This is a genomic window from Pseudomonas sp. IPO3774, from assembly GCF_013386835.1.
In the GTDB taxonomy this organism is placed as follows: Bacteria; Pseudomonadota; Gammaproteobacteria; order Pseudomonadales; family Pseudomonadaceae; genus Aquipseudomonas.
Map to the genome: position 1 here is coordinate 327,886 of NZ_JACAQY010000018.1, position 56,373 is coordinate 384,258.

The 56,373-nt window shown below is 62.2% G+C and carries 56 protein-coding genes (2 of these 56 cut by a window edge); 38 read left to right on the forward strand and 18 right to left on the reverse strand.

Features of this window, described 5'->3' with window-relative positions; all coding sequences use genetic code 11:
• The 9 genes from ccmB to HYE77_RS13460 all read left to right on the forward strand — a co-directional run.
• On the forward strand, window positions 1-115 hold the end of the coding sequence (gene ccmB / locus HYE77_RS13420; RefSeq protein ID WP_003210635.1) for a heme exporter protein CcmB. 554 nt of this gene lie to the left of the window's left edge; only the last 115 of its 669 coding nucleotides appear in the window; its start codon lies beyond the left edge, outside the window; the stop codon is at window positions 113-115.
• Window positions 116-200: 85 nt separating this feature from the next.
• Complete coding sequence (locus HYE77_RS13425; protein WP_008434790.1) at window positions 201-956, forward strand: heme ABC transporter permease; 756 nt, start codon at window positions 201-203, stop codon at window positions 954-956.
• Entirely contained in the window at window positions 953-1,129 is a 177-nt protein-coding gene (ccmD, locus tag HYE77_RS13430) for a heme exporter protein CcmD (protein ID WP_008434788.1), read from the forward strand. Before HYE77_RS13425 ends, ccmD begins: the two co-directional genes overlap by 4 nt.
• Window positions 1,126-1,581, forward strand: coding sequence for a cytochrome c maturation protein CcmE (ccmE, locus tag HYE77_RS13435; protein ID WP_008434786.1), 456 nt, complete (start codon window positions 1,126-1,128; stop codon window positions 1,579-1,581). The genes ccmD and ccmE overlap by 4 nt, the downstream gene beginning before the upstream one ends.
• A 3-nt stretch (window positions 1,582-1,584) precedes the next feature.
• A complete protein-coding gene (locus tag HYE77_RS13440; RefSeq protein ID WP_087694319.1) occupies window positions 1,585-3,573 on the forward strand; it encodes a heme lyase CcmF/NrfE family subunit in 1,989 nt (662 codons plus the stop codon).
• Window positions 3,570-4,106: a DsbE family thiol:disulfide interchange protein gene (locus HYE77_RS13445; protein WP_008434782.1), complete on the forward strand. Its 537-nt coding sequence runs from the start codon at window positions 3,570-3,572 to the stop codon at window positions 4,104-4,106. Before HYE77_RS13440 ends, HYE77_RS13445 begins: the two co-directional genes overlap by 4 nt.
• Window positions 4,103-4,576, forward strand: coding sequence for a cytochrome c-type biogenesis protein (locus tag HYE77_RS13450; protein ID WP_003210629.1), 474 nt, complete (start codon window positions 4,103-4,105; stop codon window positions 4,574-4,576). Before HYE77_RS13445 ends, HYE77_RS13450 begins: the two co-directional genes overlap by 4 nt.
• Window positions 4,569-5,762: a c-type cytochrome biogenesis protein CcmI gene (gene ccmI, locus HYE77_RS13455; protein WP_177068866.1), complete on the forward strand. Its 1,194-nt coding sequence runs from the start codon at window positions 4,569-4,571 to the stop codon at window positions 5,760-5,762. Before HYE77_RS13450 ends, ccmI begins: the two co-directional genes overlap by 8 nt.
• Before the next feature lie 15 nt (window positions 5,763-5,777).
• Complete coding sequence (locus tag HYE77_RS13460; protein ID WP_003210627.1) at window positions 5,778-6,182, forward strand: hypothetical protein; 405 nt, start codon at window positions 5,778-5,780, stop codon at window positions 6,180-6,182.
• A 185-nt stretch (window positions 6,183-6,367) separates the two neighbouring features.
• Here HYE77_RS13460 and HYE77_RS13465 read toward each other — a convergent pair whose 3' ends face one another.
• Window positions 6,368-7,567 carry an MFS transporter gene (locus tag HYE77_RS13465; protein ID WP_177068888.1) on the reverse strand — a complete coding sequence of 400 codons (1,200 nt, stop codon included), beginning with the start codon at window positions 7,565-7,567 and terminating at the stop codon, window positions 6,368-6,370.
• A gap of 135 nt (window positions 7,568-7,702) precedes the next feature.
• Between HYE77_RS13465 and HYE77_RS13470 the strand changes: the two genes are divergently transcribed.
• Entirely contained in the window at window positions 7,703-8,599 is an 897-nt protein-coding gene (locus HYE77_RS13470) for a LysR family transcriptional regulator (protein ID WP_177068867.1), read from the forward strand.
• 158 nt (window positions 8,600-8,757) lie between these two features.
• On the opposite strand, the gene HYE77_RS13475 is transcribed toward HYE77_RS13470, so the two are convergent.
• Both HYE77_RS13475 and HYE77_RS13480 read right to left on the reverse strand, forming a co-directional pair.
• Window positions 8,758-9,111 (reverse strand): DUF6124 family protein, encoded by a 354-nt coding sequence (locus HYE77_RS13475; protein WP_087694315.1) that lies wholly within the window; start codon window positions 9,109-9,111, stop codon window positions 8,758-8,760.
• A gap of 298 nt (window positions 9,112-9,409) precedes the next feature.
• On the reverse strand, window positions 9,410-9,832 hold the full coding sequence (locus tag HYE77_RS13480; RefSeq protein ID WP_177068868.1) for an NUDIX domain-containing protein: 423 nt from the start codon (window positions 9,830-9,832) through the stop codon (window positions 9,410-9,412).
• A 394-nt stretch (window positions 9,833-10,226) separates the two neighbouring features.
• On the opposite strand from HYE77_RS13480, the gene phnC reads away from it, so the two are divergent.
• From phnC to HYE77_RS13555, 15 genes are all read left to right on the forward strand, one after another.
• Window positions 10,227-11,060 carry a phosphonate ABC transporter ATP-binding protein gene (gene phnC / locus HYE77_RS13485; RefSeq protein ID WP_003210623.1) on the forward strand — a complete coding sequence of 278 codons (834 nt, stop codon included), beginning with the start codon at window positions 10,227-10,229 and terminating at the stop codon, window positions 11,058-11,060.
• Between the two features lie 32 nt (window positions 11,061-11,092).
• The gene (gene phnD / locus HYE77_RS13490) at window positions 11,093-12,094 is read left to right on the forward strand and encodes a phosphonate ABC transporter substrate-binding protein (RefSeq protein WP_003210622.1); all 1,002 of its coding nucleotides are present in this window, start codon (window positions 11,093-11,095) and stop codon (window positions 12,092-12,094) included.
• Between the two features lie 148 nt (window positions 12,095-12,242).
• Entirely contained in the window at window positions 12,243-13,025 is a 783-nt protein-coding gene (gene phnE / locus HYE77_RS13495) for a phosphonate ABC transporter, permease protein PhnE (RefSeq protein ID WP_003210621.1), read from the forward strand.
• 36 nt (window positions 13,026-13,061) lie between these two features.
• Window positions 13,062-13,766 carry a phosphonate metabolism transcriptional regulator PhnF gene (phnF, locus tag HYE77_RS13500; RefSeq protein ID WP_023659262.1) on the forward strand — a complete coding sequence of 235 codons (705 nt, stop codon included), beginning with the start codon at window positions 13,062-13,064 and terminating at the stop codon, window positions 13,764-13,766.
• Between the two features lie 11 nt (window positions 13,767-13,777).
• Window positions 13,778-14,215: a phosphonate C-P lyase system protein PhnG gene (gene phnG / locus HYE77_RS13505; protein WP_003210619.1), complete on the forward strand. Its 438-nt coding sequence runs from the start codon at window positions 13,778-13,780 to the stop codon at window positions 14,213-14,215.
• On the forward strand, window positions 14,215-14,805 hold the full coding sequence (gene phnH, locus HYE77_RS13510) for a phosphonate C-P lyase system protein PhnH (protein WP_177035119.1): 591 nt from the start codon (window positions 14,215-14,217) through the stop codon (window positions 14,803-14,805). Before phnG ends, phnH begins: the two co-directional genes overlap by 1 nt.
• Window positions 14,805-15,881: a carbon-phosphorus lyase complex subunit PhnI gene (locus HYE77_RS13515; RefSeq protein WP_177041450.1), complete on the forward strand. Its 1,077-nt coding sequence runs from the start codon at window positions 14,805-14,807 to the stop codon at window positions 15,879-15,881. Before phnH ends, HYE77_RS13515 begins: the two co-directional genes overlap by 1 nt.
• Window positions 15,874-16,740, forward strand: a complete 867-nt coding sequence (locus tag HYE77_RS13520) for an alpha-D-ribose 1-methylphosphonate 5-phosphate C-P-lyase PhnJ (RefSeq protein WP_177041452.1) — start codon at window positions 15,874-15,876, stop codon at window positions 16,738-16,740. The genes HYE77_RS13515 and HYE77_RS13520 overlap by 8 nt, the downstream gene beginning before the upstream one ends.
• A complete protein-coding gene (phnK, locus tag HYE77_RS13525) occupies window positions 16,701-17,510 on the forward strand; it encodes a phosphonate C-P lyase system protein PhnK (RefSeq protein ID WP_085984643.1) in 810 nt (269 codons plus the stop codon). The genes HYE77_RS13520 and phnK overlap by 40 nt, the downstream gene beginning before the upstream one ends.
• Window positions 17,510-18,229 (forward strand): phosphonate C-P lyase system protein PhnL, encoded by a 720-nt coding sequence (gene phnL / locus HYE77_RS13530; RefSeq protein ID WP_008434762.1) that lies wholly within the window; start codon window positions 17,510-17,512, stop codon window positions 18,227-18,229. The genes phnK and phnL overlap by 1 nt, the downstream gene beginning before the upstream one ends.
• Entirely contained in the window at window positions 18,219-19,364 is a 1,146-nt protein-coding gene (locus tag HYE77_RS13535; RefSeq protein WP_177068869.1) for an alpha-D-ribose 1-methylphosphonate 5-triphosphate diphosphatase, read from the forward strand. Before phnL ends, HYE77_RS13535 begins: the two co-directional genes overlap by 11 nt.
• On the forward strand, window positions 19,364-19,927 hold the full coding sequence (gene phnN / locus HYE77_RS13540) for a phosphonate metabolism protein/1,5-bisphosphokinase (PRPP-forming) PhnN (RefSeq protein WP_003210611.1): 564 nt from the start codon (window positions 19,364-19,366) through the stop codon (window positions 19,925-19,927). The genes HYE77_RS13535 and phnN overlap by 1 nt, the downstream gene beginning before the upstream one ends.
• On the forward strand, window positions 19,918-20,667 hold the full coding sequence (gene phnP, locus HYE77_RS13545) for a phosphonate metabolism protein PhnP (RefSeq protein ID WP_177035116.1): 750 nt from the start codon (window positions 19,918-19,920) through the stop codon (window positions 20,665-20,667). The genes phnN and phnP overlap by 10 nt, the downstream gene beginning before the upstream one ends.
• A 336-nt stretch (window positions 20,668-21,003) precedes the next feature.
• Window positions 21,004-21,777, forward strand: a complete 774-nt coding sequence (locus HYE77_RS13550) for a M10 family metallopeptidase C-terminal domain-containing protein (protein WP_177068870.1) — start codon at window positions 21,004-21,006, stop codon at window positions 21,775-21,777.
• Between the two features lie 227 nt (window positions 21,778-22,004).
• A complete protein-coding gene (locus HYE77_RS13555) occupies window positions 22,005-23,477 on the forward strand; it encodes a M10 family metallopeptidase C-terminal domain-containing protein (RefSeq protein ID WP_177068871.1) in 1,473 nt (490 codons plus the stop codon).
• On the opposite strand, the gene HYE77_RS13560 is transcribed toward HYE77_RS13555, so the two are convergent.
• Complete coding sequence (locus HYE77_RS13560; protein ID WP_177068872.1) at window positions 23,453-24,160, reverse strand: helix-turn-helix transcriptional regulator; 708 nt, start codon at window positions 24,158-24,160, stop codon at window positions 23,453-23,455. The genes HYE77_RS13555 and HYE77_RS13560 overlap by 25 nt on opposite strands.
• Window positions 24,161-24,234: 74 nt before the next feature.
• Between HYE77_RS13560 and HYE77_RS13565 the strand changes: the two genes are divergently transcribed.
• Window positions 24,235-25,344: a cytochrome P450 gene (locus HYE77_RS13565; protein ID WP_102369655.1), complete on the forward strand. Its 1,110-nt coding sequence runs from the start codon at window positions 24,235-24,237 to the stop codon at window positions 25,342-25,344.
• Window positions 25,345-25,347: 3 nt separating this feature from the next.
• On the opposite strand, the gene HYE77_RS13570 is transcribed toward HYE77_RS13565, so the two are convergent.
• Window positions 25,348-26,226: a LysR family transcriptional regulator gene (locus HYE77_RS13570; RefSeq protein WP_177068873.1), complete on the reverse strand. Its 879-nt coding sequence runs from the start codon at window positions 26,224-26,226 to the stop codon at window positions 25,348-25,350.
• Window positions 26,227-26,442: 216 nt separating this feature from the next.
• On the opposite strand from HYE77_RS13570, the gene HYE77_RS13575 reads away from it, so the two are divergent.
• Together HYE77_RS13575 and HYE77_RS13580 are read left to right on the forward strand one after the other, a co-directional pair.
• Window positions 26,443-26,631, forward strand: coding sequence for a type II toxin-antitoxin system HicA family toxin (locus HYE77_RS13575; RefSeq protein ID WP_003210604.1), 189 nt, complete (start codon window positions 26,443-26,445; stop codon window positions 26,629-26,631).
• 21 nt (window positions 26,632-26,652) lie between these two features.
• Entirely contained in the window at window positions 26,653-27,057 is a 405-nt protein-coding gene (locus tag HYE77_RS13580; RefSeq protein WP_003210603.1) for a type II toxin-antitoxin system HicB family antitoxin, read from the forward strand.
• Between the two features lie 6 nt (window positions 27,058-27,063).
• On the opposite strand, the gene HYE77_RS13585 is transcribed toward HYE77_RS13580, so the two are convergent.
• Window positions 27,064-28,260, reverse strand: coding sequence for an MFS transporter (locus HYE77_RS13585; RefSeq protein ID WP_032899318.1), 1,197 nt, complete (start codon window positions 28,258-28,260; stop codon window positions 27,064-27,066).
• 178 nt (window positions 28,261-28,438) lie between these two features.
• On the opposite strand from HYE77_RS13585, the gene HYE77_RS13590 reads away from it, so the two are divergent.
• A complete protein-coding gene (locus HYE77_RS13590) occupies window positions 28,439-29,053 on the forward strand; it encodes a DUF5666 domain-containing protein (protein WP_003210601.1) in 615 nt (204 codons plus the stop codon).
• Between the two features lie 141 nt (window positions 29,054-29,194).
• Here HYE77_RS13590 and HYE77_RS13595 read toward each other — a convergent pair whose 3' ends face one another.
• From HYE77_RS13595 to gcl, 8 genes are all read right to left on the reverse strand, one after another.
• The gene (locus HYE77_RS13595; RefSeq protein ID WP_003210600.1) at window positions 29,195-30,199 is read right to left on the reverse strand and encodes a sulfate ABC transporter substrate-binding protein; all 1,005 of its coding nucleotides are present in this window, start codon (window positions 30,197-30,199) and stop codon (window positions 29,195-29,197) included.
• Between the two features lie 107 nt (window positions 30,200-30,306).
• Window positions 30,307-31,131 (reverse strand): ion transporter, encoded by an 825-nt coding sequence (locus tag HYE77_RS13600; RefSeq protein ID WP_008434745.1) that lies wholly within the window; start codon window positions 31,129-31,131, stop codon window positions 30,307-30,309.
• Window positions 31,132-31,162: 31 nt separating this feature from the next.
• A complete protein-coding gene (locus tag HYE77_RS13605) occupies window positions 31,163-32,038 on the reverse strand; it encodes an urea transporter (RefSeq protein WP_177068874.1) in 876 nt (291 codons plus the stop codon).
• Window positions 32,039-32,167: 129 nt separating this feature from the next.
• Window positions 32,168-33,583, reverse strand: coding sequence for a pyruvate kinase (gene pyk / locus HYE77_RS13610; RefSeq protein WP_003210597.1), 1,416 nt, complete (start codon window positions 33,581-33,583; stop codon window positions 32,168-32,170).
• Entirely contained in the window at window positions 33,573-34,868 is a 1,296-nt protein-coding gene (locus HYE77_RS13615; RefSeq protein WP_177068875.1) for a glycerate kinase, read from the reverse strand. Before HYE77_RS13615 ends, pyk begins: the two co-directional genes overlap by 11 nt.
• Before the next feature lie 178 nt (window positions 34,869-35,046).
• A complete protein-coding gene (locus HYE77_RS13620; RefSeq protein WP_177068876.1) occupies window positions 35,047-35,937 on the reverse strand; it encodes a 2-hydroxy-3-oxopropionate reductase in 891 nt (296 codons plus the stop codon).
• 176 nt (window positions 35,938-36,113) lie between these two features.
• A complete protein-coding gene (hyi, locus tag HYE77_RS13625) occupies window positions 36,114-36,896 on the reverse strand; it encodes a hydroxypyruvate isomerase (RefSeq protein WP_177068877.1) in 783 nt (260 codons plus the stop codon).
• Window positions 36,897-36,906: 10 nt separating this feature from the next.
• Window positions 36,907-38,682, reverse strand: coding sequence for a glyoxylate carboligase (gcl, locus tag HYE77_RS13630; protein ID WP_063028181.1), 1,776 nt, complete (start codon window positions 38,680-38,682; stop codon window positions 36,907-36,909).
• Window positions 38,683-38,949: 267 nt separating this feature from the next.
• Here gcl and HYE77_RS13635 point away from each other — a divergent pair, with 267 nt between their 5' ends.
• A complete protein-coding gene (locus tag HYE77_RS13635; RefSeq protein ID WP_003210592.1) occupies window positions 38,950-39,390 on the forward strand; it encodes a heme-binding protein in 441 nt (146 codons plus the stop codon).
• Between the two features lie 126 nt (window positions 39,391-39,516).
• On the opposite strand, the gene HYE77_RS13640 is transcribed toward HYE77_RS13635, so the two are convergent.
• On the reverse strand, window positions 39,517-39,975 hold the full coding sequence (locus HYE77_RS13640; protein ID WP_177008365.1) for a transposase: 459 nt from the start codon (window positions 39,973-39,975) through the stop codon (window positions 39,517-39,519).
• A 211-nt stretch (window positions 39,976-40,186) separates the two neighbouring features.
• Window positions 40,187-40,792: a TetR/AcrR family transcriptional regulator gene (locus HYE77_RS13645; RefSeq protein WP_003210590.1), complete on the reverse strand. Its 606-nt coding sequence runs from the start codon at window positions 40,790-40,792 to the stop codon at window positions 40,187-40,189.
• Window positions 40,793-41,033: 241 nt separating this feature from the next.
• On the opposite strand from HYE77_RS13645, the gene HYE77_RS13650 reads away from it, so the two are divergent.
• The 7 genes from HYE77_RS13650 to HYE77_RS13680 all read left to right on the forward strand — a co-directional run bounded on the left by HYE77_RS13650 (window position 41,034) and on the right by HYE77_RS13680 (window position 53,840).
• Window positions 41,034-42,161 (forward strand): efflux RND transporter periplasmic adaptor subunit, encoded by a 1,128-nt coding sequence (locus HYE77_RS13650; protein WP_008433882.1) that lies wholly within the window; start codon window positions 41,034-41,036, stop codon window positions 42,159-42,161.
• 13 nt (window positions 42,162-42,174) lie between these two features.
• The gene (locus HYE77_RS13655) at window positions 42,175-45,237 is read left to right on the forward strand and encodes an efflux RND transporter permease subunit (RefSeq protein WP_177068878.1); all 3,063 of its coding nucleotides are present in this window, start codon (window positions 42,175-42,177) and stop codon (window positions 45,235-45,237) included.
• Window positions 45,238-45,242: 5 nt separating this feature from the next.
• The gene (locus HYE77_RS13660) at window positions 45,243-48,368 is read left to right on the forward strand and encodes an efflux RND transporter permease subunit (protein ID WP_177068889.1); all 3,126 of its coding nucleotides are present in this window, start codon (window positions 45,243-45,245) and stop codon (window positions 48,366-48,368) included.
• Window positions 48,365-49,786, forward strand: coding sequence for an efflux transporter outer membrane subunit (locus HYE77_RS13665; RefSeq protein WP_177019607.1), 1,422 nt, complete (start codon window positions 48,365-48,367; stop codon window positions 49,784-49,786). Before HYE77_RS13660 ends, HYE77_RS13665 begins: the two co-directional genes overlap by 4 nt.
• Before the next feature lie 67 nt (window positions 49,787-49,853).
• Window positions 49,854-50,759, forward strand: coding sequence for a DUF808 domain-containing protein (locus tag HYE77_RS13670; protein ID WP_003210585.1), 906 nt, complete (start codon window positions 49,854-49,856; stop codon window positions 50,757-50,759).
• Window positions 50,760-50,793: 34 nt separating this feature from the next.
• Entirely contained in the window at window positions 50,794-51,777 is a 984-nt protein-coding gene (locus tag HYE77_RS13675) for a GlxA family transcriptional regulator (protein WP_003210584.1), read from the forward strand.
• A 71-nt stretch (window positions 51,778-51,848) separates the two neighbouring features.
• Window positions 51,849-53,840 (forward strand): FUSC family protein, encoded by a 1,992-nt coding sequence (locus HYE77_RS13680; RefSeq protein WP_177068879.1) that lies wholly within the window; start codon window positions 51,849-51,851, stop codon window positions 53,838-53,840.
• A gap of 30 nt (window positions 53,841-53,870) precedes the next feature.
• On the opposite strand, the gene HYE77_RS13685 is transcribed toward HYE77_RS13680, so the two are convergent.
• Window positions 53,871-54,659 carry a VacJ family lipoprotein gene (locus HYE77_RS13685; protein WP_003210582.1) on the reverse strand — a complete coding sequence of 263 codons (789 nt, stop codon included), beginning with the start codon at window positions 54,657-54,659 and terminating at the stop codon, window positions 53,871-53,873.
• Window positions 54,652-55,950 carry a hypothetical protein gene (locus HYE77_RS13690; RefSeq protein WP_003210581.1) on the reverse strand — a complete coding sequence of 433 codons (1,299 nt, stop codon included), beginning with the start codon at window positions 55,948-55,950 and terminating at the stop codon, window positions 54,652-54,654. Before HYE77_RS13690 ends, HYE77_RS13685 begins: the two co-directional genes overlap by 8 nt.
• 236 nt (window positions 55,951-56,186) lie before the next feature.
• Here HYE77_RS13690 and HYE77_RS13695 point away from each other — a divergent pair, with 236 nt between their 5' ends.
• Window positions 56,187-56,373 carry the 5' portion of a hypothetical protein gene (locus tag HYE77_RS13695; protein ID WP_003210580.1) on the forward strand. Its footprint extends 182 nt past the window's final position, so only the first 187 of its 369 coding nucleotides appear in the window; its start codon is at window positions 56,187-56,189; the stop codon falls past the right edge of the window.

The window sequence follows — 56,373 nt, forward strand, 5'->3', positions numbered from 1 at the left end:
CCAGGGCATGCCGGCGACCGGTTACCTCCTGTGGCTTGGCAGCCTGGCCGCCCTGGCGGTAACCCTGACACCCTTTGCTATAGCGGCTGGCCTGAAGATCAGCGTCGGCGAATAATGAGGTCTGGTTAAGCGATAGTACCTTAACCAGTAAAGACCCTAAGCTTCTCGCAACGACGAGAAGCAACCGTGATGGAAACAGCATGAACTGGACCTGGTTTCACAAGCTCGGCTCGCCCAAATGGTTTTACGGCATCAGTGGCAAACTGCTGCCGTGGTTGAGCATCGCCGCGGTATTGCTGATCGGCATCGGCCTGGTCTGGGGCCTGGCCTTCGCGCCGCCGGACTATCAGCAAGGCAACAGCTTTCGCATCATCTACATCCACGTGCCTGCCGCGATGCTGGCCCAGTCCTGCTACGTGATGCTGGCGGTGTGCGGCATCGTCGGCCTGGTGTGGAAGATGAAACTGGCGGATGTGGCCCTGCAATGCGCCGCGCCCATCGGTGCCTGGATGACCGCCGTGGCGCTGGTCACCGGTGCGATCTGGGGCAAGCCGACCTGGGGTTCGTGGTGGGTATGGGATGCGCGACTCACCTCGATGCTGATCCTGCTGTTCCTGTACTTCGGCCTGATTGCCCTGGGCAACGCCATCAGCAACCGTGACAGCGCCGCCAAGGCCTGCGCGGTGCTGGCGATTGTCGGCGTGATCAATATCCCGATCATCAAATATTCGGTGGAGTGGTGGAACACCCTGCACCAGGGCGCCACCTTTACCCTCACCGAAAAGCCGGCAATGCCCGTGGAAATGTGGGCGCCGCTGCTGCTGATGGTGCTGGGGTTCTACTGCTTCTTCGGCGCCGTGCTGCTGATGCGCATGCGCCTCGAAGTGCTCAAGCGAGAAGCCCGCACCAGTTGGGTCAAGGCCGAAGTGCAAAACAGCCTGGGAGCCCGTGGATGAGCTTCAACTCTTTCAGTGATTTTCTCGCCATGGGCCATCACGCCCTGTACGTCTGGACGGCCTATGGCATTTGCCTGGCGGTGCTGGCCCTCAACGTCGCCGCGCCGATCCTGGCCCGCAAGCGTTACCTGCAACAAGAGGCGCGTCGTTTGCGCCGGGAGACCGAAAAGTGAATCCGCTGCGTAGAAAGCGTCTGTTGATCATCCTGGCCATCATGGCCGGTGTCGGCATTGCCGTGACCCTGGCCCTGAGCGCCCTGCGGGAGAACATCAACCTGTTCTACACCCCGACCCAGATCGCCAACGGCGAAGCGCCGCTGGACACGCGAATCCGTGCCGGTGGCATGGTCGAGAAGGGCTCGCTGCAACGCTCCGGCGACTCCCTGGACGTCAAGTTCATCGTCACCGACTTCAACAAATCCGTGACCATCACCTACCGCGGCATCCTCCCGGACCTGTTCCGCGAAGGGCAGGGCATCGTCGCCCTCGGCAAGCTCAACGCCGACGGCGTGGTAGTGGCCGACGAAGTGCTGGCCAAGCACGATGAAAAATACATGCCGCCGGAAGTCACCAAGGCCCTCAAAGACAGCGGCCAATCCGCCCCGACCCCTGCCAAGGAGGGCTAAGTCATGACGTCCGCACTGTTTATTCCGGAGTTGGGCCAGCTGGCGATGATCCTCGCCCTGTGCTTTGCCATCGTCCAGGCCGTGGTCCCGTTGCTGGGCGCCTGGCGCGGTGACCGCCTGTGGATGAGCCTGGCCCAGCCGGCTGCCTGGGGCCAGTTCGCCTTTCTGGTGTTCGCCTTCGGTTGCCTGACCTACGCCTTCATGACCGACGACTTTTCTGTCGCCTACGTCGCCAATAACTCCAACAGCGCCTTGCCCTGGTACTACAAGTTCAGCGCCGTGTGGGGCGCCCACGAAGGTTCGTTGCTGCTGTGGGCATTGATCCTCGGCGGCTGGACCTTTGCCGTCTCGATCTTCTCCCGCCAACTGCCGCAGGTGATGCTGGCCCGGGTGCTGGCGGTGATGGGCATGATCAGCATCGGCTTCCTGCTGTTCCTGATCATGACCTCCAACCCGTTCACCCGCATCCTGCCGCAGATCCCGGTCGACGGGCACGACCTCAACCCGCTGCTGCAGGACATCGGCCTGATCGTGCACCCGCCGATGCTCTACATGGGCTACGTCGGTTTCTCGGTCGCCTTCGCCTTCGCCATCGCCGCCTTGCTCGGCGGGCGTCTCGATGCGGCCTGGGCGCGCTGGTCACGGCCGTGGACCATCGTCGCCTGGGCATTCCTCGGCATCGGCATCACCCTGGGCTCGTGGTGGGCCTACTACGAACTCGGCTGGGGCGGCTGGTGGTTCTGGGACCCGGTGGAAAACGCCTCCTTCATGCCCTGGCTGGTGGGCACCGCGCTGATTCACTCGCTGGCAGTCACGGAAAAACGCGGCGTGTTCAAAAGCTGGACCGTGTTGCTGGCCATCGCCGCGTTTTCCCTGAGCCTGCTGGGTACGTTCCTGGTGCGTTCCGGCGTGCTGACCTCGGTGCACGCGTTTGCCTCCGACCCGGAGCGCGGCGTGTTCATTCTGATCTTCCTGCTGTTCGTGGTCGGCGGCTCCCTGACGCTGTTCGCCCTGCGTGCGCCAGTGGTCAAGAGCCACGTGGGCTTCAACCTCTGGTCCCGGGAAACCCTGCTGCTGGGTAATAACCTGGTGCTGGTGGTGGCGGCCTCGATGATTCTGCTCGGTACCCTGTACCCGCTGGTGCTGGATGCCCTGAGCGGTGCCAAGCTGTCCGTCGGCCCGCCGTACTTCAACGCGCTGTTCATCCCGTTGATGGCGCTGCTGATGGTGGTGATGGCGGTCGGCGTACTGGTGCGCTGGAAAGACACCCCGGTGAAATGGCTGGTGGGCATGCTCACCCCGGTACTGCTCGGCAGCGCCGCGCTGGCCGTGATCGCCGGGATTGCCTACGGCGACTTCAACTGGGCCGTGCTTGCCACCTTCATGCTCGCGGCCTGGGTATTGCTGGCCGGTGTACGCGACCTGATCGACAAGACCCGCCACAAAGGTTTGATCAAAGGCTTGCCGACCATGACCCGCAGTTACTGGGGCATGCAGGTCGCCCACATCGGCATCGCCGTGTGCGCCCTGGGTGTGGTGTTGTCCAGCCAGAACAGTGCCGAGCGCGACCTGCGCCTGGCACCGGGCGAGTCCATGGACCTGGCCGGCTATCACTTCATTTTCGAAGGCGCCAAGCACTTCGAAGGCCCCAACTTCACCTCCGACAAAGGCACCGTACGCGTTGTGCGCAACGGTAAGGAAATCGCCGTGCTGCACCCGGAAAAACGCCTGTACACCGTGCAAAGCTCGATGATGACCGAAGCCGGGATCGACGCCGGTTTCACCCGCGACCTCTACGTCGCCCTGGGTGAACCGCTGGGCGATGGCGCCTGGGCCGTACGGGTCCACGTCAAACCGTTTGTGCGCTGGATCTGGTTCGGCGGCCTGCTCACCGGCTTCGGTGGTTTGCTGGCAGCGATGGACCGGCGCTACCGGGTCAAGGTCAAGAGCCGGGTGCGTGAAGCCCTCGGTCTGCAAGGAGCGCCAGTATGAAGCGTTGGTTGATGGTGTTACCGCTGGCGGCGTTTCTGGTGGTGGCGGTGTTCCTGTATCGCGGGCTGTACCTGGACCCGGCCGAGCTGCCGTCGGCCATGATCGGCAAGCCATTTCCGGCGTTCTCGCTGCCGACCGTGCAGGGCGACAAGACCCTGACTCAGGCTGACTTGCTGGGCAAGCCGGCACTGGTCAACGTGTGGGGCACCTGGTGCATTTCCTGCCGCGTGGAGCATCCGGTGCTGAACAAGCTGGCGGAGAAGGGCGTGGTGATCTACGGCATCAACTACAAGGACGACAATGCTGCCGCCCTGAAGTGGCTGGCGGAATTCCACAACCCGTACCAGCTGGATATCCGCGACGAAGACGGCAACCTCGGGCTGAACCTTGGTGTGTACGGCGCTCCGGAAACCTTCTTCATCGACGCCAAGGGCGTGATCCGCGACAAGTACGTGGGCGTGATCGACGAAGTGGTGTGGCGCGAGCAACTGGCCGCCAAGTACCAGGCGCTGGTGGACGAGGCCAAGCCATGAAGCGTTGGTTAGCCGCCGCGGTATTGGGCTTGAGCATGGTCGGCGTGGCCCACGCCGCCATCGACACTTACGAATTTGCCAAGGACGGAGACCGCGAGCGTTTTCGCGAACTGACCAAGGAGCTGCGCTGCCCCAAGTGCCAGAACCAGGACATCGCCGACTCCAACGCACCGATCGCCGCCGACCTGCGCAAAGAGATTTTCCGCATGCTCGGCGAGGGCAAGGACAATCAGCAGATCATCGACTTCATGGTCGACCGCTACGGTGACTTCGTGCGCTACAAGCCGGCGCTCACCGGCAAGACTGCGCTGCTGTGGTTCGGCCCCGCCGGGTTGTTGCTCACAGGCTTAGTCGTTATGGCGGTGATTGTGCGCCGCCGTCGTGTCGCCCCGGCCGATGGCTCGGACTCGCTTTCCGTCGACGAGCGTCAACGCCTCGACCAACTGCTGGACAAAAAAACTGATGATTGATTTCTGGCTCGCAGCAGGTCTGCTGCTTCTGATTGCCTTGAGTTTCCTGCTGATCCCGGTGTTACGCGGCCGCCGTGCCCAGCTTGAAGAGGATCGCACCGCGCTGAACGTGGCGCTGTATCAAGAACGTGTGGCGGAACTGCAAACCCAGCAGTCCGAAGGCGTGCTGGATGCGGCCCAACTGGACAGCGGTCGCGCTGAAGCGGCCCGTGAGTTGCTGGCGGATACCGAGGGTGTGGAAAAACCCCGGGAATTGCGCCTCGGCAAACCGTTGCCGTTGCTCGCGGCCTTTCTGGTGCCGGTGCTGGGCGTGGCGCTGTACCTGCATTACGGTGCCAGCGACAAGGTCGAACTGACCCGCGAATTCTCCCAGCCGCCGGTGTCCATGGAAGACATGACCCGCCGCCTGGAGCGCGCCGCAGCGGCCCAGCCGGACTCGCCGGAAGGCCTGTACTTCCTCGGTCGTGCCTACATGGCCCAGGACCGTTCCGCCGATGCGGCGAAAATCTTCGAGCGCACCGTGGCCCTGGCCGGTCGCCAGCCCGAGTTGCTCGGCCAGTGGGCCCAGGCCCAGTACTTTGCCGACAACAAACAGTGGTCGCCTAAGGTCCAGGCCCTGACCGACGAAGCACTGAAACTTGATCCGAAAGAAGTCACCAGCCTCGGCCTGCTGGGCATCGCCGCCTTTGAAGGCCAGCGTTATCAGGAAGCGATCGACTACTGGAACCGCCTGCTGGCGCAACTGCCACCGGACGACAATTCCCGTGCCGCGCTGCAAGGCGGGATCGACCGGGCCGCCGAGAAGCTCAAGGAGAGCGGTGGTAGCGTGGCGCCCGTGAAGGCAGAAAAACAGATGCAAGTGCGGGTGGACCTGGCCGCCGATGTGAAGGCCAAGGCCCTGCCGACCGACAGCGTGTTCATCTTCGCCCGTGCCGTCAAAGGCCCGCCTGCGCCATTGGCGGCCAAGCGCGTGACCGTGGCCGACCTGCCGATCACCGTCGAGCTGGGCGACAGCGACGCGATGATGCCGCAGTTGAAACTGTCCAACTTTCCCGAAGTCCAACTGGTTGCGCGCATATCCCGGGCAGGTGTTCCCACAGCTGGCGAGTGGATCGGCCGCAGCCAACCCTTGGCCAGCAGCACCACTGCGCTGCAGCAGCTGACCATCGACAGTCCGGACCAATAATTCGAGGAAATGCCCATGACCGCTATCGCACGTATCACCCTGCTCAGCCTGGTACTGGGGTTGAGTGCTTGTGCGGTCCATCGGCCTCCGTCGCCTACCGGGCCGACTATTCCACCGACAGGGCCGTCGACCCAGCCGAGCACACAGCCAGGCACCCAGCCCTCAGGCCCAGTGATCAAACCGTCGAAGCCGGTGCCGAGCTCCTCGCCGACCTTCGCACCGCCACCGGGTGCGGCCAGCCACTGGGACGGAAAGATGCAGGTGTACGTGCTGGACGAACAGCCGGATACGTTCTACCGCCAGCGCACCTACTACCGCTGGAGCAACGGTTGGAGCCGGTCCATCAGCCCGAACGGGCCTTGGGAAGAGACCGATGTCCATGGCGTACCGCCGGGGTTGAGCAAGCAGTACGCACAATGAAAAAAGGCGACCTTCGGGTCGCCTTTTTCATGGCTGGTTTGGAATACAGTCCACCCAACAACAAAGCTCAAATGTGGGAGCGGGCTTGCTCGCGAATACGGCGTGTCAGCCAACAAATCGGGCACTGATATACCGTATTCGCGAGCAAGCCCGCTCCCACATTTTGAATCTCGTTTGATTTGAAATTACGCCAGCTCCTCAGTCTGCCTGGGCGCGCTTGTCCAGTGGACCACCCCGGCAATCACCCCCAGCATCACCCCAAACTCCACAATCCCCATCCAGCCCAACCGCGCCATCAACCAGCCGCTGATTGTCGCCCCCACCGCACCGCCAAAAAACGTCGCCGTCATGTACAAACTATTGATGCGGCCCTGGGCTTTCGGGTCCACTGCAAACGCCCGGGTCTGGTTGGAAACCAAGCCCGACTGCACGCCGATATCCAGCACGATCACCCCCAGCACCAGCAAGATAATCGAAGTCTCGGCACCCGCCAGTAGCAGGAACGCCAAGATCACAATCCCGATACTCGCCCCAATCACCTTGCGCGAACCCAGCCTGTCGGAAGCCCGCCCACCGAGCGACGCCGCCAACGCACCCGCCGCACCGATAATCCCGAAGCCACCGGCCCAGGCGCTGCCCAATTGCCATGGCCCATGAGCCAACAGTGCTGCCAGATTCACCCAAAACGCATTGAAGCAAGCCCACAACAACGCCTGCACCATCATTGATTGGCGAATCGGGCTGTTGTCGCGCATCAGCGGCCACAGCGAAGTCAGCAGGCGAGGGTAGGACAGGTTGGTGCTCGGCACGCCTTGTGGCAGCAGCCTGGCGGCACCGATCCACACCGGGATCATGAAGGCCGCCTCCATCGCGTACACCGCACGCCAGCCATAAGCCTCACCGACTACGCCGGCGATCGTGCGCCCGAGCAGGATGCCCACCATGATCCCGCTGACCACCGTGCCCACATTGCGCCCGCGTTCGTGGGGCTGCGACATCACCGCCGCGAATGGCACCAGTTGCTGCGGTACACAGCTCACAATCCCCAAGCCGAAAGACGCCCCGATCAGCGCCCAGATGCCCGGTGAAAACGCTGCCGCCAGGGCGAAACAGAACGCCAGGGCAATCTGCCCCAGCACCAGCTTGCGGCGGTCAAAACGGTCGCCCATCGGCAGCAGCAACGCCAGCCCGGTAGCAAAACCCAGCAGGGCGGAACCGGCCACCAGATCCACGGTGGTCACGTCCACGCCCATGTCCGAAGCGATCAGCGGCAGGATCGGCTGGGTGCAGTAAATATTGGTAATCACCGCGCCGGCGATCACCGCCATCATGATGATCTTGCCGCGCGGCGCGACCGCAGGCGCTGTGGAAGGTTGGGATGTCATCGGCAGGCCACTCACGGCGCTCTCCTTCAATGCAGATCTCCGGGAAGGAGATGAGTGGCCAACGTTACGCACTCGCGCTTGGCAGGATAATCCCCTAGGATTTGGAATCATCCTTCCAGAATTTGATAGGTTGCCATGAACCGTCTTGAATCCATGTCCATCTTCGTTGCCGTGGTTGATGCAGGCAGCCTGACCGCTGCGGCGCGGCGCCTCGACATGCCGCTGGCCAGCGTCAGCCGCAAGGTGGCTGAACTTGAGACGCACCTGAAAACCCGCCTGCTGCACCGCACCACGCGCCAGCTGTCGTTGACCGATGCCGGCGCCTCTTACCTCGACGCGTGCCGGCGCATTCTTGAAGACATCAGCGAGGCCGAGCGCGCGGCCACTGGCGAATATTCCCAGCCCCGGGGCGAACTGGTCGTTACCGCGCCAGTGGTCTTCGGGCGGCTGCACATCGTGCCGGTGGTGGCGGAATTCCTCGCGCAGTACCCGGAGATCGACATCAACCTGATCCTCACCGACCGCGTCGTGCACCTGATGGAAGAACACTGCGACGTCGCGGTGCGCATTGGCGAGTTGCCCGACAGCTCGCTCAAGGCCATGCAGGTGGGCACGGTGCGGCGGGTGGTGTGCGCCAGCCCGGCATACCTGGCCGCTCGCGGTGTACCGGCCGAACCCCGGGACTTGGCGGCACATGACTGCATCACCTTCGAAGTGCTGGCGTCCCAAGGGGCGTGGGGATTTGGCGCGGGTAAAACCGGGCTCTCGGTACCGGTGCATTCGCGGTTGTCGGTGAACACCGCAGAAGCGGCGATTGCGGCGGCGACGTTGGGGGTTGGGGTGATTCGGGTACTCTCGTATCAAGTGGCGGATGCGGTGCGGGAGGAGGCGTTGGCGGTGATGCTTGAGGCGTTCGAGTCGGCGCCGCTGCCCATTAGCCTGGTGCACAAAGGGCAGTCGCCGTTGCCGCTGAAGCTGCGGGCGTTTCTGGATTTTGTGATGCCGCGATTGCGCGCCCGCATCGCTCAATAACACCGGGCAGTTTGAACCTGATGAAAATCAAAATGTGGGAGCGGGCTTGCTCGCGAAAGCGGTGGATCAGTCACCCGATGTATTGACTGACCCTCTGCATTCGCGAGCAAGCCCGCTCCCACATTGGATTTATGTTGCCAGTTGGATTTCGGTTTTGATCAGGCCACCGGGCACTCTCGATCCAGCGCTCTATCCACCAACAACAATCCCAACTCCAGCAGTTGTTGCATCGCCAATACCAGGCTGCGGTCTTTGCCATCAATGTTTTCGGAAAGGTCCAACGCCATTGCATTGGCAGACTGGAGTGTTTCGTAGGCGTTGCTCAGCAGTGCTTCCGTTTCAACGTTGGCTGATACGGTGAACAGACTGAAGTGGTTTTTTTCATTGGTGGACGCTTTGGTTTCGGCGGGTTTCAGGTAGTGATCGATGGCCCGCTGGGCAGCGTCCTGAAGCTTGTTTTTTTCAGACTTGGAGCCAGACGTTTCTGGCGGATTGGGCGTGACCTTGTACATGCAATGACTCTCCATTCAGTGGGAGCTCACCACATCTGCGACCAAGCAGGTGGGTGGCGAGCTGTACGCAGGTTGGTCGACCAGGGAATGGAAACCCGGCAGGGCCAGGGCCCTCCCACGCACAGCTCGCCATAATGCGAACACGATAATGCCGCTTGCGCGGCACTGTGCGCCATTCTAACCCGGGCGACCAAACCCGATCGCTGATGAGCAGCGACTTGGAGAGGCTAGCGGCGAGTTAAGGCTGCTGCAAGCCATAGAGATCGTAGGAAAAATCACCGATCTACCGGGATCTTGATTATTCCTGAAGCGATACTTCGGCAAGGCGCGGCTTTAGAAACTCCAGGGCATCTTTAAACACCGGATGCCACTCTTCTGACGGTTCGCTCGCCAGCGGGTGCCAGAAGAACTGGAACTCGTGGCCGCCATCATCCTCTGCAAAATGGGTCCAGGTATCTGGCAGGTCTTCAGGGATCAGGCATTGATGAAAGGCCCATGTATGCCCCGTGGACGCTGAGTGCCAAGTGCCCAGGTCACGTATCACCTTGCCGGTTATCCCGGCCTCTTCAAGCAACTCTCTAACTGCCGCAGCCTCGGTACTTTCGCCAGGCTCCAAGCTGCCCTTGACCAGTTGAAGACCTGCAAGTGGGTGTTTGAAGGCGAGGATTTCCAGGGATTGGCGGGTTCGCAGGATGACCGGACATGCCTTGTCTTTTCCCATCACGTTGTCCTTTTGCACATATTGGCGGCCAGCTATTGCACCACAGTCCGGCACATTTCCAATGCCGGGCGAAGACCTTGTGGCGAGGGAGCAAGCTCCCTCGCCACAGGTTAGGTAGTGGATCGTTCCCACGCTCTGCGTGGGAATGCATCCCGTGACGCTCCGCGTCACCACTGCGCAAGACTTCAATGGACGCAGAGCGTCCGAGGCGGCATTCCCACGCAGAGCGTGGGAACGATCAACGTCCTACAGCTACTTCCAACCTTTCATCAAACCTTCATCAAACGGTTTTACTCCAGTCATGTGCAAGTCATAGGGCTGACACAGCCCGCGCCTACTGTCGTTTGAACTCAAACGCAGCCACGGATGGCTGTTCAACCAGACAGAGAAGCCCATGACTCCAGCTATCCATGTCGATCATCTGAACAAGACCTTTGCGAAGAAATCCGCGCTGGTCGACCTCGAGCTCACCGTTGCCACCGGTGAGATGGTCGCGCTGATTGGCGCTTCCGGCTCCGGCAAGTCCACCTTGCTGCGCCACCTCGCGGGCCTGGCCTGTTGCGACAAGAGCAACGGCGGCAGCGTCAAGGTGCTGGGCCGGGAAGTGCAGGCCAGCGGGCGGTTGAATGGCAAGGTGCGGCGCCTGCGCGCCGACATCGGCTACATCTTCCAGCAGTTCAACCTGGTCAACCGCCTGAGCGTGCTCGACAACGTACTGCTAGGTTGCCTGGGCCGCATGCCGCGCTGGCGCGGCAACCTCGGTTTGTTCAATGCCGAGGAAAAACAGTTCGCCATGGAATCCCTGGCCCGCGTCGGCCTGGCAGACCTGGCCAGCCAGCGCGCCTCCACCTTGTCCGGCGGCCAGCAGCAACGCGTGGCAATCGCCCGCGCTTTGACGCAACGCGCCGAAGTGATCCTGGCGGATGAACCCATCGCCTCCCTGGACCCGGAGTCGGCGCGCAAGGTCATGGAGATCCTCGCCGACATCAACGGCCGCGACGGCAAGACCGTGGTGGTCACCCTGCACCAGGTCGATTACGCCATGCGTTATTGCCCCCGAGCCGTGGCGCTCAAGGGCGGGCGGATTCACTTCGATGGCCAGGCCAGCGAGCTGAGCAGCCAGTTCCTCAACGATTTGTACGGTGCCGATGTGGACACCAGCCTGATGTTTTCCGACCAGACCCGCACACCCGTCGTCCCCGCACGGTTGGCCCTGGCCCGCGCTTGAAACCTTACTAACGACCCACAGGAATCCTCTCCATGTTGAACCGTATCGGTCATGTGTTTCTGTCTGCCGTGCTGCTTGCCAGCGTGGCCATGGGCACTGCCCAGGCCGCCGACAAGGCGATCAATTTCGGCATCATGTCCACCGAGTCTTCGCAGAACCTCAAGAGCATCTGGCAGCCCTTCCTGGATGACATGCACAAGAAGACCGGCCTCACCATCAACGCCACCTTCGCCTCCGACTACGCCGGCCTGATCCAGGGCATGCGCTTCAACAAAGTCGACGTGGCCTGGCTGGGCAACAAGGCCGCGATGGAAGCGGTAGACCGTTCCAACGGCGAAATCTTCGCCCAGACCGCCGCCGCCAACGGGGCTGCCGGTTACTGGAGCGTGCTGATCGTGCGCAAGGACAGCCCGATCAACAACGTCGATGACATGCTCAAGAACGCCAAGAACCTGACCTTCGGCAACGGTGACCCGAACTCCACTTCGGGCTACCTGGTGCCTGGCTACTACGTGTTCGCCAAGAACCACGTCGACGCCGCCACCGCCTTCAAGCGCACCCTCAACTCCAGCCATGAAGTCAACGCATTGAGCGTGGCCAAGGGGCAGTTGGACGTCGCCACCTTCAACACCGAAAGCTGGGATCGCCTGGAAGTCACCCAGCCGGACAAGGCCGCCATGCTCAAGGTGATCTGGAAGTCGCCGCTGATCCCGGCCGACCCGATGGTGTGGAGCAAGGCCCTGAGCGACAGCGAGAAGACCAAGATCCGCGACTTCTTCGCCAACTACGGTGACACCGACGAAGAGAAGGCCGTGCTGAAGAACATGCAACTGGGCAAGTTCCTCAAGTCCAGCGACGACCAGCTGTTGCCGATCCGCCAACTGGAGCTGTTCAAGCAGCGCACCACCATCAGCGCCGACGACAAGCTGGAAGCGGCTGACAAGGCCAGGAAGCTCGCCGACATCGACGCCGACCTGGCCAAGCTGCAAGAGCGCATCACCGAACTAGACAAGAAGACCGCAGCCAACGGCTAACCCCCTGTAGGAATCGGGTTCATGTGGGAGCGGGCTTGCTCGCGAATACGGTGTGTCATTCAACGCATCCGGCGACTGAGTCACCGCATTCGCGAGCAAGCCCGCTCCCACATTAAGCCCAGTTCCAACCCTACACCGAGAGTGACCCATGACTACCTTGCATGCTGAAGCAGTGGGCAAAAGGACTTGGCCGCAATACCTGGGCTGGGGCCTGTTCCTGATCCTGCTGGCCTGGGCCTGGCACGGCGCCGAGATGAACCCGCTGGCGCTGTACCGCGATTCCGGAAACATGGCGACCTTCGCCGCCGACTTCTTCCCGCCGGACTTCCACGAATGGCGCTCCTACCTCAAGGAGATGATCGTCACCGTGCAAATCGCCCTCTGGGGCACGGTGCTGGCGATCGTCTGCTCGGTGCCCCTGGGCATCCTGTGCGCCGACAACATCACGCCGTGGTGGATTCACCAGCCGCTGCGCCGGGTGATGGATGCCTTCCGTTCGATCAACGAAATGGTGTTCGCGATGTTGTTCGTGGTCGCCGTCGGCCTCGGTCCTTTTGCCGGTGTCCTGGCCTTGTGGATCAGTACCACCGGGGTCCTCGCCAAGCTGTTTGCCGAAGCCGTCGAAGCCATCGACCCGGGCCCCGTTGAAGGTGTGCGAGCCACCGGTGCCAGTGCCCTGCAAGAGGTGATCTACGGCGTGATCCCGCAAGTGATGCCGCTGTGGGTGTCCTACGCGCTCTACCGCTTCGAGGCCAACGTGCGTTCGGCGACGGTGGTGGGGATGGTCGGTGCCGGCGGGATCGGCGTGATCCTCTGGGAGAACATCCGCGCGTTCCAGTTCGTGCAGACCTGCGCAGTGCTGCTGGTGATCATCGTGGTGGTGAGCTGTATCGACGTGCTGTCCCAACGCCTGCGCAAGCAGTTCATCTGACGACGGAGGGGTGCCCCTGGGCGCTTTTTTTTAAGCATGCAGTTGTCTAGACAAGATGAGCCGGTGTACCGCGAACTCGCTGACATCCTGCGCCGCGAACTGAGCAGCTACCAGGCCGGTGAATTCCTGCCGGGCGAGGTGCAACTGGCTGAACGCTTCGGCGTCAACCGCCACACCCTGCGCCGCGCCATCGACGAGTTGGTGTTCGAAGGCAGCCTGTTGCGCCGCCAGGGCAAGGGCACCCAGGTGCTGGACCGCCCGCTGATTTACCCGATGGGCGCCGAGACCTCCTACAGCCAGTCCTTGTCGGCCCAAGGCGTGGGCGTGGAAGCGATGCTGCTCAAGCGCCGCTACTGCTTTGCCAGCCGTGAAGAGGCCCAGCAACTGGGCATCGCCGAGATGGCGCCGATGATCGAGTTGCAAACCCTGCGCAAGCTCGACCACCAGCCGGTCAGCCTGATCCGCCACCGTTACTGCGCCAGCCATGCGCCGCTGCTGGCGGACTACAACGGCGGCTCGCTGCGCCACTACCTGCGTGAGCGCGACATGCCGTTGACCCGCACCCAAAGCCTGATCGGCGCGCGTTTGCCCAACCGCGACGAAGCCGCACTGCTGATGATGCCCCGGCACTTGCCGGCGCTCACTGTATTCACCCTTTCCCGCGATCGCGACGGCCGCCCGGTGGAGCTGGCGCAGTCCACCAGCCGTTCGGATCGCTTCCAGTACCAAGTGGTGACCTGATGGAGACCCCGATGAACCTGTCCCCGCGTCAACACTGGATCGGCGTGCTCGCCCGCGCCTTTCGCAGTGAATTGCTGCCCCATGAAGACGCCCTGCGCGACGTGGATTACCAACTGATCCGCGCCCCGGAAATCGGCATGACCCTGGTGCGTGGCCGCATGGGCGGCAATGGCGCGCCGTTCAACCTCGGCGAAATGAGCGTGACCCGCTGCGTGGTGCGCCTGGCAGACGGGCGCACCGGCTACAGCTACCTGGCCGGGCGCGACAAGGTCCACGCCGAACTGGCGGCCCTGGCGGATGCGCATTTGCAGGGTGCACACCCGAGCCCCTGGCTCAGCGACCTGATCGGCGCACTGGCCAACGCCCAGGCCGAGCGCCGGGCGCAAAAAGAGGCCGACACCGCCGCCACCAAGGTCGAGTTCTTCACCCTGGTTCGAGGAGAAAACTGATGAATGCCCAACGCTTGCAACCGGCCTTTGTAGACCCGGTGCTGGACGCCCAGCGCGGTTTTCGCGGGGCCCTCAAGGCGCTCGCCGAGCCCGGCCTGATCCAGTCCTTGCCCGCGGCCCCCAGCCTTGAAGGCCTGGCGCCGGCTACCTATGCGCTGTGCCTGGCGCTGCTGGATATGGACACCCCGCTCTGGCTGGCGCCGTGCTTCGACACGCCGCTGATCCGCGCCAACCTGGCCTTCCACTGCGGCTGCCCGCTGACCGCCAACCGGAAAGAGGCCGCGTTCGCCTTGCTCGGTGAACAGGACTTGCTCGACCTCAGCGGCTTCGACCACGGCAATGACCGCTACCCGGATCAATCCTGCACCTTGCTGGTCCAGTTGACCGACCTGGAAGCCGGTCGCGCCTTGAACTGGCGCGGTCCGGGGATCAAGACCCAGCGTCAGGTCAACCTGCCCGTACCCCAGGCGTTCTGGCTGGAACGCCAACGCCGGGAAACCTTTCCCCGTGGCCTGGACGTGTTGTTCGCCGCCGGCCATCACCTGATCGGCCTGCCACGCAGCACCCGAATTGCACAGGAGCATGCCTGATGTACGTAGCCGTCAAGGGTGGCGAACAGGCCATCGACAATGCCCACCGCCTGCTGGCGAAAAAACGCCGGGGCGATACTTCCATTGCGGAACTGAGCGTGGAGCAGATCCGCGAGCAACTGCCGCTGGCGGTCGCGCGAGTGATGAGCGAAGGCTCGCTGTACGACACGGAGCTGGCCGCACTGGCGGTCAAGCAAGCGGCGGGGGATCTGGTGGAAGCGATCTTCCTGCTGCGGGCCTACCGCACCACGTTGCCGCGCTTCAGCCCGAGCCTGCCGATCGATACCGTGCAGATGTCACTGAGCCGGCGTTTGTCGGCGACTTTCAAGGACGTGCCGGGCGGGCAACTGCTGGGCCCGACCTTCGATTACACCCACCGCCTGCTGGACTTTGCGCTGCTGGCCGAAGGTGAATACCCGGGCCCGCAAACCACGCCGGATGCCACTCTGGAAGCGTGCCCTCGGGTACTCGGCCTGCTGGCCAAGGAAGGGCTGATCAAGAACGAATCCGACGACACCGGCAGCGTCGCCGACATCACCCGCGACCCGCTGGAATACCCGGCCAACCGCGCCCAGCGCCTGCAAGCCCTGGCCCGTGGCGACGAAGGTTTCCTGCTGGCACTGGGTTACTCGACCCAACGTGGTTACGGCCGCAACCACCCGTTCGCCGGCGAGATTCGCATCGGCGATGTGGAGGTGTGGATCGACCCGGAAGAGCTGGGTTTCCCGATTTGCCTGGGCAGCATCGAAGTCACCGAGTGCGAGATGGTCAACCAGTTCGTCGGCTCGGCCACCGAGCTGGCGCAGTTCACCCGGGGCTACGGCCTGGCATTCGGGCATGCCGAACGCAAGGCGATGGGCATGGCCCTGGTGGACCGCTCGCTGCGGGCCAATGAGTTCAACGAAGAGATCGTCTCGCCGGCCCAGCAGGAAGAATTCGTGCTGTCCCACTGCGACAACGTCGAGGCGGCGGGCTTCGTTTCCCACCTCAAATTGCCTCACTACGTGGACTTCCAGTCCGAGCTGGAACTGATCCGCAAACTGCGCCAACCGGCCGAGGGCACCCGCCATGAATGACCTGACTCAAGCGCCTGCGCGTGACCCGGCGTACAACTTCGCCTACCTCGACGAGCAGACCAAACGCATGATCCGCCGCGCCTTGCTCAAGGCCGTGGCGATCCCCGGTTACCAGGTGCCGTTCGGTGGCCGCGAGATGCCGCTGCCTTACGGTTGGGGCACCGGCGGCATGCAACTGACCGCCGCGATCCTGGGGGCTGACGACGTGCTCAAGGTGATCGACCAGGGCGCCGACGACACCACCAACGCCGTGTCAATCCGGCGTTTTTTTGCGCGCACCGCGGGCGTCGCCACCACCGAAAGCACCCCGGACGCCACGGTGATCCAGACCCGCCACCGCATCCCGGAAACTCCGTTGCAGGCCAATCAGATCATGGTCTACCAGGTGCCGATCCCGGAGCCGCTGCGTTTTATCGAACCGTCGGAAACCGAGACCCGCACCATGCACGCCCTGAATGACTACGGGGTGATGCACGTAAAGCTCTACGAGGACATCGCCACCTTCGGCCATATCGCCACCAGCTACGCCTACCCGGTGATGGTGGATGAGCGCTACGTGATGGACCCCTCGCCAATCCCGAAATTCGACAACCCGAAACTCGACATGAGCCCGGCGCTGATGCTGTTCGGTGCCGGTCGCGAAAAGCGCCTGTACGCGGTGCCGCCGTACACCCAGGTCACCAGCCTCGACTTTGAAGACCATCCGTTCGAAGTGCAGAAGTGGGAACACACCTGCGCGATCTGCGGCAGCCATGAATCGTTCCTCGATGAGCTGATTCTGGACGATGCCGGTACCCAGAGTTTTGTGTGTTCCGACACCTGGTACTGCGCCCAACGGGTCAAGGAGAACAACCAGTGAGCCAGCCTCTTTTGCAAGTGCGTGACCTGTCGTTGTTGTACGGGGAAGAGAAGGGCTGCCAGGACGTCAGCTTCGATTTGTACCCCGGTGAAGTGTTGGGGATTGTTGGTGAGTCGGGCTCAGGCAAGTCCACCTTGCTCTCGCTGCTCAGCGGGCGTCTGCCACCGCAGGCCGGCCACATCGGCTATCGCGGCAAGGACGGTGAATGGCTGGATCTGTACAGCGCCAGCGAAGCCGAACGTCGCACCTTGCTGCGCACCGAATGGGGCTTTGTCGAGCAAAACCCTCGGGACGGTTTGCGCATGGGCGTGTCTGCCGGCGCCAATATCGGCGAGCGCCTGATGGCCCAGGGCGTGCGCAACTATGAGCAACTGCGTGGCGCCGGCCTCGACTGGCTGGGCCAGGTAGAAATCGACCCGCAGCGCATCGACGACTTGCCCCGGACCTTTTCCGGCGGCATGCAGCAGCGCCTGCAAATCGCCCGCAACCTGGTCTCCAGTCCACGCCTTGTGTTTATGGACGAACCCACCGGCGGCCTGGACGTGTCGGTACAGGCGCGCTTGCTCGACCTGCTGCGCGGCCTCGTTCGCGAGCTGGATCTGGCGGTGGTGATCGTGACCCACGACCTCGCCGTGGCGCGCCTGCTGGCCGACCGCCTGATGGTGATGCGCCGTTCCCGCGTGGTGGAAACCGGGCTGACGGACCAGATCCTCGACGATCCACAGCACCCTTACTCTCAACTGCTGGTGTCTTCGGTATTGCAGCCATGATGAATGCCTTGATCGAGGTCCGTGACCTCTCGAAAACCTTCACCTTGCACCAGCAGAACGGCGTGGTGCTGAACGTGCTGCGCGGGGTGGAGTTCAGCGTGAAAGGCGGTGAATGTCTGGTGCTGCATGGCCAGTCCGGCGCCGGTAAAAGTACGTTGCTGCGCACCTTGTACGGTAACTATCTGCCGGCGGGTGGCAGCATTCGGGTACAGCATCTCGGCGAATGGCTGGAGCTGGTCGGTGCCGAGCCTCGGGAGGTGTTGCAAGTGCGCCAGCAGACCCTGGGCTACGTCAGCCAGTTTCTGCGGGTAATTCCGCGTGTGGCCTGCCTGGATGTGGTGATGGAACCGGCCCTGGCCCGTGGCTGGTCGAAGGCCAATGCACAGTCGCGCGCCGAGCATCTGCTGACCCGCCTGAATATCCCGCAACGCCTGTGGCAGCTGGCACCCGGTACGTTCTCCGGCGGCGAGCAACAGCGGGTCAACATCGCCCGCGGCTTCATGGTGGATTGGCCGGTGATGCTGCTGGACGAACCCACCGCGTCCCTCGACGACAGCAACCGCCAGGTGGTGCTGGAACTGATGAACGAAGCCAAGGCTGCTGGCGCGGCCTTGATCGGCATCTTCCACGACCGTGCCGCCCGTGAAGCGGTCGCCGACCGCCATTTCGACATGACCCCCGCGCCTGTTGCCCAAGAGGAATACGCCCATGCCCGCTGAACAGATCCTCAGTAATGCCCGGCTGGTGACGGCTGACCGTATGTTCCTTGGCAGCGTCGTGCTGCGTGACGGGCTGATCGTCGACATCGCCGAAGGCCGCAGCCAACTGCCCCAGGCCCAGGACCTTGACGGGGATTTCCTGTTGCCGGGCCTGGTGGAACTGCACACCGACAACCTGGAAAAACACATGACCCCGCGCCCCGGCGTGGACTGGCCGTCGACCTCGGCGGTGCTCAGCCATGATGCGCAGATCATCGCGGCCGGCATCACCACGGTGTTCGACGCGGTGTCCATCGGCGACGTGAACCCCAAGGGCAACCGCATGCAGAAACTGCCGGCGATGCTCAATGCCATCGCGGCAGCAGAAAGCGCCGGCCTGACCCGCGCCGAACACCACCTGCACCTGCGCTGCGAGCTGTGCCACCCCGACACCCTGAGCGTGTTCCGCGACCTGGTGGAAAACCCGTTGGTGCAGTTGGTGTCAGTGATGGACCACTCGCCGGGCCAGCGCCAGTTCGTGCTTGAATCCAAGTACCGTGAGTACTACATGGGCAAGTACCACCTGAACGACGAGACCATGGACGCGTTCATCAAGCTGCAAATGGCCAACTCCAGGGAGTACAGCGACCGCTACCGCGCCGCGATCGTCGAGCATTGCCTGGAACGCGGCCTGTCGGTGGCCAGCCATGACGATGCGACGTTGGCGCATGTGGAGGAGTCGGCGCGCTATGGCATGACCATCGCCGAATTCCCCACCACCCTGGAAGCGGCGCGTGGCTGCCGGCAACTGAACATGAAAGTTCTGATGGGCGCGCCGAACGTGGTGCGTGGCGGGTCCCACTCGGGTAATGTGGCCGCCGCCGGCCTGGCCGCCGAAGGATTGCTGGATATACTTTCCAGTGACTACTACCCGGCCAGCCTGTTGCAGGCGGCGTTCGTGCTGGCCGATCAACAGGATGGCGGCGATCTGTCGCGGGCGATCAGGATGATCAGCCTGGCGCCCGCGCACGCGGCGGGCCTCAGCGATCGCGGCGAAATCGCCACGGGTCTGCGGGCCGACCTGGTGCAAGCCAGGAGCCGCGACGGACTGCCCGTGGTCCAACAAGTGTGGCGACAAGCGAAGAGGGTGTTTTGATGGCAGGCAGGTTGATCTATCTCATCGGACCATCGGGTTCGGGCAAGGACAGCCTGCTGGATGCCGCACGACCGCGTCTGGCCGAGCGTGGCTGCCGCATTGTGCGGCGGGTCATCACCCGCTCGGCGGAAGCGGTGGGCGAAGCGGCGCAGGGTGTGAGCCCGGCGCAGTTTGCCGCAATGGAGGCCGAGGGCGCATTTGCCCTCAGCTGGCACGCCAACGGGTTGTCCTATGGCATCCCACGGGAAATCGATGAGTGGCTGGCGGCGGGGCACGATGTGCTGGTCAACGGCTCCCGCGGCCATCTGGCGCAAACCCGGCTGCGTTACCCGAACCTGCTGGTGGTGCTGCTGACGGTAGACCAAGGGGTGTTGCGCCAGCGCTTGCTGGCGCGGGGGCGCGAATCCCTGGCGGATATTGATCTGCGCCTGGCGCGCAATGCGCGATTCGCCGAGGGTTTGAGCGCTGCTGCAGATGTGTTCCTGCTCGACAATTCCGGCCACCTGGAACACACGGTCGAGCGCTTGCTGGGCTGCCTCGACGGGCAACCCGCATGCGCCTGACACTGCTGGGCACCGGCGATGCGCGGCAAGTCCCGGTGTATGGCTGTGAGTGCGCCGCCTGTGGCCTGGCCCGCCATGACCAGAGCCTGCGCCGCCGCCCATGCAGCGCATTGATCGAGTGTGGCGGCCAGCGCTGGTTGATCGACAGCGGGTTGCCCGACCTCACTGAGCGCTTCCCGCCGCGCAGCTTCAACGGGATTCTCCAGACCCACTACCACGCCGATCACGCCCAAGGCCTGCTGCATTTGCGTTGGGGGCAAGGGTTGGTGATTCCGGTGCATGGGCCGGTGGATCCGGAAGGGTTGTCCGACCTGTACAAGCACCCCGGCATCCTCGATTTCAGCCAGCCGTTTGCCGAGTTTGAAACCCGCCGGTTGGGTGAACTGAGCGTCACCGCGTTACCGCTGCTGCATTCCAAGCCCACCCTGGGGTATTTGCTGGAAGGTGAAGGGCGGCGCATTGCCTACCTTACCGACACCGTCGGCCTGCCACCCGCCACCCGCGATTGGCTGCAACGCGAGCCGCTGGATGTGCTGGTACTCGATTGCTCCATGCCGCCGCAACCGCAGGCACCGCGCAATCACAATGACCTGACGCTGGCGTTGCAATGTATTGAAGAGGTGGGTGCGCAGTTGGGGGTGCTGACCCATGTGGGGCATACGCTGGATGCGTGGTTGTTGCAGCATCGGCGGGAGCTGCCGCGGCATGTGACGGTGGGCTGGGATGGGCGGGTGATTTAAGCCCTTGCGCGAGAAATCTTTTAATTGATTAGCGCGTGTCAGAACCTTGGTTGTAGGTGAAAGATTTAATCAAGGGTAGGAAAGTTTCAAGTCTTGCTGATGAAGTTTACAACATCGGTGGCGAAAAATTTGGCTGCTTAATAGTTCCTACAATCAACTTCTCCTATCGTGTTGGATGGGCGAATTTTAATGTTTCAATACTTCTTGTGAAATAATCTCGGCTTGGTGAGTTGCGCTTTCTTGTGGCAGTTTAGTTGTCCCGGTGAAAAGGGTTTGCCGGGGGTGGGCCTTATTTAAAGAGGGTCTGTTATTCTGTGTCCTTAAGGAAGTTGTTGCATGATAGTTACTTCTCCTGTTTTTAACTCTTATGTACAAAACGTGGTAGCACCTGAAAGGTCGGGCGATCGTCATTCCGATAAAAAGTCCCACCCTGTAATGGGTCGACTGACACCCGGGCCGGACGCGTCAGACACGGTCTACGGTTTCAACTCCAATATCGCCAACCGCTCCATGAGTCTGCATTCACTCAGTAGTGCGCCAAGGTTCATCGTACGTGACAAAGGCGGAAACGATACGCTGGATTTCTCCGGGTTCAACCAGGCCCAGAGAATTGATCTGCGTGACGGCGCGGCTTCCAGCGTGGGCGGCCTGCACAATAATGTCTCGATAGCCAAGGGTTCCAGGGTGGAGAATGCCAAAGGGGGCGCAGGCTACGACTTGCTGATTGGCAACCAGGTTGGCAACGTCTTGACCGGTGGCGTAGGGGCCGACGTCCTTTGGGGCGTGGGGGGCAGCAATACCTTCCGTTATGAAAAGGCCAGTGACTCTACCTATCACAACGCGGACATGATCATGGATTTTGTCAGCGGCAGGGACAAGATTGATCTGGTGCCCATGATGAAAGAGGTCAATACACCCTTGCGGGTGGTTGAGGCCTTTACGGGGCGTATTGGCGATACGGTGGTGAAGTTCAATCCCCACAGTGGCCGCTACTTTGTTGCGGTAGACCTCACAGGCAACCGTGAGACAAGCTTCCTGGTTAAAAGCATTCACTTGATAAGACCGTCGGATTTACTAGGGCCTGTTACTGAAGTGCAGCGTCCGATATAAAATCTAATGCCGGGGCGCGTGCGGGTTTTTGAAGTGGGTTTGGTATTTATAAAAAAACCTGTTTGAGAGGCGTCCGCGCCTTGGTTTTTACTCCCCGGCAGGGGGGTTACTTGGTCATGGGTTGTTTGGAATGCAAGTGAGTTTCAGGGTCCCCTGGTGTTCGGTCGTATGCTGGCCAACGGGTTCAGGGGGCGCTTTCCATTAATTAAAAAGAGCGCGCGGTTTTCATGAATAGTTCTAAGCTGATAGCTGGCAAACCCTCGACCTACTATTTACCGGAGTCTGATCCCGGACCGTTTGGTGTCGGTGCCGGCAAGCCCACCTACACGACTGATCAGGCCGGCAAGCACATCACGCGGGACAACATGCGGTTTCAAGACCGTAACGGCGACAACAAAGTTGACCTGTCGTACACCGTCGACTCGAGTTTCACCCCGCAGCAGAAGCAACGTGTGCGCGAGGCGGTACAGTCCTGGCAGGACGTGGCCAACATCAACTTCAGGGAGCAGGCAGGTGGAACGGAAGGTACGGTGAACATCAGGAATAACCCTCGCGGTGACCGTGGCGTTGCTACCTTTCCGCGCGGGACGACCACCACAACAGCGACGATCGGCACCCGGGGTACCAATAGCGCGCCAGCCCTGGGCAGTCATTTTTCGGTCACCACGGTGCATGAGATCGGTCACGCCATCGGCCTGCAGCATCCGGGTAACTACAATGGCGGCGGCTCCAGCTACAACAGTGGCGCGGTCTATACCGGGGATACCAAGGCGCGCAGCGTCATGAGCTACTGGTCGGAGAAAAACCAACCCGGCCACGACTTCAAGTCGTTGAGTCCATCTGCACCCATGATGGATGACATTGCGGCGGCCCAGCGGTTGTATGGGGCCAATCATCAAACCCGCAATACCGACACCACCTATGGCTTCAACTCCAATACCGAGCGCGAAGCGATGACCCTCAAGAGCGCCACGGACAAACCGATTTTCTGCGTATGGGACGGCGGCGGTGACGATACGTTGGACTTTTCCGGGTTCTCCCAGGACCAGAAGATTAACCTCAATGCCGAGTCGTTCTCTGATGTGGGCGGCTTGAAGGGCAATGTCTCGATTGCCAAGGGGTGTACGGTTGAAAATGCAACGGGTGGTGCAGGTCGCGACACCTTGATCGGCAATGAGGCGGGCAATCGGCTCAAGGGTGGAGCGGGTGCCGATACGTTACGCGGCGGCGGTGGGGCAGACATTTTTATCTACGACAAGGCCAGTGATTCCACGCCACAGCACCCTGACCTGATCGAGGACTTTACCAGCGGCACCGACAAGATTGATGTCTCGGGGGCATTAAAGGAGGCCGGTGTCAGCGGCCTGGTTTTTACCGATCGGTTCAGCGGCCAGGCAGGCGAGGCTGTGCTCAAGCATGACGCCACCACCGGCCGTGCAAGCCTGGAAATTGACCTGGCCGGGAAGGGCACGGCCGATCTGCGGGTGACCAGCAAGGGGGAAATCAAGCCTGGGGACGTGCACTGGGCCGGCCATAAACCGGACGTGCAACCCGTGCCCAGTGTGCTGCCTGCCCCGACGCCGACGCCGACGCCGCCAGTCGATCCGAAGACGGACACCCTTACGCAGTTGAACAAGATGGTCGCCAAGATGTTGGCCGTCCTGATGCAGTTGTTTCAACGCCTCGCCAAACCCTCTTGAGCGGTCAATCCAAACCGGCAGGCCAATTCCTCCTGCCCCTTGGGTGTGAGTCCAAGGGCGCGGCTATCCAAATCCTGGGTCACCCATCTACGGCGGATGAAGCTTTCCAGCAAAGCGGCCCCCAACGCGCCGGCCAGATGCGGGCGCCGCATGCTCCAGTCCAGGCACGAACACGCAAAACGACGCCGTTGCGCTCGAAGCGTCAGCACGTCCACACCCAATTCGGTCATGGCCTTTTCACCTGCTGCGGTGAGCTGGTAGGTACTGTCGCCTACCATCCAGCCGGACGCGATGAAATGGTCATGCAGACGCACCGCCAGCGTCCCGGCCATGTGGTCGTAACAGGTCCGGGCGAATTGCAATCGAGTGGGCGTGGTTGATACGAACGTCGTCGTGGTGTTTCTGCTGATCACCATCAACGCTTCAATCACCTGAGCGACGTGAGGGCCCGCGAGGCTGTAATACCGGTGCCGGCCCTGTGTATGCAGCTTCACCAGCCCATCGTCCTTGAGGCGTGCCAGATGAGCGCTGGCGGTGGAGGCACTGACCTCGGCGATGACTGCCATTTCGGTGCTGGTGCGCGCGTGGCCGTCCATCAATGCGCAGAGCATTCTGGTGCGGGCCGGTTCCGCAATCGCGCCGGCAACCCGGGAGAGGTCGGAGTCGTCGTTATGGGCGTTCATATTTCGTTCCTGAACGAATCGTTGCGGTGGGCGGTGGCTGATAGTAGCGGTTCTTTAAGAACAGGGAGTACGCAATGACACCGCTGGAAGCTGCTACGCATCACGATCCCTATGATTTTTACGCAGGCCTGAGGCTTAACGGCGGACTGCTGTTCGATGAAGGTCTCGGGTTATGGGTCGCCAGCACTGCCAGGATAGTGGAGGCCGTTCTGGCACATCCCGATTGCCGGGTGCGTCCGTTGCACGAGCCGGTGCCTGCGGCTATTGCGCAAGGTGCGGCCGGGCAGGTGTTTGCGGCGTTGATGCGCATGAATGAAGACGCCGGCCATCGGTGTCCAAGGGCGGTAATCGAACCGGCGCTGGCCTCGGTAGAGGTCATGAATGTCCAGGCCTGCATCGGTCACCCGGGGGCCGACCTGAGCGAATTAATGTTCACGTTACCCGTGTCTGCCGTTGCATATGGGCTGGGTTTTCGCAGCGACCAGTTGCGGGAAGTCGCCCAACTGACACGTGATTTTGTCGCCTGCCTTTCGCCCCTGAGCACTGAGGTTCAACTGCACGACGCACACGCCGGGGCGAGCAGGCTCAGGGAGATGTTCAGCGGGGTGCTGGAGCAAACAGCCTTGCGGGCGCACATCCTTCGCAACTACCAAGCCAGTACCTGGGAAAACCTTGGCGCATTGACCGCCAATCTGATCGGACTGCTGTCACAGACCTGCGAAGCGAGCGCCGGCCTTATTGGCAACACCCTGGTCACGCTGCATCGGTTTCCCGATCTGCTGGCGCGCATTCAGGGCACGCCGACCCTCGCCGTCGCGCTGGTCGAAGAGGTGGCCCGCTACGATTCTCCGGTGCAGAACACCCGGCGATTTGTGGCCCGGCGTTGCACGATTGGCGACAGGGTTCTGGAGGCGGGTGACACCGTGCTGGTGCTGCTGGCCTCGGCCAATCGGGACGCGGCCGCGAACCCTGCGCCCGAGGTTTTTCTACTTGAGCGACAGCAACGACGAATCTTCAGTTTTGGCGCTGGAAGGCATCAGTGCCCCGGTCAAAACATCGCGGTGAGTATCGCTGCGCAAGCGATCCAGGATTTGCTCCTGCGCCAGCCAGAGGTGTTGGCGGTGCCGCGCGCGTTCAGTTATTGGCCATCGCTGAACGGACGTATTCCCCACTTTGACAGCTGAGGATCAGCGCACCACTCCCTCCATAAACTCGATAAACGCCCGGGCCTTGGCGCTGACCATCCGGCCTGTCGGCAACACGGCCCACAAGTCCCGGGGCGGCAGTTCCCAGTCGGTCAGCACGGCCTTGACCTCGCCACTGGCGATCTCCGGCATGAACATCCAATCGGCGGCCATCGCCACCCCCTGGTGAGACAGCACGCCGGCGCGAATGCCTTCGGAGGACGTGACGCGCAGGCGCCCGCGCGCGACGACAGGGCATTGCCGGGCAGCTTGAGCGAACGTCCAACAGGTACTTTCGCTCAAGCTATAGATCACCGCCTGATGGTGCAGGAGGTCTTCCGGGGAGTGGGGTTCGCCATGGCGCTCGAAATAGGCAGGGGTGCCGAAAATCCGGCTGGGGCTTTGGCCGATCTTGCGGGCGGTCAGGCCGGAGTCGCTCAGGTTGCCGATGCGCAGCGCAACGTCGATGCCTTCTTCCACCAGATTGAGCACGCGGTCGTCGAGTACGACGTCGACATTCAGGCCGGGGTGTTGCTCAAGAAACGGGCCCAGGTTGGGAATGATCTGCAAGCGGCAAAAAGTCACGCCCGCGCTGACGCGCAAGGTGCCCGACAGGCCATTGCCCGCGCTTCGGGCGGTGTCGTCGGCATCGTTGGCTTCGTCGACGGCGCGCTTGGCCTTTTCAAAAAACGCCAGGCCCGCCTCGGTGGGCGTCAGGCCCCGGGTGGAACGCAGCAGCAACCTGACCGCCAGCCGCGCCTCCAGCTGCGCAACGCCCTTGGAGACGGCGGGCTGGCCAATCCCCAAGCGTTTTGCAGCCGCGGAAAACGAGCCGGTCTCGACGACGTGGACGAAGGTTTCCATGGCGGTGAGGCGGTCCATCGGGTGTCCTTTTGGGGGGGGCGTTTCGGGAATCATGGCGCCTTTTGGGTAAGGGTAGAAGGCGGTTGGTTGACATATGATTTATGCCTTAAGGGAATAAATTTATAGGTTTTCCAACATCCGGTAAAACAGCCGTCAGTCAGCCCGGCTGATTCTGTGCTTGAGTAAAGGTAACTCTAGAGTTACTTTTATTCAGGCCGGAGCAAGGAGGCTGTGGTGCAAAGCAGGCTATTGATCAAAGAGCTGCAAGAGGCGGGTTGGGTGCTGGATCGGGTGACAGGCAGCCATCATATTTTCACCCACCGCTATAACCCGTACACGATACCGGTGCCCCATCCCAAGAAGGATCTGCCCCAGGGCACCGTGCGAAGTATCAGGAAGCGCGCCGGGCTGTTTTCGTTTTAGGACGATTTAAGGAGATGTTCCATGCAATACCCAATCTGTATCGAATGGGGTGATGATTTTGTCGCCACCGGTATTCAGATCCCCGATATTCCAGGTGCTGTAACCGCCGGGGATAGTTTTGAAGAGGCTTACAACGCAGCGGTTGAAGTGGCGCATATCTTGTTGCAGGAGATCGCGGCAGAGGGTCGGGTGATTCCGATGCCAACGTCGGTGGCCGCCCACCACGATAATGAGGAATACGCCGGGATGGGCTGGGGGATGTTGGAGCTCGACATCTCGCCGTATCTGGGCAAGACCGAGAAGGTCAATGTCACCTTGCCCGGCTATGTGATCCAGCGTATCGACCGGTATGTGCGTGAGCACAAAGTGAAAAGCCGCTCGTCATTTCTGGCGGATGCGGCTTTGGAGAAGTTGGTGCGGTTGTAAGTTTGACTAGGCAGTCGCCACCGCCCCTTGCCGCGAGGCGCTCAAGAAGCGCAGCAACGCCACCAGCGGGAATGCGCTGCCCACCAGCATCACCCCCAGCCAGCCGCCGTGTTCGTACACGCTGCTGGCAATCGCCGAGCCGAAGGCGCCGCCGATGAAGATGCTGGTCATGTACAGCGCGTTCAGTCGGCTACGGCTGTTGGCGTCGAGGGCGTAGATGGCGCGCTGGCCAAGGACCATGTTCATCTGCACGCAGAAGTCCAGGACCACGCCGGTCACCGCCAGGCCGATCACGCTGTACAGCGGGTGCACGAAGGCCGGCAGGAAGCTCAGTGCGGCAAACAGCATCGCCAGCAGCGAAGCGCGGTGGGTGTGGCCGGCGTCCGCCAGGCGCCCGGCGATGGGTGCGGCGATGGCGCCCAGGGCACCGACCAGGGCAAACAGGGCGATCTGGCTTTGGCTCAGGCCGTGGTTGCGTGACAGTTCCAGCGGGGCGGCGGTCCAGAACAGGCTGAAGGTGGCGAACATGCAGCCCTGGTAAAACGCGCGCTGGCGCAGCACCGGCTGGCGGCGCAGCAAGGTGCCCAGCGAGGCGAGCAACTGGCCATAGCTGGCCGCGTGATCCGGTTGGCGCTTGGGGATGGTCAGCATCAGCACCACGCTGATAAACGCCATCAGTGCCGCGGCGGCCATGAACATGGCGCGCCAGCCGAAGTGGTCGGCCACCACGCTGGACACCGGTCGCGCCAGCAGGATACCCAGCAGCAAGCCGCCCATGATGCTTCCGACCACCCGGCCACGGGATTCAGCCGGCGCCAGGTGCGCCGCCAGCGGAATCAGGATCTGTACCGACACCGAGCTGAAGCCGATCAGCAGCGACACCAGCAGGAACAGGTTCGGCTGTTCGGTGAACGCCGCACCCAGCAGGCTGGCGATGGCCACCACGGTGGTGATGATCATCAGCCGGCGGTTTTCCAGCAGGTCGCCCAACGGCACCAGGAAGAACAGGCCCAGGGCATAGCCGATCTGGGTCAGGGACACGATCAGGCTGGCCATGGCCGGCGTGAGGCCGATGTCCGGGGCGATCAGCTCGATGATCGGTTGCGCGTAGTAGATGTTGGCGACGATGGCGCCGCAACAGAACGCAAACAGCATCACCATGCCTCGGGTCATCGTGCTTGTAGCGGGGGGCGTGGCGTTCATGGCGTTCTCATAAAAGCGAAGGATTGTGGCGAGCGAGGATAAAGACTGGCCCCGGGCGCGAGTAGCCTGTCTGTGGTGATAACACTCATGCCGGGAATTAATGACTGAAACGTTAACTTTCGCGCTGAAGGTCGATGATACATTCAGTCACAACTGCATAAACAGGAAATCGACTGCCATGAAGACGACATTCAACAAGATGCTCCTGGCCTCCAGCCTGGCCGCGCTGATGACCGTGGGCGTTGCCCAGGCCGCAGATGCCCCGCGTGTCGGCGTGCGGGGTGCGATTACCGCGATGGACGGCGACGCGATGCACGTCAAGGTCAACAGCGGTGAAGACGTCACCGTGCACCTGACCAAGGACACGCAGGTGCGTGCGGTCACCCTGGCAAAAATCGAAGACATCAAGCCCGGCAGTTACATCGGTTCGGCGGCCATGCCCAACGCGGATGGCACCCTGACGGCGCTGGAAGTGCATGTATTCCCACCGGCGATGGCCGGTACAGGCGATGGGCACCGTGCGTTCGACCTGAAGGAAGGCAGCAGCATGACCAACGGCACCGTGGGTGACCTGGTGGTGAGCGATGGCCGCACGTTGACCGTCAAGTACAAGGGCGGCGAGCAGAAGATCGTGGTGCCGGATGATGTGCCGATCGTCAACCTGGAGCCGGGTGATCGCAGCTTGCTGAAGCCTGGGGTGAAGGTGGTGATGTTTGCGGCGAAGGGCGCGGACGGGAGCGTAACGGCCCAGGCGATTTCTGCGGGTAAGGATGGCGTGACACCGCCGATGTAACGGCTGAACACTGAAACAAATGTGGGAGCGGGCTTGCTCGCGAATGCGGTGTGACAGTCACCGGATGTACCGACTGATCCACCGCCTTCGCGAGCAAGCCCGCTCCCACATTTTTGACCGGGTTTCTCCAGTCAGAACTGCTTATTGGCCGGAGTAGATCTGGTCAAAAACCCCGCCATCATTGAAGTGGGTCTTCTGCACGGTGCGCCAGTCGCCAAAGGTCTTCTCTACCGACAGGAAGTCGACTTTCGGGAAACGGTCGGTGTACTTGGCCAGCACTTTCGGGTCACGTGGACGCAGGTAGTTGTTGGCGGCAATTTCCTGGCCTTCCGGCGACCACAGGTACTTCAGGTATTCTTCGGCAGCCACTTTGGTGCCTTTTTTCTCGACCACTTTGTCGACGATCGACACTGGCGGCTCAGCTTCTGCGGAAACGCTCGGGTAGATCACTTCGAACTGATCACGGCCGAATTCACGGGCGATCATTTCTGCTTCGTTCTCAAAGGTCACCAGCACGTCGCCGATCTGGTTGGTCATGAACGTGGTGGTAGCGGCACGGCCACCGGTGTCCAGCACGGGTGCGTGCTTGAACAGGTCACCCACGAACTTCTTGGCCTTCTCTTCGTCGCCACCGTTTTTCAGCACATAACCCCAGGCCGAGAGGTAGGTGTAACGGCCGTTACCGGAGGTCTTCGGGTTCGGCACGATGACTTGCACGCCATCCTTGAGCAGGTCCGGCCAGTCTTTCAGGGCTTTCGGGTTGCCTTTGCGCACGATGAACACCGTGGCCGAAGTGAACGGCGCACTGTTGTTCGGCAGGCGGGTAACCCAGTTGTCCGGCACCAGTTTGCCGTTGTCCGCCAGGGCGTTGATGTCGGTGGCCATGTTCATGGTGATCACGTCAGCCGGCAGGCCGTCGATCACCGAGCGCGCTTGTTTGCTCGAACCACCGAAGGACATCTGCAGGGTCAGCTTGTCGTTTGGATGCTCGGCGGCCCAGTGCTTCTGGAAGGCGGCGTTGTAGTCCTTGTAGAAGTCACGCATCACGTCATAGGAGACGTTGAGCAGGGTGACCGGGGCGGCCTGGACGACGCCAGCCAGTGCGAGGCCGGCGGCCAGGAGAGAGGCACTAACGAGTTTTTTCACTGCTCATTCCTTGTTGTTCGAGAAGGTTTTTGAAACGCATGGGGGCAATATGCCAGCGACTATAACGGGGGGGCGCATAGTCGCTTAAAGATTAAAAAGAACTTTGCTTATTCCAGTTTCTTGAAAAGCGCGCTGCCACACCGTGAGCAAAACGCTGCATTGGGCTCATGGCTGTTTTTCTTGCACACCGGGCAATCCGTTTGCAATTGCTCACCGCGCATGGCGTTGGCCAGTTCGGCGGTGAAGATCCCGGTGGGCACCGCGATGATCGAATAACCGGTGATCATCACCAGCGACGAAATCACCTGGCCCAGCGGAGTCTTCGGCACGATATCGCCAAAGCCCACGGTGGTCAGGGTGACGATCGCCCAATAGATGCCCTTGGGAATGCTGGTAAACCCGTGCTCCGGGCCTTCGATCACGTACATCAAGGTGCCGAACACCGTGACCAGGGTGCAGACGCTGACCAGGAACACCACGATCTTCTGCTTGCTGCCCCGCAGCGCCGACATCAGGTAGTTGGCCTGCTTGAGGTACGGGCCGAGCTTGAGCACGCGGAAAATCCGCAGCATCCGGATGATTCGGATAATCAGCAGGTACTGCGCGTCGCTGTAGTACAGCGCGAGGATCCCGGGAACGATCGCCAGCAAATCCACCAGCCCATAAAAGCTGAAGGCATAGCGCAACGGCTTGGGCGAGCAATACAGCCGCAGGCCGTATTCGATGGCGAAGATGATGGTGAAGCCCCACTCGATATAGGCCAGCACGTTGGCGTAGTTGTCGTGGACTGCCTGGATGCTGTCGAGGATCACGATCACCAGGCTGGCCAGGATGATCAGCAACAGGGTGCTGTCGAAGCGTCGGCCGGCCGGGGTGTCACTTTGGAAAACCATGACGTAGAGACGCTCACGCCAGTGCTTGTTGCTGTCCATGGAAGTCGCCTGAATCGAAGATCAGCGAAGCCTAGGGGGATTCGAAGGGGCTGTCCATGCAGGTTTTCTGCATCACCCGCTGACTGGCGCGCACCAGCCAGGTGGCGAGGATAAACGGCGCGGTCAGCGCGGGCAGGTTCAGGCCGGTGAAGCCGGGCGTGAGGATGATCGCCAGCAGGATGCCGATCAGCGGCAGCCAGGGTTGGCGACGATACTGGCTGAGGGCCAGGGCGGCCAGCGCCGGGTTATAGCTGTGCAGGCCGAGCAGGGCGCTGGCGGGCTCGTCCATCAACAGGGCGATCAACACGCCGAGGCTCGCGCCGGTCAGCGCCCACAAGGCCGCGCGGCGGCTGGCTATTACAAGACCGAGGGCGATCAGCAGGCCGGCGAGGGGGTGGTCCATCAGGATGACTTGGGCCAGACCTGTGAACGGCGCGCAGAGTAGCGCCAAGGTGCGGGGTTCGCTGGCGGCAAATGCGGCGGGCGCGGTGGTGCCCAGCAGCAGCCAGCCGAGTACCACAAACGGTGCGGTGTAGGCGGGCAGGTCATCGGGGTTGGCGGCGCGTTTGAGCCACTGGCGAGTGAGGATTGCGCTGAGGCCACCGCAGGCGAGAATCAACGGCGGCAGCAGTGCCGACCAGCTGAAGTGCTGGCTGATCAGCAAGCCGAGCAGCACGCCGTTGTAGCTATAGAGACCGGCCTGGCGTTCGGCCTTGGGATAGCCGCGGCGTTGGGCGGTCAGCAAGCCGGCGACACCGCCCAGCAGCGCGCCGCCGAGCAGGGCCGGGGCGCCGACCAGGATCGCCAGCAGGCAGAGCAGGCCACACAGCGGGTGGCGCTGCAGGAATATCTGGCTGAAGCCGTTGAGCAGGGCTTCGGCCCAGTCGGGGCAGGGTTGGTTGGGCATGATCAATAATCTGCAGGAAAGCGCCGAATCTTGTGGCGAGGGAGCTTGCTCCCGCTGGGGCGCGCAGCGGCCCCAAAAGATGGGCCTGCTGCGCAGTCCAGCGGGAGCAAGCTCCCTCGCCACAGGGGATTAGATCAATGTCTCGATCCGCAACGAATTGGTCGACCCTGGCTGCCCGAATGGCACCCCAGCAGTAATCACCAACGTATCCCCACGCTCCGCCATACCCTGTGCCTGGGCAATCTCCAACGCCGTGGAACACACCTCATCCACCTGCCGCAGCCGATCGTTCACCACCGAATGCACGCCCCACGCCACGCTCAAGCGTCGCGCCGTCGACAGGTTCGGTGTCAGGTTCAGAATCGGCACCGCCGGCCGTTCCCGCGCCGCCCGCAAGGTGGAGCTGCCCGACTCGCTGTAGTTCACCAGCACTGCCACCGGCAGGATGCTGCTGATACGGCGGATCGCACAGCTGATGGCGTCCGACACCGTGGCATCCGCCTTGGGCCGGCTGACGTCCAGCTGGGTCTGGTAATCCGGGCCATTTTCCACCTGGCGAATGATCTTGCTCATCATCAGCACGGCCTCCAACGGGTATTCACCGGAAGCGGTTTCCGCCGACAGCATCACCGCATCCGCCCCTTCCGCCACTGCGTTGGCCACGTCGGTGACTTCGGCACGGGTCGGCGCCGGGGAGAAGCGCATGGATTCAAGCATCTGCGTGGCCACCACCACCGGTTTACCCAACTGGCGGCACACACCAATGATGTCCTTCTGGATTTGCGGCACGCTTTCCGCCGGCACTTCCACCCCCAGGTCGCCTCTGGCGACCATGATCGCGTCGCTCAGCTCGGCGATTTCCTGCAGGCGCTGCACCGCCGAGGGCTTCTCGATCTTGGCCATCAGGAACGCCTTGTCGCCGATCAACTCGCGGGCTTCACGGATGTCTTCCGGGCGTTGCACAAACGACAGCGCCACCCAGTCCACTCCCAGCTCCAGGCCGAAGCTCAGGTCGCGGCGGTCCTTGGCGGTCAGCGGGCTGAGCTCCAGCAATGCCTGGGGTACGTTCACGCCTTTGCGGTCCGACAGTTCACCGCCATTGAGCACGGTGGTGTCGATGGCATCGGCGTGCTTGGTGATCACCCGCAGGCGCAGCTTGCCGTCGTCCAGCAGCAGGTCCATGCCGGGCTGCAGGGCCGCGATGATTTCCGGGTGGGGCAGGTTGACCCGCCGCTGGTCACCGGGTGTCGGGTCCAGGTCCAGGCGCAGGGCCTGGCCGCGAATCAGTTGCACTTTTCCTTCGGCAAAACGCCCCACCCGCAGCTTCGGCCCTTGCAGGTCCATCAGGATGCCGAGGGGATAATTGAGCTGGCGCTCCACCTGGCGAATCCACTGGTAGCGTTGGGCGTGGTCGGCATGATCGCCATGGCTGAAGTTCAGGCGAAAGATATTCACCCCGGCTTCCACCAGCTCGCGGATGTCGTCGATGCTGTCGGTGGCCGGGCCCAGCGTGGCGAGGATCTTGACCTTCTTGTCAGGCGTCATGTTCAGGGGACTCTCTTTCAGGGCTTTCAAGAATCAGAATGGCGCGGAAATCGTTGACGTTGGTGCGGGTCGGCTCGGTGATGATCAAGCCGTCGAGGGCCGCGAAGTAACCGTAACCATTGTTGTTGTCCAGCTCGTCACTGGCGCTCAAGCCCAGGGCTTCGGCGCGGGCGTAGCTGGTGGGCGTCATGATCGCGCCGGCATTGTCTTCCGAGCCGTCGATGCCGTCGGTGTCACCCGCCAGGGCGTAGACGCCGGGCAGGCCCTTGAGGCTGTCGGTGAGGCTCAGCAGGAATTCGGCGTTGCGTCCGCCACGGCCATTGCCGCGTACGGTGACGGTGGTTTCGCCGCCGGAGAGGATCACGCAAGGCGCCGCCAGGGGTTGGCCGTGCTGGATGATTTGCCGGGCGATACCGGCGTGCACCTTGGCCACGTCCCGCGCTTCGCCTTCCAGGTCGCCGAGGATCAGCGGGCTGAAACCGGCCTGGCGGACTTTCACTGCCACCGCTTCGAGGGATTGCTGCGGACGGGCGATCAGTTGGAAATGGCTACGGGCGAGCACCGGGTCCCCGGGCTTGACGGTTTCCGACTCCGGGCTTTGCAGCCAGGTGCGCACCGACGCCGGGATTTCAATCTGGTAGCGCTTGAGAATCGCCAGCGCCTGTTGCGAGGTACTGGGGTCGCCAACGGTGGGGCCGGAAGCGATGACCGTGGCCTGGTCGCCCGGTACATCGGAAATCGCGTAGGTGTAGACGGTGGCAGGCCAGCTTGCCTTGGCCAGGCGCCCGCCCTTGATCGCCGAGAGGTGCTTGCGCACGCAGTTCATCTCGCCAATGGTGGCGCCGGATTTGAGCAGGGCCTTGTTGATCGCTTGCTTGTCCGCCAGGGTGATGGCGGCGGCCGGAAGGGCGAGCAGTGCAGAGCCGCCGCCGGAGAGCAGAAAGATCACGCGGTCGTCTTCGCCCAGGTTGCTGATCAGCTCCAGCACACGCTTGGCCACGGCCTGGCCTGCGGCGTCCGGCACCGGGTGCGCGGCTTCGACCACCTCGATTTTCTTGCAGGGTGCGCCGTGGCCGTAGCGGGTGACCACCAGGCCCGAGACTTCGCCTTGCCAGCAGTTTTCCACCACCAGCGCCATGGCGGCGGCGGCTTTGCCGGCGCCGATCACGATGACACGGCCGCTGCGGTCGGCGGGCAGATAGGGTTCGAGGACTTGCCGGGGGTGGGCGGCGTCGATGGCTGTGGCAAACAGCTCGCGAAGCAGGTGTTGCGGATCGACCGACATAAGCGGGCTCCCGGGGATTCTTGTTATTAGGGGTGCATCAAATTCGATGTGAAATGCGGTCAAAAATGTGGGAGCGGGCTTGCTCGCGAAAGCGGTCTACCATTCGACATCCATGCTGACTGATACACCGCTTTCGCGAGCAAGCCCGCTCCCACATTCGATCGCATTTCAACGGGGGTTATTTATCGCGAATCGAAAAATTCGCCATATGTTCCAGGCCCTTGATCAGCGCCGAGTGGTCCCAGTTGCCGCCACCGATGGCGGTGCAGGTGCTGAACACCTGCTGCGTGCCGGCGGTGTTCGGCAGGTTGATCCCCAGCTCCTTGGCACCGGCCAGGGCCAGGTTCAGATCCTTCTGGTGCAGGTTGATGCGGAAGCCCGGATCGAAGGTGCCCTTGATCATGCGCTCGCCATGCACTTCGAGGATTTTCGACGAAGCAAAACCCCCCATCAGTGCTTCACGCACCTTGGCCGGGTCGGCGCCGTTCTTCGAGGCGAACAGCAGCGCTTCCGCCACCGCCTGGATGTTCAACGCAACGATGATCTGGTTGGCCACCTTGGCGGTCTGGCCATCGCCATTGCCGCCCACCAGGGTGATGTTCTTGCCCATGGCCTGGAACAGCGGCAGGGCGCGTTCGAAGGTGTGCGGGTCGCCGCCGATCATGATGCTCAGGGTGCCGGCCTTGGCACCGACTTCACCACCGGACACCGGGGCGTCGAGGTAACGTGCGCCGGTCTCGTTGATCTTTGCGGCGAAGGCCTTGGTGGCGGTGGGCGAGATCGAACTCATGTCGATCACCACTTTGTTCGGCCCAAGACCTGCGGCAACGCCGTCGGCGCGGAACAGCACATCATCGACCTGCGGAGTGTCGGGCACCATGACGATGATGAACTCGGCTTCCTGGGCCACTTGCTGCGGGTTGGCCAGGGCCACCGCACCAGCGCTGATCAGTTCAGCCGGCGCCTTGCCGTGATGCTCGGAAAGAAACAGTTGGTGACCGGCCTTTTGCAGGTTGGCAGCCATGGGGTGGCCCATGATGCCGGTGCCGATAAATCCGATTTTAGCCATGACGAAAATCCTCTTATTGTTAGGTGTGCAGGCCTGGCGCGGCCTGCTAAACACAGGAGATCCACTGTGGGAGCGGGCTTGCTCGCGAATGGGGGCCGACATTCAGCATTGATGTCGACTGATCCACCGCTTTCGCGAGCAAGCCCGCTCCCACATTGGGTGCTGTGTTTGTTCAGTTAGATCGCGTTGTGGCTTTTGAGCCAACCCAAACCCGCTTCGGTGGTGGTCAACGGCTTGTACTCACAGCCGACCCAACCCTGATAACCAATGCGGTCCAAATGTTCGAACAGGAAGCGGTAGTTGATCTCACCGGTCCCCGGCTCGTTGCGCCCCGGGTTGTCCGCCAGCTGGATGTGGTTGATCTCACCCAGGTGCGCAGCCATGGTGCGGGCCAGGTCGCCTTCCATGATTTGCATGTGATAGATGTCGTATTGCAGGAACAGGTTGGCACTGCCCACCTGCTCGCGAATCGACAGGGCCTGCGCCGTGTTGTTCAGGTAGAAGCCCGGGATGTCGCGGGTGTTGATCATCTCCATCACAAGCTTGATGCCCACCGCCTGCAGCTTGTCGGCGGCGTACTTGAGGTTGGCGACGAAGGTTTTTTCAAGCGTCGCGTCATCCACGCCGGCCGGGCGAATCCCCGCCAGGCAGTTGACCTGGGTATTGCCCAGTACCTGGGCGTAGGCGATGGCCAGGTTGACCCCGGCACGGAACTCCTCGATCCGGTCCGGGTGGCAGGCCAGGCCGCGTTCGCCCTTGGCCCAGTCACCGGCCGGCAGGTTGAACAGCACTTGGGTCAGGCCGTGGGCATCGAGTTGCGCCTTGATTTCAGCTGAGCTGAATTCATAGGGAAACAGGTATTCCACACCACTGAACCCCGCGTCGGCGGCGGCTTTGAAACGGGCAAGAAAGTCCTGTTCGGTAAACAGCATGGACAGGTTGGCGGCAAAACGCGGCATGGGGTTCTCCTTAATCGAGCAGTGAAATGGCAGTCGGCGCGTCGTTGCCCACCAGTGCCAGATCTTCGAATTCGTTGACGGCGTTGATCTCGGTGCCCATGGAAATATTGGTCACCCGCTCCAGAATAATCTCAACGATCACCGGAACCTTGAATTCTTCGATCATTTCCTGGGCCTTGCGCAGTGCCGGCTGGATCTGGCCCGGCTCGAACACCCGCAGGGCCTTGCAACCCAGGCCTTCGGCGACGGCCACGTGGTCGACGCCGTAACCGTTGAGTTCCGGTGCGTTGAGGTTGTCGAAGGACAGCTGCACGCAGTAGTCCATTTCAAACCCGCGCTGGGCCTGGCGGATCAGCCCCAGGTAGGAGTTGTTCACCACCACGTGGATGTACGGCAGCTTGAACTGTGCGCCCACGGCCAGCTCTTCGATCATGAACTGGAAGTCATAGTCGCCGGACAGTGCCACGACTTTGCGGGTCGGGTCCGCCTTGACCACACCCAGTGCCGCCGGAATGGTCCAGCCGAGCGGGCCGGCCTGGCCGCAGTTGATCCAGTGGCGTGGCTTGTAGACGTGCAGGAACTGCGCGCCGGCGATCTGCGACAGGCCGATGGTGCTGACGTAGCAGGTGTCTTTGCCGAACACCTGGTTCATCTCTTCGTACACCCGTTGCGGTTTGACCGGCACGTTGTCGAAGTGGGTCTTGCGGTGGAGGGTGGCCTTGCGCTGCTGGCAATCGTGGAGCCAGGCGCTGCGGTCCTTGAGCTTGCCGGCGGCTTTCCACTCGCGGGCCACTTCAATGAACATGGTCAATGCAGAGCCGGCGTCGGAAACGATGCCCAGGTCCGGGGTGAATACGCGGCCGATTTGCGTCGGCTCGATGTCCACGTGAATGAATTTGCGGCCCTCGGTGTACACCTCCACCGAACCGGTGTGACGGTTGGCCCAGCGGTTACCGATGCCCAGCACCACGTCCGATTTCAACATCGTGGCGTTGCCATAACGGTGGGACGTTTGCAGGCCGACCATGCCCACCATCTGCGGGTGATCGTCCGGGATCGTGCCCCAGCCCATCAGGGTCGGGATCACCGGGATGCCGGTCAACTCGGCGAATTCCACCAGCAGTTCGCTGGCGTCGGCGTTGATCACGCCACCACCGCTCACCAGCAATGGGCGCTCGGCCTGGTCCAGCAGGGCCAGGGCTTTTTCCACCTGGATACGGGTCGCCAAAGGCTTGGCCAGGGGCAGTGGTTGGTAGGCGTCGATGTCAAATTCGATCTCGGCCATTTGTACGTCGAATGGCAGGTCGATCAGCACCGGGCCGGGGCGACCGGAGCGCATTTCATAGAAGGCCTTCTGGAAGGCATACGGCACCTGGCCGGGTTCCAGGACGGTGGTCGCCCACTTGGTCACCGGCTTGACGATGCTGGTGATGTCGACAGCCTGGAAGTCTTCCTTGTGCATGCGTGCCCGCGGCGCCTGGCCGGTGATGCACAGGATCGGGATCGAGTCCGCCGAGGCGCTGTACAGGCCGGTAACCATGTCGGTGCCCGCCGGGCCCGAGGTGCCGATGCACACGCCGATATTGCCGGCCTTGGTGCGGGTGTAGCCCTCGGCCATGTGCGAGGCGCCTTCAACGTGGCGAGCAAGGACGTGATCGATGCCACCGACCTTCTGCAAGGCCGAATACAGCGGGTTGATCGCGGCGCCCGGGATACCGAAGGCGGTGTCGACCCCTTCACGGCGCATCACCAGGACAGCGGCTTCGATTGCTCTCATTTTGCTCATGGTTTTGGTGCCTCTTGCGTTTTGTAATTGTATACAAGTTGTGTTGGTCCGAAGTGTATTCACGGCGAGCGGGGCAGGTCAATCCATTTTCTTGGGTGGCCTTTACGTTCGTCGGAAGGCTTATGGACGGGAATATTTCGACGTGTGGTGCGTATGTTTCGAAATATTGTATACAAAAAATAAATCTATTGTGTTCTATTTGTTTGATCGAGCTTCTGATCAGACAGAGCCCCACGGCTTTCCCATAACAAGATAAGGACGGCACCCATGAGCGCTTTAACCTTGAAAGTCGCAGTCAACCTGGCCAGCCACGCCATCGCGGCAGGCCGCACCATTTCGGCGGCACCGCTGACCGTTGCGGTACTCGACAGCGGCGGGCATTTGATAACGTTGCAGCGCGAGGATGGCGCGAGCCTGCTGCGCCCGCAGATCGCGATTGGCAAGGCCTGGGGTGCGATAGCCCTGGGCAAGGGCTCGCGCTTGCTGGCGCTGGACGCACAGCAACGGCCGGCGTTTATTGCCGCGTTGAACAGCCTGGGGCAGGGCAGCGTGGTGCCGGCACCGGGCGGGGTGTTGATCCGGGATCAGGCGGGTGTGGTGCTGGGCGCGATCGGGATCAGCGGGGATACGTCGGATATTGACGAGCAGTGTGCGATCAGTGCGATCGAGGGGTTGGGGTTGTTGGCGGATGCGGGGGTTACTGCTTGATGTGAGGTGACTGGTCGGGCCTCTTCGCGAGCAAGCCCGCTCCCACATTTGACTGCATTCCAAGGCTGGGACTCGGTCAAATGTGGGAGCGGGCTTGCTCGCGAAAGGGGCGACTCGGTCCCGGACCTAAACCCAAACCGCATCCCACAGCGGATAGTCGCCAATCCGCTCCACCAACCCTGCTCTTAATGGGTTGGCCACGACATACCGAGCCATCTTCACCAAGTCATCGTCCTTGCGCAGCGCACGATCATGAAAGCTGGTTTGCCATAGCCGCCCTTTGCGGCCCGTAGCGCCATTAACGGTTCGAGTGCTTTTGGACTTCACCTGGCACATCAGGTCTCCCAATGAGCCTTTTTGCAGCTCAATCAACCAGTGAAAGTGGTCGGGCATGACCACCCAGGCCAGGGAGTTCGCCAGCCCTTGATACTGGGCGAGCCGGAATTGCCAGACCACCAGGCGGCCGAGATAAAAATCACTGAATATCGGCGCGCGTTCGTGGGTGTTGGTGGTGATCAGGTAGATGCGGTTGGACTCGCTGAATCGCCCGATGCGCAGGCGATGTGAAGCAGCTGGATCAGGCATTCCTTTGCCTCTCTTCAGGTGGGGTTCTGAGAGGCTAGATCGGGGAATCTGGAGATGATGGTTTGGCTTTGTGCAGGATGTGTCTGGGAGGGCGCTTTCGCGAGCAAGCCCGCTCCCACATTGGATCTGCGGCGTTTAAACAATTTATGTCTGGCACAAATTCAAATGTGGGAGCGGGCTTGCTCGCGAATCTTGAAGACGCTGCGGTCTATCAGTCCCGCTCACACCCCTTCAACACCAACCGAATAATCGTCTGCGCCGCCGCCTCATAATCCGCTTCATCCAACTTCGCCTTCCCGGTCACCGCCGAAATCTGCCAGTCAAAATCCGCATACGTCTGCGTCGCCGCCCAAATGCTGAACATCAGGTGATGCGGATCAATCGGCGCAATCAGCCCACGGTCCACCCAGCTCTGGATGCAGTCGATGTTGTGCTTGGCCTGGGCATTCAGCTGTTCCACCTGCTCGGGGCTTAAATGCGGGGCGCCGTGCATGATCTCACTGGCAAACACTTTCGAGGCAAACGGCAAATCCCGGGAGATGCAGATCTTCGAGCGGATGTACCCGCTCAGCACGGCCGAAGGGTCGCCATCAGGATTGAACGGTGTGGAGGCCGCCAGGATCGGCTCGATAATGCTTTCGAGCACCTCGCGATAGAGGTTGTCCTTGGACTTGAAGTAGTAGTAGACGTTGGGCTTGGGCAGCCCGGCCTTGGCGGCGATGTCGCTGGTTTTGGTCGCGGCGAAGCCCTTGTCGGCAAACTCCTCACTGGCAGCCCGCAGGATCAGTTCTTTGTTGCGCTCGCGAATGGTGCTCATAGACCAGGAGGTTCCTTGCCAAGACAGGCGGTCTGGCATGGTAGCACCGGCTTTGCGCAGGGCTCAAGAATCCCGCCGCAGCCCTTGCATGGCGGGGCGCCCAGCTGACTTTGTCTGTCTTGATGCTGAACGCATTCACGGTCGTACAGGCACAGCTCCAGCGCGCTGCTAGAGTTCAGGCAGCGAGCGGCCATTTAGCCTGGCCGCCGCTTCCTGTTTTCGGCGTTCGAGAGAGAAACCCGTGGAGAAAAGCAGACGACGTACGTTCGCCTGGGCCGTTGGCACGTTGTTACTGGTAGCGTTGTTGATTGCCCTGGGTTTGCACTTCTTTGCAGGCGGGCACAAAGGCCGGCCGGCCGTCACCGGCGAACCGGTGGCCGTGGTGCCGGTGGTGTTGCAGGACGTGCCGGTGTATATCGATGCCCTCGGCACCGTCACCCCCACCCGCAGTGTGACCGTGGTCACCCAGGTCGATGGCATCCTCAGCAGCGTGGAATTCAAGGAAGGCCAGCACGTCAGCAAGGGCCAGGTGATTGCGCGGATCGATGACCGTGCTCTCAAGGCCCAACTGGCCGTGGCCAAGGGTACCCTGGCCCACGACCAGGCTGTGTTGAGCAATGCCCAGCGCGATCTGGTGCGCTACCGCGAACTGGTCAAGGCCGGCTCTACCAGCCAGCAAACCGTCGACACCCAGGCGTCCTTGGTCCAGCAACAACTGGGCACCGTGGCTGCCGACCAGGGCAATGTGCAGAACCTTGAAGTGCAGGTCGGCTACTGCACCATCACCTCGCCGGTCGACGGTGTGGTGGGCCTGCGCCTGGTCGACCCCGGCAATTACGTCACCACCACCAGCACCACCGGCATCGTGGTGATTACCCAGATGAACCCGGCCACCGTGGTGTTCGCGGTCCCCGAGGACGACTTGGGCGCTATCAACCAGGCCCTGGGCCGTGGCGCCGTGACGGTGCTGGCCTACGACCGCAACAAGAAAGCCCTGCTGGCCACCGGCAGCCTGTTGGCCCTGGACAACCAGGTAGACACCTCCACCGGCACCATCAAGGTCAAGGCGCAGTTCGATGATTCGGGCAGTGCGCTGTTCCCCAACCAGTTCGTCAATGCGCGCCTGAAGGCCGACACCCTGGCCCAGGTTGCCGTGGTGCCCACCCGGGCGATCCAGCATGGCAGCAAGGGCGATTTCGTGTTCGTGGTGAATGGCGACAAGGCCAGCCTGCGCAACATCAAGACCGGCCCATCGATGGGCGATGTGTCGGCGGTGCTCGAGAACGGCGTCAAGCCAGGCGAGCAGGTGATCACCGAAGGCGCCGACAAACTGGATGACGGTTCGGCCGTGAAGGTCGTCGCCCAGTGAGGAGCTGCCGAGCATGAACATTTCGCGGCCCTTTATCGAACGTCCCGTCGCCACCACCTTGATGATGGTCGCGGTGCTGTTGCTGGGCATGTTGGGGTATCACCTGTTGTCGGTGTCGGCGTTGCCTGAAGTCGACTACCCGACCATCCAGGTCTTCACCCAATACCCCGGCGCCAGCCCGGACGTGGTCAGCTCCTCGATCACCGCGCCGCTGGAGCGCCAGCTCGGCGAGATGCCGGGCCTCAAGTCGATGAACTCCACCAGCTCCGACGGCGCTTCGGTGGTGACCCTGCAATTCGACCTGTCGCTGTCCCTGGATGTGGCAGAGCAGGAAGTGCAGGCCGCGATCAACGCCGCCGGCACCTTCCTGCCGGCCAACCTGCCGTACCCACCGGTATACAGCAAGGTCAATCCGGCGGATGCGCCGGTGCTGACCCTGTCCCTGACCTCCGATGTGTTGCCGCTGACCAAGGTCGAGGACCTGGCGGATACACGGCTGGCGCAGAAGATCTCGCAGATCACCGGCGTCGGCCTGGTGACCATCAGCGGCGGCCAACGCCCGGCGGTGCGGGTCGAGGCGAATACCTCGGCGCTCAATAGCCTCGGCCTGTCCATTGATGACCTGCGCACCTCCCTCGGCACGGCCAACGTCAACCAGGCCAAAGGCAATATCGACGGCAAGTTCCAGGCGTATTCGATTGGTGCCAACGACCAGCTGCAATCGGCCGAGGAATACCGCGACCTGGTGATCGCCTATAAAAATGGCGCGCCGATTCGCCTGTCGCAGATCGCCAGTTCCACCCAGGGCCCGGAGAACCCGCGTCAGGCTGCGTGGACCAACAGCACGCCGTCGATTGTGCTGAACATCCAGCGCCAGCCAGGCGCCAACGTGATCCAGGTGGTCGACCGCGTGCAGCAATTGCTGCCCAAGCTGCGGGCCAGTTTGCCGGGTACCTTGAAGGTCGATGTGCTGACCGACCGCACGCAAACCATCCGCGCCTCGGTCACCGATGTGCAGTACGAACTGGCGGTGGCGGTGCTGCTGGTGGTGATCGTGATTTTCATTTTCCTGCGCGACGTTGCGGCGACGGTTATTCCGGCAGTCACCGTGCCGCTGACGCTGGTGGGCACCCTGGCGGTGGCTTATGCGCTGGGCTTCTCCCTGAACAACCTGACACTGATGGCGCTGACTATCGCCATCGGATTCGTGGTGGACGACGCCATCGTGATGATCGAAAACATCACACGCTATATCGAGGCGGGCGACTCGCCGCTGGAGGCGGCGCTCAAGGGGTCGGAGCAAATCGGCTTCACGATTATTTCGCTGTCGATTGCGCTGATTGCAGTGATGATCCCGCTGCTGTTCATGGGCGATGTGGTCGGCCGGCTGTTCCGCGAATTCGCCATGACCGTGGCCGTGACCATCGTTATCTCGGCGTTCATCTCCCTGACCCTCACGCCGATGATGTGCGCGCGGATGCTCAAGAATAAGCACCAGGAACGCCGCGCGGATTTCTTCGACCGCATCAACACCCACTACGTGCGTGGCCTTGACTGGGTGTTGGCGCATCGCACCTTGACCCTGATCTCGATAGCGCTCACCGCCGCGCTGACCCTGATGATTCTGGTGATCATGCCCAAGGGTTTTTTCCCCGACCAGGACACCGGGCTGATCCAGGGTATTTCCCAGGCGGCGCCGACGGTTTCGTTCCAGCAGATGCAGACCGAACAACAGCGCCTGGCCGCGCGAATCCTCAAGGACCCGGCGGTGCAAAGCCTGTCGTCCTTCGTCGGTATCGACCAGACCAACCCGACCATCAACCAGGGCAACCTGCTGATCAACCTCAAGCCCCGCGGCGAGCGTGACAGTGCCACCGAGGTGATCCGCCGGCTCTCCGATGCCAACGCCGACGACGCCGGGATCCGCCTGTACCTGCACTCGGTACAGGACCTGACCCTCGACGCCACGGTGTCCACCACCAGCTACCGGCTGGGCCTGCAAGCCACCGATCCGGACGAGCTGGAAACGTGGACCACCAAGCTGCTGGCGGCGATCAAGCAAGACCCGATGTTCACCGACGTGCAAAGCCAGGCGATGCAATTCGGCAATCAGATCCAGCTGACCTTTGACCGCGCCACCGCCTCGCGCCTCGGTATCACGCCCCAGGCGATTGACGATGTGCTGTATGACGCCTTCGGCCAGCGCCAGGTCTCGACGATCTACACCCAGCTCAACCAGTACCACGTGGTGATCGCCACCGACCATCCGCCGCGCAACTTGCCGGACCTGCTCACCGGGTTGTACGTGGACATTCCCGGTGGCGGTGTGGCGCCGCTGTCGAGCATGGCGACCCTGCAGGTGGTGCGCACGCCCGTGACCATCAACCGCCTGGGTCAGTTTCCGTATGCCGACGTGTCGTTCAACCTTGCTCCGGGCCAGACCCTTGGCACGGCAGTGACGCGGCTCAAGGACATCGAGGCCAAGGTCGGCTTGCCGCTGTCGGTGCAGGCCAACCTGGAAGGCGCGGCGGCGACGTTCGAACAGTCGCTGTCCAACCAGGTATTCCTGGTGGTGGCGGCGATTGTGGTGGTGTACCTGATGCTGGGGATTCTGTACGAAAGCTTCGTGCACCCGGTGACGATCCTTTCGACGCTGCTCTCGGCAGCGCTCGGGGCCTTGCTGGCGCTGCTGGTGACCGGTACGCAGTTCGACATCATCGGCTTGATCGGCATCGTGCTGCTGATCGGCATCGTGATGAAAAACGGCATCATGATGGTCGACTTCGCCCTGGAGTTGTTACGCGAGGGCGGCCTGAGCCCCAAGGCCGCGATCCGCCAGGCGGCAGAGTTGCGGTTCCGGCCAATCCTGATGACCAGCATGGCGTCGCTGTTCGGCGCGGTGCCGCTGGCGCTCGGTACGGGGATTGGTTCGGAGCTGCGTCACCCGCTGGGCATCGCGATTATCGGCGGGTTGTTGCTCAGTCAGTTGCTGACGCTGTTCTCTACGCCGGTGATTTTCCTCGCCATGCACGGCCTGGGGCAGCGCTTCAGCCGCCGCTCGGCTGAAGCGGTCTGATGGCAATGAACCTCAGCGCGCCGTTTGTTCGCCGCCCGATTGCAACCACCTTGATGGCGGCCGGCCTGGCGCTGTTTGGCGCGCTGGCCTTCATGCTGTTGCCGGTGGCGCCGTTGCCGGAGGTGGATTTCCCGACCATCAGCGTCAGCGCCTCGTTGCCCGGCGCCGATCCGACCACCGTCGCCAGTTCAGTGGCCACGCCCCTGGAGCGCCAGTTCGGGCAGATCGCCGGGGTCACGCAGATGACCTCGTCCAGCAGCTTGGGCTCGGCGCGGATCATTTTGCAGTTCGACCTGAATCGCGACATCGACGGCGCCGCGCGGGATGTGCAGGCGGCGATCAATGCCGCCCGCAGCAACCTGCCCAGCGACCTGTCCGGCAACCCGACGTACCGCAAGGTCAACCCGGCGGATTCGCCGATTCTGATCATCAGCCTGACCTCCGACAGCGCCACGCCGGGGCAGATGTATGACGTGGCCTCGACCCTGTTGGAGCAGAAGTTGTTGCAGACCACCGGGGTCGGTGACGTGACGGTGGGCGGCGGCGCGCTGCCGGCGGTGCGGGTGGAATTGAACCCCGACCGGCTCAACCAGTACGGCGTGAGCCTGGAGCAGGTGCGCCAGGTGATCAACGCCTCCAACGTCAACTTGCCCAAGGGCAACGTGGCCATCGGTGATCGCAACTACGGCATTGCGGCGAACGACCAGTTGCTCGATGAAAAGGACTACGGGCCGCTGGTGGTCAAGGCCCACAACGGCGACCTGATCCATATCGCCGACCTGGGCTACGTGCGCGAAGACGTGCAGGACCTGCGCAACTTCGGCCTGTCCAACGGCAAGCCGGCAGTATTGCTGGTGGTGTTCAAGCAGCCGGGCGCCAACGTGATCGAAACGGTGGACGCGGTGAAGGCCTCGCTGCCGTTCCTGCAAAGCTCGATTCCGGCGACGATCAAGCTCAACCTGCTGATGGACCGCACCACCACCATTCGCGCCTCGTTGCATGACGTCGAGATCACGTTGCTGGTGTCGATCCTGCTGGTGACCCTGGTGACCTTCGGCTTCTTCCGCGACTGGCGCAGCACCCTGGTGCCGGCGATTGTGGTGCCGCTGTCGCTGCTCGGCACCTTCGGCGCGATGTACTTCCTCGGCTACAGCCTGAACAACCTGTCACTCATGGCGCTGACGATTTCCACCGGCTTTGTGGTGGACGATGCGATTGTGGTGGTGGAAAACATCATGCGCCACCTGGAGCGCGGCAAGACCCGGGTGGAAGCGGCGCTGGCCGGTGCCCAGGAAGTCGGCTTCACGGTACTGACCATCAGCGTGTCGCTGGTGGCGGTGTTTATTCCGCTGCTGCTGATGGGCGGGATTGTCGGGCGGCTGTTCCGCGAGTTTTCGGTATCGTTGTCGGTGGCCATCGTGATCTCGATGCTGATCTCGCTGACGGTTACACCGATGCTCGCCAGCGTGCTGCTGCGCGCGCCGAAAGCGATTCATGAAGGCAATGAACACCCGGACTCGCGCTTTCACCGCTTCTACGATCGCACCCTCGGTTGGGTGATCGACCATACGGTGCTGATGGGTTTTGTGACGGTGTTGGTGATCGTGCTCGCCGGCGTGTTGTACGTGCTGGTGCCCAAGGGTTTTTTCCCCCAGGAAGACACCGGGCGCTTGCAGGGCAGCATCCTGGCGAACCAGAGCATTTCCTATGGGGCGATGCAGAAGGACTTCACCGAGATCAACCGCAAGGTGATGAAAAACCCGAACGTCGAAACCGTCGCCGGGTTTGTCGGCGGTGGCGGAGGGGGCGGCGGGGCGGTCAACAGCGCGCAGATGTTTGTATTGCTCAAGCCCCTGGGCGAGCGCAAGGACAACGCCACCGAAATCATCGGCCAGATCCGCCGCAGCCTCGGCGACTTGCCGGGCACCAAGCTGTATTTGCAGTCGGCCCAGGACATCACCGTGGGTGGCCGGCAAAGTGGCGCGCAATACCAATACACCCTGACCGCCGATGACCAGGAGTCGCTGGACGAATGGGTGCCCAAGGTGGTGGCGGTGCTGCGCAAATTGCCGCAACTCACCGACCTCAATACCGACCAGCAAGACAACAGCTTGCTGGCCAATGTGCAAATCAACCGGGACACGGCGGCGCGCCTCGGGGTGAGTGTCTCGGCGGTCGACCAGACGCTGTACGACGCCTTTGGCCAGCGCCAGGTCGCGACCCTGTATCGCGCGGCCAACCAGTACCACGTGGTGATGGAAATCGCGCCGGAATACTGGACCGACCCTTCCGCGCTCAAGGGCATTTATGTGCCGACGGGCACCCAGGCCACGACCACCAAGGGCACCACGGCGGCGCCCAACCTGACCACCGGGCAGACCCTGGTGCCACTCTCGGCACTGGCGGATAACACGGTGGCGCGCACCGCAATTTCCATCAGTCACCAGGGCACGTTCCCGGCGGTGACAGTCTCGTTCAACCTGGCGCCCGGCACGTCCATCGGCCAGGCCACGGCGATGGTGGACGATGCGGTGAAGCAGCTGCGCATGCCCGCCAGTGTGGTCGGCCAGTTTGCCGGTACGGCCCAGGTGTTCCAGTCGTCGGTGGCCAGTGAGCCGCTGCTGATCGTCGCTGCGTTGCTGTGCGTGTATATCGTGCTGGGCATCCTCTACGAAAACCTGACGCACCCGCTGACCATTCTTTCTACCTTGCCCTCGGCCGGCGTCGGTGCGTTGATCGCCTTGCTGCTGACCGGCACCGAGCTGTCGATCATTGCGCTGGTGGGGGTGATTCTGTTGATTGGTATCGTGAAGAAAAACGCGATCATGATGATCGACTTCGCGATCACCGAGCGGCGGGAGTTCGGCCTCACGGCCAAGGAAGCGATTCGCCGGGCGTGCCTGATCCGTTTCCGGCCGATCATGATGACCACCCTGGCGGCGATCCTTGGCGCGCTGCCGCTGGTGCTCGGCACCGGTTATGGCTCTGAGTTGCGCCGGCCGTTGGGGATTTCGATTATTGGTGGCCTGCTGTTCAGCCAGGTGCTGACGCTGTACACCACCCCGGTGATCTACCTGTGGCTCGACCGGGCGTCACAGCGCCTGGGCCGGCGTAAGGAAGCAAGGTTATGAACGTGAAATACAGCGTGCTTTGCATCAGCCTGCTGCTCGGCGGCTGCATGGTCGGGCCCGATTACCAGAAGCCCGCCATGGAGCTGCCGCAGTCGTTCAAGGAAGGCGCGCAGTGGCAGCGCGCGGCGGCTAACCCCCAAGGGGCGATGGACAGTCAGTGGTGGCTGGCTTATCAGGATCCGGTACTGAACGATTTGGTGGCGCGCTCGGCCAAGGCCAACCAGTCGATCATCGCGGCGGAGGCGGCTTATCGTCTGGCCCAGGCGCAGGTGGCGTCCAGCCGGGCAGGGTTGTGGCCCACCGTTGGCGTAGGGTTGTCGGGTTCGCGGGGAACGGCAGGCAGTGGTAGCGGCACGTCCACCACCGGTACCACGGCGGGCGGCGTGCAGAACAGTGTCAGCGCCACCTTGACCGCCAGTTGGGAGCCGGACCTGTGGGGCCTGGTGCGGCGCGGGATAGAGTCCAGCCAGGCGACGGCCCAGCAATCGGATGCGTTGCTGGCCGGGGTGCGGCTGTCCATCAGTTCCAGCGTGGCGAGTAACTACCTCGCCCTGCGGCAGATGGACATCGACGTGCGCCTGTTGCAGCAACAACAGAAGATCAACCAGCAACTGCTGGACATGATCCAGGTGCAGTTCACCCAGGGCGTCGCCACCAACGACCAGTTGCTGGTGGCGCAGGACCAGTTGACCACTTCGATTGCCGACTTGCAGACCTCCCTGCGCGACCGCGAGCAATACGAACACGCGCTGGCCGTGCTGGTGGGCGTGGCGCCGAGTGAATTCAGCGTGGCAGTGCGCAATGACTACAGCTTCGTGGTCCCGCGGCCACCGTTGACCTTGCCGTCGACCCTGCTGCAACGGCGTCCCGATGTGGTGGCGGCGGAGCGCTCGGCAGCGGCGGCCAACGCGAAAATCGGCGTGGCCGAAGCTGCGTTCTTCCCTACGCTGGATCTGACTGCCGAAGCCGGTTACCGCGGCAGTGCGTTGGGCGGGTTGTTCTCCCTGCCCAATCGCATCTGGACGTTGGGGCCGGCGCTGGCGGAAACCCTGTTCGATGGCGGCGCCCGCGAAGCGGCGGTCAAGCAGGCCGAGGCCAGCTATGACCAGATCGCCGCGACCTACAAGGGCACCGTGCTCAGCGCCTTGCAGAACGTTGAAGACAACCTGTCGGCAATCAACCACCTGCAAACCCAGGCCGATGCGTTCCAGCAGGTGTACCAGCGTAATCAGCAACTGTTCGGCAGCCAGGAAGCACAGTTGCGCGCCGGCACCGTGAGCCAGGAGGCCGTGCTGACCCAGCAACTGGTGTTGCTGCAAGCCGAGCAAAATCTTCGCGACACCCAGGGCCAGCTCAGCCAGGGCAGTGTGGCGCTGATCCAGAGCCTTGGCGGGGGCTGGCAAACGCCTGCGCGCTGAACGGCTCGCTAACCCGGTGTGCGCCGCGTTATTCTCGGCGCACTTTGAATCACGGGAAGCCCGAGCCATGGCAGGAAGCAGTTTGCTGGTATTGATCGACGACATCGCCGCGGTGCTCGACGATGTGGCGTTGATGACCAAGATGGCTGCGAAGAAAACCGCCGGCGTGCTGGGGGACGACCTGGCGCTGAATGCCCAGCAAGTCTCCGGGGTGCGCGCCGAGCGGGAAATTCCGGTGGTGTGGGCGGTGGCCAAGGGCTCGTTCGTCAACAAGCTGATTTTGGTGCCGGCTGCGTTGCTGATCAGCGCGTTTGCGCCGTGGGCGGTCACGCCGTTGTTGATGCTGGGCGGCGCTTACCTGTGTTTTGAAGGTTTCGAAAAACTCGCCCATAGCTTCTTCCACAAACGCACCGAAGAGCAGGCGCACCTGGTGGAAGCCGTGGCGGATCCGGCCACGGACCTGGTGGCCTTCGAGAAGGACAAGATCAAGGGCGCGATCCGTACCGACTTCATCCTCTCCGCCGAAATCATCGCCATCACCCTCGGTACCGTGGCCGATGCACCGCTGATGCAGCAAGTGATCGTGTTGTCGGGTATCGCCATCGTCATGACCATCGGCGTCTACGGCTTGGTGGCCGGTATCGTCAAACTCGATGACCTGGGCCTGTGGCTCACCCAGAAGCCCGGCCAGGCGGCGCGCAGCATCGGCGGGGCGATCCTGCGGGCGGCGCCGTACATGATGAAAAGCCTGTCGGTGATCGGTACGGCGGCGATGTTCATGGTCGGCGGTGGCATCCTGACCCATGGTGTGCCGGTGGTGCATCACTGGATCGAGACTGTGAGCCAGAGTACTGGCGGCCTGGCGTGGTTGATGCCGACGTTGCTCAATGCAGTGGCGGGGATCATTGCCGGGGCCGTGGTGTTGGCGGTGGTCAGCGCGGTGGGTAACCTCTGGAAGCGGGTGAGGGCATAGGCATTTGATCGAGCGACGGCAATTCAGCGGGGGCATGAAAGGCAAGAACCTCCGTTACCTGAATGAAAATCCCGGCGACGCCCGCCAGACGGTGCGTGCGGGATTTGTGTTGCTCGAACATTTTTCGCTGCCGGCGTTTACCCAGGCGCTGGATACGCTGATCACCGCCAACCTGCTGCGGCCCGCTTCTTTTTCTACCTCGACCTTCGGCTTGCGGGAAGGCGAGGTGATCAGTGACCTGGGGCTGGTGATCCGGCCCGATGCGCGGCTTGAGTCTTCGGTGCTTAAAGCGTTGGACCTGTTGGTGATATGCGGTGGCTATCGCACTGAACTGAAGGCTGCGGAGGAGTTTATCCACCTGCTGAAAAGCGCCTCGGAGCAGGGTGTGAGCCTGGCCGGTTTGTGGAATGGTGCGTGGTTCCTGGGGCGTGCGGGATTGCTGGGCGGCTACCGCTGCGCCGTGCACCCGGAACATCGCCCGGCCCTCGCTGATTTCTGCAAGGCGACGCAGGTCAGCAGCGAACCCTATGTGATTGATCGCGACCGGCTGACGGCATCGAGCCCTTCCGGTGCGTTTCATATGGCGCTGGACTGGATCAAGGGGCTGTACGGCAAAGCGCTGGTGGAGGGGATCGAGGACATCCTGGCGTTTGAGGAGTCGCGCTACCGGCGGGTGAAACCCACGGAAAACGTGTGCTTGAGCGCACCCCTGCGCGAGGTGGTCAACCTGATGGACGCCAACCTCGAAGAGCCTCTGGAGCTTGAGCAACTGGCCGTTTATGCGGGCCGTTCCCGACGCCAGTTGGAGCGTTTGTTCAAGGAGCAGCTTGGCACCACGCCCCAGCGTTATTACCTGGAACTGCGCATCACCGAGGCCCGTCGGCTGCTGCAACACACCGAGCTGTCCCAGGTGGACGTGCTGGTGGCCTGCGGGTTTGTCTCGCCGAGCCATTTCAGCAAGTGCTACAGCGCCTACTTTGGCTACAGGCCATCCAAGGAAAAGCGCCTGGTCAAATAGCCTGAGATTGGCATTCGCCACAAATATAGATACGATGCTAATCATTAGCTTGCTATCTATATGTAGGTTTAATGAAATCCTCCACCTTCCAGCTCCCTGATTTCTGGCAGGCGACGTTGACCCCGTCCCGTAGCGATCTGCTGTTTGCCTTGCGCAACATGATCGCCGGCGGGGTCGCGTTGTACCTGGCCTTCTGTTTTGACTTGCAGCAACCGCAATGGGCCCTGACCACCGTATTTATCGTGGGCCAGTCCACCAGCGGCATGGTCCTGGCCAAAGGCGCCTATCGGCTGGTGGGTACGTTTGTCGGGGCCATGGTTTCCATCGCGATGATCGGTGTATTTGGCCAGGCGCCGCTGCTGTTCCTGCTGTGCATGGCGCTGTGGCTGGCGTTCTGCACCACGGGGGCATCCTTGCTGCGCAATCATGCGTCCTATGGGTTTGTGCTGGCGGGTTACACCACGGCGATTATTGCGCTACCCGCTACGGCGGCACCGCTGGGAGTGTTCGATGAGGCGGTGGCGCGCTGCCAGGAGATCAGCCTGGGGATTCTTTGTGCCTCCATCGCCAGTACGATTCTGTGGCCGCGCCGGGTCGAGCAGGTGCTGGCGGTTCAGGCGCGCGCCGCCTGGCAGGCCGGGGTGCGGGCTGCCGCTTCGGAGCTGTTGGGTACCGACCAGCGTAAAGGCTTGCTCGAAGCATTGAGCCGCCTGGTGGCGGTGGACAGCCAGCGCGACCATGCCTGGTTTGAAGGGCCCAAGGGCCGGCGCCGCTCCCAGGCCTTGCGGGTGCTCAGCCGTGATCTGCTTAGCCTGCTGCGGGCGGCGCGGGGCGTGGCGCGCCAGCGGATGATGCTCGATGAAACGGCGGCGGTCGGGCCACTGATTGAAGCGGTGGCTTCGGCGTTGCAGCAGGAGCGTCTTGATGAACTGCCCGAGTTGTCACAACGGCTTGGCCTGGCGTTGCAGGATCCGCAGCTTGGCCAGGAGGCGCACTTTTGCCTGGTGCAACTGGCGCAGGTGTTGCGCTTGATTGAGCTGGGTGCATTGACGCTGTCGGCGGTCGAGCAGGGCAGGGTGCCGCCCGGCGCACCGGGGGCGATGTCCTGGCACCGGGATATCGAGCAGGGGGTGCTTGGCGGGCTGCGCAGTGCGTTGGCGTTTCTGGCGGTCGCGGCGTTCTGGATCTTTACGGCATGGCCTTCGGGTTTGGGCGCGGTATCGATTTGTGGCGTGGTGTTGAGCCTGTTTGCAGCGCGGGAAAACCCGTCGGCCTCCAGCCTGAATTTCCTCAAGGGCATAGCGCTGTCGATCCCGGTGGCCGGTTTTGTGTGCTTCGTGCTGTTGCCCGGCTTCGATGGCTTTCCCCTGTTATGCCTGGCGTTGGGAGTGCCGCTGTTTTTCGCCTCGTTGTGCATGAGCCGCCTCAAGCTAGCGGCCACGGCCTCGGCGTTCTGCATCTTTTTCGTCAACAACGTCGGGCCCAGCAATGTGATGACCTATGACTTCGCCGCGTTCCTCAACAAGGCCATCGCGACGTTGGTGGGTGTCGGGATTGCCGTGGTGGTGTTTCGGCTGATCCAGCTCAATCCCGGCGAGCATCACTATCGGCGGATGTTCAAGGCTTCATTGTTCGACCTGGCGCAATTGACTTCCCGTCCCCTGGAGCAGGCTGAAAGCTGGTTTGGCGGGCGCATGGCGGACCGGCTGATTCGCCTGTCGCGCTACAGCGAAACCTTGCCTGCCGATCGCCGTGTCCACTGGGATAACGGATTGCTGGGGCTGGACCTGGGGGATGAGTTGCTGGAGTTGCGCGCCTGCCTGGCGGACAGCCGGGGTGCGTTGGCGATTGAGCGCGATCGCTATTTGCGGGCATTGGAGTCGGTGTTGGAGGAGGGTGGACCGAGCGTGGCGAATGAGTCGCTGATGGATGCGGCCAGCGTTGCGATGCTTGAAGCGCTTGAACAGCCTTCGGGATTGGCGGAGCAGGATCGGGAAATGGCCAGGGCGGCGGTGCTGCAACTGCGGTTTACGTGGCGTAAGTGGTGTCGGCGGGGGATGTAGGCGCTGGCAAGCCAGCGCCTACACGGGGCATTACTCGGCGATCTGCAACTTGCGCGCCTCGGTGTACACGTAGCGCACCTTTTCATACTCGAACGGCGAGTTCATCTGGCCGTAGCGGAAGCTGGTCTGGTAGCGCTTGTCGACGGCGCGCAGGGCCCAGATTTCCGGGTGGTTTTCGCTGACCTTGGACACGTTCAGGAAGTTGATCTCGGTCTCGGCGCCGTAGTCCACCAGCAGGCCGGTGGTATCCCGCAGGTTCGACGGACCAAACAGCGGCAGCACCAGGTAGGCGCCGCCCGGTACACCGTAGAAGCCCAGGGTCTGGCCGAAGTCTTCGCTCTGGCGCGGCAGGCCCATGGCGGTGGCCGGGTCCCACAGACCGGCGATGCCGATGGTGGTATTGAGCAGCAGGCGCCCGGTGGTTTCCAGGGAACGATGGCCCTTGAGCTGCAGCAGGCTGTTCAGCAGGTTGGGTACATCCCCGAGGTTGTTGAAGAAGTTGCTGACGCCGGTACGCAGGAAGCTCGGGGTGACATAGCGGTAACCGTCCACCACGGGCAGGAACACCCACTGGTCGAAGCGGTAGTTGAAGTGGTAGACCCGGCGGTTCCACGACTCCAGCGGGTCGTAGACATTCAGCGCGTTGACCGACGAGCGCTCGAACTCACGCTGGTCCAGGCCAGGGTTGAACTTGAGGTGGCTCAGGGGCTCCTTGAAGCCGTCGGAGTCCACTACGGTCGGCGTGTGGGCCTTGCTGTTGTCGGCATTGGCCACGCCCGCGCACATCAGGGCGGCGAGCAGCAGAAGATATTTAGCCACGGAAGAACTCCAGCATGGCGTCGGCGTTGACGCGGTAGTTGAGGTTGCCGCAATGGCCGCCCAGGGGGTAGACGGTCAAGCGATCGCCGAAGGTTTTACGCAGGAAGCCAAGGTCGCCAGGGCCCAGGATCACGTCGTCGGCGTTGTGCATGACGGCGATTTTCGGGCTGTCGTGCAGGTAGTCCTTGAGGGCATACAGGCTGACCTGGTCAACCAGTTGCAGCAGGCTGCCGCCGTCGGAACGGGCGCGCCACATCGGGATCACCTGTTCGGTGAGGTAGCAGTCGAAGTCGCACTGCAGCGCACGCTTGAGGAACGGCGTGAGGCTGGTGCCTTCGCTGATCGGGTACTTGGGCGGGATGATCAGGCCGCGACGGTTGATCAGGTCCGAGGTGAAGGCAATGTCGGCTGCCGAGAAGCGGAACGAGGTGCCGATCAGCATCGCCATCTGTTCGTTGGTCAGGTGTTCCTTGGAGTTCTGGAAGTCGTAGAGCAGGGCATCGTTGAGGTCGATGTAGCCCTTTTGCTGGAAGTAGCGGGTCAGTTTGTTCAACACCAGCTCATAGAAGGTGGTGCTGTTGTTGATGCCCTTGACCTCGGTCTGCACCAGTTTGTCGAGGTTGGTGATCGAGGTATAGAGGTTGACCGGCGGGTTCAGCAGCAGGACTTTCTTGAAGTTGAAGCTGCGACGGGTTTCATCCAGCTTGCTGACAAAGGCTGCGTCGAGGGCGCCGAGGCTGTAGCCGGTGAGGTAGAAGTCGGTCACGGGCAGCGTCGGGTTTTGCGCGCGTACGGCCTGCATCACGCGGTACATGTCTTCGGCGTCTTCCTGGCTGATGCCGGGAGTGGCGAAGCGCGAGGCGGCGGCGATGAAGTCGAAGCTGGTGGGGGACGACAGCTGGACGACGTGGTAACCGGCCTTGTAGTAGAGCTTTTTCAGGTATTCGTTGATGGTGCTGTCAAAGCGTGCGCCGGTGCCGGCGATCAGGAAGATCAGCGGTGCGGCACGGTCCTGCTTGGCGATGCGGTAGGTGAGTTTCTTCACCGCCCAGAAGTTGTCAGGCAGGCTGAACTCGCGCTCGGGACGCATCGTCAGGGTGTAGTCGGACTGATTGATTTGATCGTCCGATGGCAGTTCCGGCCGCAGGTTCGGCGGGGTGGTGGCGATGGTCGCTTCAAACGGGTTGGTCAAAGGGTAGCCATAGCTGGCCTGGTCGATATCGACCGCCAGTGCTGACGCACTCAGAAAAAGGCTGCCCAACAGGGCCGCACAGCGCAAGGAACGGAGCATGACTAAATCCCTAAGAGGAAAACGTGCTGAAGTGGAGTTCGCAGGCTATGACCACCGCGTTGCTGCCGAAGTGCCAGCCTTCGGCACTAAAAGTCGGAAAAAACGTCGGAATCGGGGTAATAGTAGCGAGACGATACACTTTGGCACGCCTTAATGAACACTTATCTGTTTGCAAAACTTGCCAACGGCCACCGGGGGATTAAGCTGGGCGCCGTTTTCGCCAATCGGAGTGCCCCATGTCCCGCCGTTTTCCGCTGATCCTGTTGCTTATTGCCCTGCCGCTTTGGCTGGCCGCCAGTTATGGCGCGCGTTACGGATTCATGGAGGATGGCCGTTGGGTGGGCATTTGCGCTGACGAAGCCAGCCGCTGGGAATGCCAGGTGCGTTCCAACCTGGGGTTGATGATTCACTTCAAGGTGCTGG

Coding starts and splice junctions, on each gene's coding strand:
- HYE77_RS13450 (WP_003210629.1), top strand. CDS start 4,103: ATGAAGCGTTGGTTAGCCGCCGCGGTATTGGGCTTGAGCATGGTCGGC.
- HYE77_RS13570 (WP_177068873.1), bottom strand. CDS start 26,226: ATGGACCGCCTCACCGCCATGGAAACCTTCGTCCACGTCGTCGAGACC.
- phnN (WP_003210611.1), top strand. CDS start 19,364: ATGGCAGGCAGGTTGATCTATCTCATCGGACCATCGGGTTCGGGCAAG.
- phnH (WP_177035119.1), top strand. CDS start 14,215: ATGAATGCCCAACGCTTGCAACCGGCCTTTGTAGACCCGGTGCTGGAC.
- phnF (WP_023659262.1), top strand. CDS start 13,062: ATGCAGTTGTCTAGACAAGATGAGCCGGTGTACCGCGAACTCGCTGAC.
- HYE77_RS13580 (WP_003210603.1), top strand. CDS start 26,653: ATGCAATACCCAATCTGTATCGAATGGGGTGATGATTTTGTCGCCACC.
- HYE77_RS13465 (WP_177068888.1), bottom strand. CDS start 7,567: ATGACATCCCAACCTTCCACAGCGCCTGCGGTCGCGCCGCGCGGCAAG.
- ccmI (WP_177068866.1), top strand. CDS start 4,569: ATGATTGATTTCTGGCTCGCAGCAGGTCTGCTGCTTCTGATTGCCTTG.
- HYE77_RS13550 (WP_177068870.1), top strand. CDS start 21,004: ATGATAGTTACTTCTCCTGTTTTTAACTCTTATGTACAAAACGTGGTA.
- pyk (WP_003210597.1), bottom strand. CDS start 33,583: ATGACGCCTGACAAGAAGGTCAAGATCCTCGCCACGCTGGGCCCGGCC.
- HYE77_RS13565 (WP_102369655.1), top strand. CDS start 24,235: ATGACACCGCTGGAAGCTGCTACGCATCACGATCCCTATGATTTTTAC.
- gcl (WP_063028181.1), bottom strand. CDS start 38,682: ATGAGCAAAATGAGAGCAATCGAAGCCGCTGTCCTGGTGATGCGCCGT.
- HYE77_RS13620 (WP_177068876.1), bottom strand. CDS start 35,937: ATGGCTAAAATCGGATTTATCGGCACCGGCATCATGGGCCACCCCATG.
- HYE77_RS13480 (WP_177068868.1), bottom strand. CDS start 9,832: ATGGGAAAAGACAAGGCATGTCCGGTCATCCTGCGAACCCGCCAATCC.
- HYE77_RS13535 (WP_177068869.1), top strand. CDS start 18,219: ATGCCCGCTGAACAGATCCTCAGTAATGCCCGGCTGGTGACGGCTGAC.
- phnE (WP_003210621.1), top strand. CDS start 12,243: ATGACTACCTTGCATGCTGAAGCAGTGGGCAAAAGGACTTGGCCGCAA.
- HYE77_RS13635 (WP_003210592.1), top strand. CDS start 38,950: ATGAGCGCTTTAACCTTGAAAGTCGCAGTCAACCTGGCCAGCCACGCC.
- HYE77_RS13645 (WP_003210590.1), bottom strand. CDS start 40,792: ATGAGCACCATTCGCGAGCGCAACAAAGAACTGATCCTGCGGGCTGCC.
- phnD (WP_003210622.1), top strand. CDS start 11,093: ATGTTGAACCGTATCGGTCATGTGTTTCTGTCTGCCGTGCTGCTTGCC.
- HYE77_RS13605 (WP_177068874.1), bottom strand. CDS start 32,038: ATGCCCAACCAACCCTGCCCCGACTGGGCCGAAGCCCTGCTCAACGGC.
- phnG (WP_003210619.1), top strand. CDS start 13,778: ATGAACCTGTCCCCGCGTCAACACTGGATCGGCGTGCTCGCCCGCGCC.
- HYE77_RS13640 (WP_177008365.1), bottom strand. CDS start 39,975: ATGCCTGATCCAGCTGCTTCACATCGCCTGCGCATCGGGCGATTCAGC.
- HYE77_RS13585 (WP_032899318.1), bottom strand. CDS start 28,260: ATGAACGCCACGCCCCCCGCTACAAGCACGATGACCCGAGGCATGGTG.
- HYE77_RS13655 (WP_177068878.1), top strand. CDS start 42,175: ATGAACATTTCGCGGCCCTTTATCGAACGTCCCGTCGCCACCACCTTG.
- HYE77_RS13555 (WP_177068871.1), top strand. CDS start 22,005: ATGAATAGTTCTAAGCTGATAGCTGGCAAACCCTCGACCTACTATTTA.
- phnL (WP_008434762.1), top strand. CDS start 17,510: ATGAATGCCTTGATCGAGGTCCGTGACCTCTCGAAAACCTTCACCTTG.
- HYE77_RS13440 (WP_087694319.1), top strand. CDS start 1,585: ATGACGTCCGCACTGTTTATTCCGGAGTTGGGCCAGCTGGCGATGATC.
- HYE77_RS13680 (WP_177068879.1), top strand. CDS start 51,849: ATGAAATCCTCCACCTTCCAGCTCCCTGATTTCTGGCAGGCGACGTTG.
- HYE77_RS13600 (WP_008434745.1), bottom strand. CDS start 31,131: ATGGACAGCAACAAGCACTGGCGTGAGCGTCTCTACGTCATGGTTTTC.
- HYE77_RS13470 (WP_177068867.1), top strand. CDS start 7,703: ATGAACCGTCTTGAATCCATGTCCATCTTCGTTGCCGTGGTTGATGCA.
- HYE77_RS13690 (WP_003210581.1), bottom strand. CDS start 55,950: ATGCTCCGTTCCTTGCGCTGTGCGGCCCTGTTGGGCAGCCTTTTTCTG.
- HYE77_RS13515 (WP_177041450.1), top strand. CDS start 14,805: ATGTACGTAGCCGTCAAGGGTGGCGAACAGGCCATCGACAATGCCCAC.
- hyi (WP_177068877.1), bottom strand. CDS start 36,896: ATGCCGCGTTTTGCCGCCAACCTGTCCATGCTGTTTACCGAACAGGAC.
- HYE77_RS13670 (WP_003210585.1), top strand. CDS start 49,854: ATGGCAGGAAGCAGTTTGCTGGTATTGATCGACGACATCGCCGCGGTG.
- HYE77_RS13425 (WP_008434790.1), top strand. CDS start 201: ATGAACTGGACCTGGTTTCACAAGCTCGGCTCGCCCAAATGGTTTTAC.
- phnC (WP_003210623.1), top strand. CDS start 10,227: ATGACTCCAGCTATCCATGTCGATCATCTGAACAAGACCTTTGCGAAG.
- HYE77_RS13665 (WP_177019607.1), top strand. CDS start 48,365: ATGAACGTGAAATACAGCGTGCTTTGCATCAGCCTGCTGCTCGGCGGC.
- HYE77_RS13560 (WP_177068872.1), bottom strand. CDS start 24,160: ATGAACGCCCATAACGACGACTCCGACCTCTCCCGGGTTGCCGGCGCG.
- HYE77_RS13520 (WP_177041452.1), top strand. CDS start 15,874: ATGAATGACCTGACTCAAGCGCCTGCGCGTGACCCGGCGTACAACTTC.
- HYE77_RS13660 (WP_177068889.1), top strand. CDS start 45,243: ATGAACCTCAGCGCGCCGTTTGTTCGCCGCCCGATTGCAACCACCTTG.
- HYE77_RS13675 (WP_003210584.1), top strand. CDS start 50,794: ATGAAAGGCAAGAACCTCCGTTACCTGAATGAAAATCCCGGCGACGCC.
- ccmD (WP_008434788.1), top strand. CDS start 953: ATGAGCTTCAACTCTTTCAGTGATTTTCTCGCCATGGGCCATCACGCC.
- HYE77_RS13475 (WP_087694315.1), bottom strand. CDS start 9,111: ATGTACAAGGTCACGCCCAATCCGCCAGAAACGTCTGGCTCCAAGTCT.
- phnP (WP_177035116.1), top strand. CDS start 19,918: ATGCGCCTGACACTGCTGGGCACCGGCGATGCGCGGCAAGTCCCGGTG.
- HYE77_RS13460 (WP_003210627.1), top strand. CDS start 5,778: ATGACCGCTATCGCACGTATCACCCTGCTCAGCCTGGTACTGGGGTTG.
- HYE77_RS13445 (WP_008434782.1), top strand. CDS start 3,570: ATGAAGCGTTGGTTGATGGTGTTACCGCTGGCGGCGTTTCTGGTGGTG.
- HYE77_RS13590 (WP_003210601.1), top strand. CDS start 28,439: ATGAAGACGACATTCAACAAGATGCTCCTGGCCTCCAGCCTGGCCGCG.
- HYE77_RS13615 (WP_177068875.1), bottom strand. CDS start 34,868: ATGTCGGTCGATCCGCAACACCTGCTTCGCGAGCTGTTTGCCACAGCC.